Origin of the sequence: Bacillus sp. SIMBA_031, assembly GCF_046535225.1 — a bacterium.
Classification (GTDB): Bacteria; Bacillota; Bacilli; order Bacillales; family Bacillaceae; genus Bacillus; species Bacillus velezensis.
The window spans coordinates 397,739-454,354 of record NZ_JAWRXC010000001.1 but is presented as its reverse complement, the minus strand read 5'-3'; the positions used below and the strand labels follow the sequence as shown (position 1 = coordinate 454,354).

The following is a 56,616-nucleotide window of genomic DNA, read 5'->3' as shown; positions in this document are numbered from 1 at the left end:
GTAAAGATTTGTGACGGATGTATGGTAGTTGGTTATTTTACCGCGGAATTCAAGCCCGCGCTCGGGCGCCTTGATGTCAAATGTTTTTTCATACAAAAGGACGGCAATATCATGATACGTTTCAGAGGTCACCTTCAATACAAATGAAATCATGCGGCCGTTTTTACCCGCACTTTCTTTACAATCATACATTTTCAGCCTTACACCGTTTAACTCTAACGGCTCCATAACGAACACTCCTTCTTTTTACAGGACATGCTATCATGCTGACCATTCCTTTACAATTGATCCGCTCCGAATGAGAAAAAACAGCGCAGGCCTTTACAAACATACGTTCCCTATTTTATAATGAAACAGACGAGCTGCCATCCAGCACCCGTCACGTAATGAAGCGGCGAGTACACTCCCCCCGGGTTTACTCGTCTTTTTCTTTTCTCCAAATAATCTCTCTTTTCCTTATAGAAGTTCTGTGCAAATATCATGCACCTTTTTGGCTGCGCGGCACAGACGAAAAATACCCCCGCTTAAAAGGCGGGGGTACTTAGGTTATATTCCGAGACTGTACTCCGTCTGAAAATTAACGGTTGTCAATCGTCTCCCGATACATATCATGATTCATCATCCGATGTTCGGCCATTTTTTCATATTTTGTTCCCGGTCTGCCGTAGTTTGTATACGGGGTCAATGGAGATTCCGCCTCTTGGCGTGAATTTGCCCCATACTTCAATGTAGCGGGGTCCATTAATTCGATCAAGTCATTCATAATGATGTTCATGCAGTCCTCGTGGAAGAAAAGGCAGGTCAGAGTCTTGTCCCATAAGTACTTGCTCTAGACATTAATCATGAAGTCACACCAATTTCACACCTTACCAAACGATTGATTTTAACCTTTTTTGGGGACTATTTGTAATCTCTGCGCAGTGAAATTATACCTGTGCTAGCCCGCCATCTACGAACAATTCAACACCCGTCAAGTAACTGCTTTCGTCTGAAGCAAGGAAAGATACAGCGTTTGCTACTTCTTCAGGTGTCCCAACTTTTCCAGCTGGAACAGTATTTCTGGTATTTTCCATTGCTCCTTCAAGTGCATCACCAAAAAGCTCATCGTATGCAGGTGTAAGAATAGCTCCTGGACTAACCACATTTACACGGATTTCAGTACCTTTTAGGTCAAGAATCTAGTTGCGAACTAGTGCTCTTAATGCTGCTTTAGATGCTCCATATACACTAAACGCTGGGTTGCCAATTGATCCAGCAGTAGAGCCCGTTACAATAATAGAACCTGCTTTGTCCGGGAATAGTGATAACGCTTTTTGAACAGTAAAGATGGTTCCTTTAACGTTAATGTCGAACGTTCTATCAACCTGCTCTTCAGTAATTTCACCTAATGGAAGGAAGTTGCCGATGCCTGCATTAGCAAAAAGAATGTCCAACTTACCTTTTTCCTGCTTTATAATGTCATATAGTTTGTCTAAGTCTTCAAGCTTAGAAATATCACCTTGAACACCGGTTACATTCTTGCCAATTTGGTTAACAGCTTGATCAAGTTCGTTTTGTCTGCGTCCCGTGATATAAACATATGCACCTTCGTTTACAAATTTTTGTGCTGTAGCAAGACCAATCCCACTTGTTCCACCCGTTACAAGCGCTATTTTACCTTCAAATTTACCCATACTTAATACTCCTTTAGAATTCATTTTATTTTATGTCTAGTACCTTTAAGTACTTGAAGAACAACTTACAAGATATAGTATCCTTCAGTAAGCACATTATCGGAAGTACCCACTTTTTTGTGATATAGTAACTAAAAAGTAATAAATGTGGAATGGAGAGCTTTAGACATGAAAAAATTTAGCTGTGGGTTTGAAGTGACAAAGGAAGTCATTGGCGGAAAATGGAAAGGCCTTGTATTATACTTTTTAATGAATGGACCAAAGAGAACGAGTGAATTAAAGCGCATTATCCCAAATATAACTCAGAAAATGCTGATTCAAACACTTAGAGAGCTTGAAGCCAGTGGACTTGTGAGCAGAAAGATGTATAATCAAGTACCGCCGAAGGTTGAATATTCATCCACTGAACTTGGAGAATCTCTTAAACCTATCTTGCAGGAGCTCTGTCAATGGGGAAGCCATTATGCGGAGCAAGAGTATGCAGAAGGTGAATATGAAATTGTACGTTAGGATTGATGTAGCTGCTGAAGTAAATGCTAAACAACTTCAATACCATCGCCTAACAGATGAAGAACAGTCAGAAATAAATGAGATATTCAATTTTGAAAGTGAAGTTCTAATAAGAAGTGTCATGGACTATATTCAGGAGAACTTTGATGAAATTCAAAAAAGAGCTGTTTCAAATGTTAAAGAGAAGGTTCAGAAACTTAGCCAAAAAATAAATGAAGATATTGATAATAATATTTAATGCCTATGATCTCTAGATAGGCATTTTTTCTTTCGGATAAAGAAGAAAAGACGTACAAATTGTACGCCTTAATCTGCTTCTGTACTATCAATTTTTCACTGCATAAAAGTCACAGTTCAGGTTGCACCAGGTCACACTTTTATTGAGCTTAGTGCAGGTCACACTCCGGTCACTTCGTTTCACACTCCGTATCACACAACGGAATAATTACCGATTATCAATTGTTTCCGGATACATATCATGATTCATCATCCGATGTTCGGCCATTTTTTCATATTTTGTTCCCGGTCTGCCGTAGTTTGTATACGGGTCAATCGAGATTCCGCCTCTTGGCGTGAATTTGCCCCATACTTCAATGTAGCGGGGGTCCATTAATTCGATCAAATCATTCATGATGATGTTCATGCAGTCCTCGTGGAAATCTCCGTGGTTGCGGAAGCTGAAAAGATACAGCTTCAGCGATTTGCTTTCCACCATTTTTTCGTCCGGAATATAGCTGATGTAGATGGTTGCGAAGTCCGGCTGTCCCGTTTTCGGGCAAAGCGATGTAAATTCCGGACAGTTGAATTTAACGAAATAATCACGGTTCACGTGTTTATTCGGAAATGATTCCAAAACCTCCGGCGCATATTCAAATAAATAGTTTGTCCCTTGATTTCCCAGGAGCGTAACTCCTTCTAATTCTGATTCTTTTCTTGTCATATAAATCTCCCTTTCTATTAAACTCCCCGTTTATTGCCCCAAAGCAATGTATGCAGCTGAGGCAGGACTCTGACGAGATTCAGATCCGAATCGGCTGAAACCTTATCAACGAGTGTTTCGTATTTTCCGAGCAGATGTGCGATCAATGCCCGGTCGTCCGTCGTATGGACGTTATCGTTTCCGACCTGAAGATAAAACGGGATATTGGGATACCGCTTGTGCACGGTTTTCGCGAATTGCAGATCTTCATCATTAAAAATGACGACCTTTAAGCTGACCGCGTTAAGCCTTTCTGCCGCATCAAGCGAAGACACAATGTGATCGAGCTTTGCAAAATCGGTTGTCATCCCCGAACTTGGCGGCTTCGGTGAAATCGTCAGGTCGTTAATCATTGTGAACCAATCCTGATAGACCGTTCCCTGCGTTTCTAAAGCGGCGCGCACCCCGTGCTCTTTCAGCAGCAGAATCAGCGCGTCAAGCTGCTTTAACAGCGCCGGGTTTCCTCCTGAGATGGTGACATGGGAAAAGGCGTCTCCGCCGATTTCTCTCAGCTCGCGGTAAATGTCTTCCGCCGTCATCCAGCGGATATCTTTTTTGGCTGAGCCGTCCCATGTAAAAGCGGAGTCGCACCAGCTGCAGGAGTAGTCGCAGCCCGCCGTGCGGACGAACATGGTTTTCTGGCCGATAACCATGCCCTCCCCTTGTATCGTCGGTCCGAAAATTTCTAATACCGGAATTCCTTTAGCCATTCCTATCACCTTTTTTCGGGCGGTATACGCAATAGCTTGTCGGGGTTTCCCTGACAAAAATCTGCACGCAGACCGGCTGATTCTCCAGTGTTTCAAGGTAGGACTGCACCTTATCGTAAATCGTTTTGGCCACGACCTCGGTCGTCGGCAGTGAATATCTGTCATCTTCAGAAAATTCGTCATGGTCATTCAGCAATGTATGGTCATAAGCGCCATGCACCAATTTCTTCAGCACGCTGAAATTCACGAGAAAGCCTGAATCGTCCAGTTCATCCCCCGCAACTGTAATATTTACTGTATACGTGTGCCCGTGGACTCTGCTGCACGCTCCGGCGCTATCGCGGGGAATAAAGTGCGCGGCTGAAATGTGCATATCCTTATTCAACTCAAACGAATAAGGATGCTGAACCTGCGGGTAAATTTGAGAAAGCAATTAGTTCCGCTCTCCTTTCATTTTCATATATTCATCATATCCTTTATTGCGGAGCAGGCATGCCGGGCATTCGCCGCATCCGTCCGCAATGATGCCGTTATAGCAAGTCAGTGTGTTATTCTTTACAAAATCAAGCGCGCCGAGCTCATCCGCAAGTTTCCACGTTTCTGCTTTGTTCAGCCACATAAGCGGCGTATGAATGACGAACGGCTTTTCCATCGCCAGGTTGACGGTGACGTTGCAGGATTTGACAAACTCGTCACGGCAGTCCGGGTAGCCGCTGAAATCAGTCTCGCAAACACCGGTGATAATGTGGCGCGCGCCGATTTGATATGCAAGAATCGATGCAAAGGATAAAAATACAAGGTTGCGTCCCGGTACAAAGGTTGTCGGCAGTTCCCCATCCTTCGCTTCAATTTCGATATCATCTCTTGTCAGCGCATTCGGCGCGAGCTGATTTAAAAGAGACATATCAAGCAAGTGATTTTTGACACCGAGCTTTTCGGCAATCGATTTTGCCACATCGATTTCTTCTTGGTGACGCTGATTATAATGGAATGTAACGGTTTCCACTTCTTCAAAGTTTTGCAAAGCCCATAATAAACAAGTCGTGCTGTCTTGGCCTCCGCTGAACACCACAACTGCTTTTTCTTTTTTCATGTCTTTCTCTCCCTTATCTATCATTCCATAAAAAAAGCGCCTTTTTCGGAGAAGGCGCCCTAAAAAACATAAAAAAACCGTATCCAAGGATACAGCTCGTCCTTAGTTTTTTATAGAGGGTGTAGCTAGAACCTCTCCCGCATCAATACGGATTTTCTTCTTTTTTCACTTTTGCTATCATACCATAATGTTGTTTCCCGTGACAATAAAAAAACAGCCTGAACCCTGTGTCAGGCTGCAAAAGCGGGTTTAAGCCCCGCGTTTTTTCCCCGGAAATACCATCAGCGCAATCCCGATCAGAACAAATAAAGCAGGCCAGAAAACAGAAACCGGAATGATCGGCTGATTCGTCATCATAAAAGAAAGTGCCGTCAAGGTCAGCACCGCAACCGGGATGAGCAGCGCCTTCTCTTTCCCGCCGAACAGCCACAGCTCAAATAAACCGAATGCCGTTGCAAGCAGATAAACAGGCCATGTCACACCGGAGTAGGACCAATTGGTTGCCGTTTCAAAGACAAACAAGATCCCCGTAATCAATAAAATGCCGCCCGGTACGAGAAGTCCCGCGTTTTTGACAGGTTTCGGGCCGAAAATCGGAATGTGAAAAGCGGCGCCCAGCAAAAGAATGAGAACGGGCCAGCCGCGTTCGCTGATGACTTCATTTGCATTGGTGAATATGCCGAAAATGCCCGCGGCGCACAGAACCGCAGCAGCAATCAAAAGCCCTCTTTGCCTTCTGCCGAACAGCCAGGCTTCAAACAGGCCGAACGCAACGGCAAAGAGGTAGACAGGCGATGTCACATTTGCGTATGTCCAATCCGTCAGCGTTTCAAACCATAACAACCCGCCCGTCACAAGCAAAATGCCGCCCGGAATAAGAAGGCCCGATCTTTTTTTCGGCTGCATAAAGGCAGCGGCGTGAAACAAAAGCGCGGCTGCGATGATCAAAAGCGGCCACAGCCCCGTCATCAGCATACCGGCAAAGCATAGTGCTCCCACGGCTGTCAGGATGAAAGCAGGAATCAATACACCTAACTTCCTCCCGCCGAAATACCACAGCTCAAACAGACCGAGAGCAGGCGCCCATATATAAACAGGCCACGTCACGCCTGAATACGTCCATCCCGTTGCCGTTTCAAAACAAAACAGGCAGCCCAGCACAAGAAACATACCGCCCGGAACGAGCAGTCCCGCCTGTTCAGGCGTTTTTTTCGCAAAAATAAATCCGGCGTGAAACCCTGCGGACATTATAATGAAAAGAAACGGCCACGCCGAACCTGCGGATATATGAAAAACTCCCGCCTTCTGTAAAAAAAACGCAATGCCGATACAAATAAAAATAAATCCCAATAATACACGTCGAGCTTTCATTTCTTACTCCTCCCCATCATTTCCCAATTCATTATACAGAAATGGCAGGAAAAAAGAAGGGGAATTCCCGAAAAATACAGACATTTTCTTTATATCCTTATTTTTCTTTCGGGATTTTTTTGCAAATCAATGCGCCGATGAAAGCGAGGCTCACATATCCAAACACCGGATAAACGGTGGAAATCAGCTGTCCGTAGCCGATTTGGCTGATAATGAAAGCAAACGCCAAAATGCCGCCGTAAATATATGTACTTCTTATATGAAGAAAACTGTTTAATTGTTTTTCCAATCCGTATAAATTGCCGATGACCGACGTAAACACTTCCCCGAAAATAATAAACAAATAAATGATATGAAGCGAACGCGAATACGAATAGACAACTTGAGCCATCGGAATGTCAAACTCCAGCACATCCGGCAGCACCGATAATGATAAAAAGCTCGCGGCAAGCACCAGTGTCAACAGAACGCCGCCTAAATAAGCCCCCCTTCTGATCACCTTCTCTGAAGACATTTCGTTCGCAAGCGGCACAAGGACGGCTTGGGCGAGTGATAAATTTAACGCGCCGTAAGAGACGGCGGACAAAAGCCAATTCCACTTGTCAGGCCATACCCATTCGTCCGCGTTTCTCGTGCTTGTAAATACAAATGAATCAGCTGTCACGATAAAAGAGAAAGAAATTAAAAGCGGCACAACCAATATATTGACGCCGAACACACCTTTAACACCGCTTGTCATGACGGCAAAGCTCAGTACGATCGTCAAAAGGATCCCCGCTTGTGCGGGCCATCCAAGCTGTTCATGAAACAGCGCCCCCGCTCCGGACAGCATGACAGAGGTCACTCCCAGCAATATAAACATCATAAACATGTTTACGGCACGGCCGATGGACTGGCCGAATAAATATGTGTTCAATTCCTGATAAGACGCTGCGTGAATCCGTTTGGAAATGATCATGATTTTTGCGCCTAAATATGTAAACATCAGACCGCTTACCACGATACCGAACAGACCGATCCAGCCAAACTTCAGAAAAAACTCAACGATTTCCCGTCCCGTGGCAAAACCGGCTCCTACAACCGTGCCTACGTATACAAATGCAAGCTGACTTGCAGAACCTTTTGTTTGTCCCATTTCACCCTCCGGCTAAGCGCAGATTTGTCCAGGCCTTTATATATGCTTATGAGACAAGTCGCCCGAAAAGACGAACAAATCGTCCTTCCCCGGAGAAAACAGATTCAGCTCTCTCCTCTAAGCAAAAATATTGAAAGAAAAAAAGGGCCGGCGTATACTCTTCATCAAGAAAGGTCAAAGCATTTCATTTCCTTTCTGACTATATTGGTCAAAAATAATCAAACCTCACAAATATCACTTATAATGCTGTAAACATTTATTTTTCGGGGTTTGAAACAAAACACTTGAAAGTCAAAGAAGGTCAGAGTATACTATTAATCAAAGAAGGTCAAAGTTAAGACCTTATTTTCTAATCCATTTGGTCAAAGATGATCAAACATTTTCCGAGGAGGTTTTGGCAAATGCGTTGTCAACATTGTCAGAAAAACGAGGCGACGATTCGCCTGAACATGCAAGTCAATTCCATTCAAAAACAATTCGTTTTATGTGAAACATGTTATACAGAATTAACCCGAAAACCGTCTATGAGCATGGGGCCGCAATCATTCGGATTCCCGTTTGAGCAAGGTTTCGCTCCCAATCAAAATAAACAGCAGGCCGGCCCTGAAAAAGGCCTGCTCGACGAGCTCGCTCAAAACGTCACAAACGGCGCAAAAGCAGGTCTGATTGACCCTGTGATCGGCCGCGATAATGAAGTGGCGCGCGTAATTGAAATTTTGAACCGCCGGAATAAAAACAATCCGGTGCTGATCGGTGAGCCGGGCGTCGGTAAAACGGCTATTGCAGAAGGCCTCGCGCTTAAAATCGCTGAAGGCGATGTGCCGAACAAATTGAAAAACAAAGAGCTTTACCTGCTTGACGTCGCTTCTCTCGTCGCCAATACAGGGATCAGAGGCCAGTTTGAAGAAAGAATGAAACAATTAATGAACGAATTAAAAGAACGGAAAAACGTCATCTTGTTCATTGATGAGATTCATCTTCTTGTAGGCGCCGGCTCTGCCGAGGGATCAATGGATGCCGGGAACATCCTGAAACCGGCGCTTGCCAGAGGCGAGCTGCAGGTCATCGGGGCGACAACGCTGAAAGAGTACCGCCAGATTGAAAAAGATGCGGCGCTTGAAAGACGCTTCCAGCCCGTCATGGTTCACGAGCCTACAATAGAACAAGCCATCAGCATTCTGGAAGGCATTAAAGATAAATATGAGAAATACCACGGCGTCACATTCAGCAATGAAGCGATAAACGCCTGTGTTACGCTTTCATCCCGTTACATTCAGGACCGCCACCTGCCGGATAAAGCGATCGACTTATTAGATGAAGCCGGCTCTAAGGCGAACTTGGAGCTTGATACCGTAAATGAAGAAGATGCGGCTGAGAGACTCAAAGCAATTGACGCGGAGAAAACAAAAGCGCTTCATGAAGAAAATTATGAGCTTGCCGCGAAACTGCGTGATGAAGAAGCGGCGTTGGAAAAGCAGCTGGCGCATGAAACACCGGCCTCTTCACCTGAAATCGGGGCGGAGCATATTCAAGCCATCATTGAACAGAAAACAGGCATTCCGGTCGGAAAACTCCAGGCTGATGAACAAGTCAAAATGAAGGAACTTGAAGAGCATCTTCATCAGCGCGTCATCGGTCAGGAAAAAGCCGTGAAAAAAGTGGCGAAAGCGGTCAGACGAAGCCGCGCCGGCTTAAAATCCAAAAACAGACCTGTCGGCTCCTTCCTCTTTGTCGGACCGACCGGAGTCGGAAAAACCGAGTTATCAAAGACACTCGCAGATGAACTGTTCGGTACAAAAGATTCCATTATCCGTCTCGATATGAGTGAATACATGGAAAAACACGCCGTATCAAAAATCATCGGTTCACCGCCGGGATATGTCGGACACGATGAAGCCGGTCAATTAACGGAAAAAGTGCGCCGCAATCCGTACAGCATCGTGCTGCTCGATGAGATTGAAAAAGCCCACCCTGATGTCCAGCATATGTTTCTGCAGATTATGGAGGACGGCCGTCTGACAGACAGCCAGGGCAGAACGGTCAGCTTCAAAGATACCGTTTTGATTATGACAAGCAACGCTGGAACCGGCGAAAAACAGGTGAAAGTCGGATTCCAATCTGAAGAGAGCGTCCTGGAAGAACAAACGCTGATTGATTCACTGAGCGCGTTCTTCAAACCGGAGTTTTTAAACCGGTTTGACAGCATTATTGAATTCCAATCCCTGAAAAAAGAACATCTCGTGAAAATCGTCAGCCTGCTTCTCACAGAGCTTGAAGACACATTAAAAGAGCGCGGCATCAGCCTGAACGTCACCGATGATGCGAAAGAAAAAATCGCTGAAATCGGCTACCACCCAGCTTTCGGAGCACGCCCGCTCAGAAGAACGATCCAAGAATTGATCGAGGACGAAATGACAGATCTCTTATTGGATGACAACGAAATAAAAGCCTTCCATGTCGTAATGGAAGAGGACGAACTCAAAGTCCGGGCACAATAAGAAAAAAGCGGTTCCCTCCTCGCGGGGAGCCGCTTTTTTGTTTCTTTCTCCATGCCGGAAGGGAGAAACTGTGAAGAATTCGGGAACAATTTCTCAATCACCCTAAAGTTCCATGCACTGCCACCGATATTAACCATAGAAAGCTAGTATAAAGGATTTGGTGAAAACTATGGATAAAACATCGATTATCGGTATCATCCTCGCCTTGATTGCTTTAAGCGTGGGCATGGTGCTGAAAGGGGTCAGCTTAAGCGCACTCGCTAACCCGGCAGCTATTCTGATTATTTTGTTCGGTACGATTTCTGCGGTGATCATCGCATTCCCCGGAAAAGAAATCAAAAAAGTGCCTGCCCTTTTTAAAGTGCTGTTTAAAGAAAACAAACAGCTGACAATTGCGCAATTAATTCCTATGTTCTCTCAATGGGCGCAAATCGCCAGACGTGAAGGTCTGCTCGCATTGGAAGCAAGCATTGAAGACGTGGATGACGCATTTTTAAAAAACGGCCTGAGCATGGCGGTTGACGGACAAAGCGCAGAATTTATCAGAGATATTATGACTGAGGAAGTTGAAGCGATGGAAGACAGACACCAGGCCGGCGCAGCCATCTTTACACAAGCCGGCACATATGCGCCGACACTCGGCGTTTTGGGTGCGGTCATTGGCCTTATCGCCGCTCTTTCTAACATGAACAATACCGAGGCGCTCGGACATGCCATCAGTGCGGCGTTTGTCGCCACCCTTCTCGGGATTTTCACAGGATATGTACTATGGCATCCCTTCGCCAACAAACTGAAACGCAAATCAAAGCAGGAAGTCAAACTGCGTGAAATCATGATCGAAGGCGTTCTGTCAGTGCTTGAAGGACAGGCCCCGAAAGTGATCGAACAAAAACTTCTCATGTATCTTCCTGCGAATGAACGCGCAAAAGTCGCTGAACAAGAAGGAGAGGCAAACAATGGCGAGAAAAAAGAAGAAGAAGCATGATGACGAGCATGTGGATGAGTCTTGGCTGATCCCGTACGCGGATTTGCTCACCCTTCTTTTGGCTCTGTTCATTGTATTGTTCGCCATGAGCTCGGTCGATGCGGCGAAATTCCAAATGCTGTCTAAATCATTTAACGCCGTGTTTACCGGAGGCACGGGTGTTCTTGAATATTCAAGCGTCACCCCTCCTGAAAACGAAAAAGACGGCGTTGATCAGTTAAAAAAAGACAAGGAAAAAGATAAAGAACAGAAAAAGAAAGAAAGAGAAGCAGCCGACCGCGAAGAACTTGAAGGCGTGCAAAAGCAAGTCAATCAATTTATAAAAAATAAAAAGCTTGAAACTCAGCTGGAAACAAAGCTGACTAAAGAAGGACTCTTAATTACCATTAAAGACAGTATCTTTTTTGATTCCGGACGGGCGGATATCCGTCAGGAAGATATTCCGCTTGCCAAGGAAATCTCGAATCTCCTTGTGCTGAATCCGCCGAGGAACATTATCATCAGCGGACATACGGACAATGTGCCGATTAAAAACTCACAATATCAATCTAACTGGCATTTAAGCGTCATGCGGGCCGTCAACTTCATGGCTATTCTGACAGAAAACCCGAAACTTGACGCAAAAGTATTCAGCGCCAAAGGTTTCGGAGAGTATAAACCGGCCGTGTCGAACAAAACCGCTGAAGGGCGCAGCAAAAACAGGCGCGTCGAGGTACTGATACAGCCTAGAAACGCCGCGACTGACCAAAATCAGTAATATAAAAAAGGAAGCCTTTCAAATGGCTTCCTTTTTTATTTCTGATGAAAATGTTTAGCGTTTAACCCCACTCTTTTCAGCATTTCCGTACACATTTCTATCTCTTCATCACTCAGCACACTGATCATTTCCTTAATTTCTTCAGCATGATCAGGGAAAATACCGTCCAAAAGACGGATTCCCTTTTCGGAAATCTGTGCGAAAGTCACTCTTCTGTCAGTCGGCGAGGCTTTTCTGATGAGAAGTTCTTTTTTCTCTAATTTGTCAACAACGTATGTAATACTTCCGCTCGCTAATAAAATTTTGTCACCGATCTGCTGAAGCGGCTGGTTGCCTTTGTGGTACAGCAGCTCCAGCACCGCAAATTCCGTCGGGTTCAGGCCGTGCTTATGAATATGTTTATTCATATGGTCGTTAATAGATCGGTACGCACGTGACAGTACAATAAATAATTTCAATGAGTTTTCTGTTTTATCCGTCATACATTCAATCATCCTTTTACAAAAGAAACCGTTACAGAGAAACATTAATAAACAAAATGAAAAATGTCAACAAAAATGTTTCCAAAATTTCTCTTCTTTTTGTCTGACCTTAATAAAATAATTTGTTTTTCTATCATTTTGGTTATTTTTTCTTATTAAAGAAGTATAAAGATGATATAATACCTCTATTCAAGTGTAATGTTGGAGCGATGCAGAGTGAATACATTTAAAGGTGCCCGGGGAAAGATCAAGCTTTATCTCATATTGGTGATCATCCCGGCACTTATTATCAGCTTTTTCATTTATGAAAAAGAAAAGCAGAAAATAGCCGATAAACACATACAGGAAGCCAGTATGATGCTCAACCTTCACCGCAATAAGCTCAATTATTTAATCGGTGAAACAAAAGCCCGGATGACAACACTTGCGATCGCTGTCGATAAGCCTGTCAATGAAGAAAAGATCATTGACATTCTCGATCAGGCTTTTGAGGATGAACCCAGATTCAGCGGACTGTATATGCTGAATTCCAAAGGTGATGTCATCGCAAGCACGACTGATCTGAAATCAAAGGTGAATTTGGCCGACAGACCGTATTTTACGAAGGCGAAAAAGACGAAAAAAACGGTCATCACAAATGACTACTCCAGCAGAATTACAGGCCAGCGCATCTTCACGATCTGCGTGCCGGTGTTAGACGCAAAACGGGAAGTCACGGATTATTTAGTAGCCGCCATACAAGTCGATTATTTGAGAAATATGATCAATATGCTGAGCCCTGACGTTTATGTCAAGGCAACCAATCAGAATAAAGTGATATTTGCCAGCGGACGGGCTGATCAATCAGAAGGTGTGAAACCGGTCAGCGGCTATCTGGATGATATTAATTGGAATATCAATGTTTATCCGAAACCGGTTGAGCTGAACGAGCTGACCAAAAGCGTGCTGCTGCCGATGTCCAGTATTGCCGTGCTGCTGAATATTCTGTTCATTCTCGTTCAATATTATCTGCTTAAGCGCAAGACCCAGCTGGAGCGCGCTCAAAATGAAGCGCAGAAATTGGAGCTGATCGGAACGCTTGCCGCCAGCACCGCCCATGAAATCCGCAACCCGCTTACAGGGATCAGCGGCTTCATTCAGCTTTTGCAGAAAAAATACAAATCGGAGGAAGATCAGCTGTATTTCTCAATTATTGAGCAGGAGATTAAACGGATCAATCAGATTGTCAGTGAGTTTTTAGTGCTTGGAAAACCCACTGCTGAACGGTTGGAAGTGAACTCGCTGCAGGATATTCTTGATGAGATTATGCCGATTATTTATTCTGAAGGGAATCTGTATAATGTGGAAGTGAACGTGGAGATTCTCGTCAATCGGCCGCTCAAGGTCAACTGCACGAAAGACCATATTAAACAGGTGATTTTAAATGTCGCGAAAAACGCTTTGGAATCCATGCAGGAAGGCGGCCGGCTGTCCATCTATTTAGAAGCCCGCGATCATAAAGCAGTCATTAAGGTGGCCGACAACGGAATGGGCATTTCTGAAGATATGCTTGAACACATTTTTCTTCCGTTTGTAACGTCAAAGGAAAAAGGCACCGGCCTCGGCCTTGTCGTATGTAAACGAATCATGCTGATGTACGGCGGTTCGATTGACATTCAAAGCGAAGTCGATAAGGGCACAGAGGTCACCATCACTCTCCCTGCCGCTTCTCGATGAAAAAAACACCCTGGGTCGGGGTGTTTTTTATTTAAAGAAGAATATGTGTAAGAGGATGTACCAGAGGAACGGCATCATAGCCGGCAGATAGTACGAGGCGCTTCGTGAGCCGTGCCAGCGAAAAAATCTGCTGACTGTACGCGGTCATCTTTCGGATGCGGCGCTTGATCAGGAAGCGCATTCAGTCTTCGTTATCTGTTTTATCATCAATCATTTGTTTGCTTCATATGCAGGCATGACGTCACCGCGGGAGAACAAGCCTATTTTCTTCACAAGGCCCTGTATTCCTTGGTGATGTGTGCGATCACGGTTTACCAGCTGCTGATACGCGTTCATCAGACAGTCCAGTTCCTGGCTGTGCCTGATCGTGTCATATCCTGTAAACCCTTGCCTGTTAGCCGCATCTATCATCATTTTTCTTTTTTTATCAATAGATACAAGCAATTTTTCTTGTTCAGAATAACTGCCCATTCACTTCACCCCTCACCGCTAAAAGAATAGGAAACAAGTTTGATTGGGTTATTGAGCATTATTACAGATTATACTTTATTTGTAAACATTTTTTTACTAAATAACTTATTTTTTCATTTCGTATTGGAATCTTTGCATGAATACGAGAACAATACCCATTCGGGTAATGATATAAACAGAATGCGGCATATTCAAGATTTAAAAAACAGCCACAGCTGACTTTACATTACAATAAAAAACCTCTCATGCCGGCGGGGCATGAGAGGTTCGGACGTCTATCAGTTTTGCACACTTTCATTCTCGTAAATCGGCACCCAGCCCTCAGTCGTCACGAAGATTCGGATTGCGACGACCCGGCGGTCTTCCTGAAGCGTAAAGTAGTGGCGGATGTTCTCCGGAACTGAAATCAAATCTCCCGGATTTAAACGGACGTCGAAAAATGTGCCGTCTTTGCCTTGAATGACGAAGATGCCGTGTCCGCTGACGATAAAGCGGACTTCATCATCCGTGTGGTGATGTTCTCTTTGGAAATTTTTTAATAATTCATCAAGATTCGGCGTGGTATCTGATAAAGAAATGACATCCTGAGACTGATATCCGCGCCGGGCTGAAATGTCCTGAATCTCCGTGTCAAACGCCGCGAGAATCCGTTCTTTTTCATCTTCGGTTAGATCGTATTTTTCCGAAAGCTCGGACGGAAGTTTTTCAATGTTCCACTGCTCATAGATCACCTCTTGTTCGTCTAAGAAGCGCGCTACTTCTTCCTGATGTTCAATGATCGTATTCTTTTCGTCATGAATTCTGATGGTCGCCATTTTCTATTCCTCCTTTTATTTTACCAGCTGCGGACGAAGTGACAGAAGCTTGAGGTGACAGCTGAATAAAAATTCATAGGCTTCCAGCACTCTTTTCGCTTCAAATGCGGTCCGTCCCCATGCCGTAATGCCGTGATTGCGGATTAACACCGCGCCTGAGCCGGCGTCCGCATGGTGCGCGAAATTTTCGGCCAATGCCGGGATGTGCGCCGGATTGTCAATGATCGGAACGGTCACGGACGCGTTTTCCTCCCATAATCCGAGCGCCTTAATCATCTCCTGCCCCTGAAAAGTGATTTGTTTTTCATCCCCGTAAAGCTCTGAGATGACATTATTATTGACGGTATGGACATGCAGACAGCAGCCGGCGTCTGTCTTTTGGTATAAGTAAGTATGGAGAAGCGTTTCCGCTGAGGGTTTTAAAGAATGGCCGGTCTCAGCGGGCTTCCCGTATTCATCGATTAAGAGAAAATCTTCGTCTGTTTCTTTTCGTTTGTCTTTTCCGCTCGCCGTAACGAGAAAAGTCAGCGGCCCGTCGGATACTTTGATGGAAAGATTCCCGCTCGTTCCCGGGAACCAGTCTCTTTCGGCCAGCTCGCGTTTTACCTCGGCAAGTTCGCGCCAGCGTTCTTCTTTTGCAGCCATGCCTGCACCTCCCCGATGTTTTCAATGCCTGTTTTCACCTCATGAAAATCTTGAAAAGGCAGATGCCGGAGGCCGAGTTCTTTGCATTCAGTCAAAAGATAATCTCTCGCAAAACACATATCGGATAACTTTGCAGCCTCGACATCCGTGACCGAATCACCGATCATAACGAGAAATTTCTGCTGATCGGATAGCTTCCGGATGACTGACGGTTTGCAGCAGCCGCATTGATTGGTGCAGTCTCCGTCACAGGCGTGCGGCCAGTCTATATGAATATATTCATTGACAAAGGATGCATGATTGCAGAAAATCCGCTCCTTTTCTACGATCCCTTCCAAAAGCGGATGCACAAAAAAGTCCATTCCCCCGCTTACGATATAAAACGGGAGGCCGTTTGACCGGACAAACGAGACAAAATCCAAAAAGCCGTCCCGTATTTTCGCATCCTTCAGGATAAAGCCGGTCAGTTCTTCTTTTAAGCTGCTCGGCAGCAGTCCGAACATCCGGCCGACTCCTTCTTGGATTGATATGCTTTTAGACAGAACACCGTCTTTTATTTCAAGCCACTCAGGAGGCGCGAATTCTTTCATCATGCTGACAATGTTGTCGTTCATGGTGACCGTTCCGTCGAAATCACAAATAATCAGCGGCGTGCGGGTCATACGGCTTCCACCCTTCCCCATTTGTCTAATGCGAGCTGAAGATCTTTGCACGACGCGGCTTTTTCTTCAATCGGCTGCGCTTCAAGCACCGCATCAATGATGGCGCGGAACGCTCTTCCGCCGCCCTCGGCTCCTTTCGGATGGCCATGAATGCCTCCGCCGGCATTGATGATGTGATCGATGCCGAAATCGCGCATCAATAATGGCACCATACCGGGGTGAATGCCTGCTGACGGGACGGCAAACGACGGATGAAAGACATCGTCTTTTACACATTCATCATGGATTGCAAGTGCGGACTCCTTCGGAAGAGCAACGGATCCGTAAGGTGACGGAAATAAACTGAAATCAGCGCCGCAATAGCGGTTCAGCTTGCCGAGCAAAAGCGCATGCGACAAGCCGTAAACGGGAGATGATGTGAACGCGCCGCTGACTGCCGGATGCGCCATGATCGGAAGGGGGATTTCCCTGTCTTCAGCAAGGCTCTGCATCACATCTAAACCGTAAGCGAACACATTCAATAAAAGCGCGTCCGCCCCGAGTTCTGCCGCGCGCCTCGCTTTATCCCGCAATTCAGCGGTCCTTCCCGTAAGGTTTACGGCATACAGCGTTTTATGCCCCGTCTCCTCCCGGGTTTCCTTCAGGACTTGTTTTCCTTCGATAATGCGGGTTTCAAACGGAGCCAGTTCATTTTCAAAGAAAATTTCGTCATCTTTAATCAGATCCACGCCGCCGAGCGCCTGCTGTCTGAGCTGTTCTTTAATGTCGGCGAGATCCCGTCCGATCACGCCTTTAAATATGCTCATCAGAAGCGGTCTTTCAAATTCGCCCAGCAGTTTGCGGATGCCGTATATACCGAATTTCGGCCCGGGAAGGGAGCGTTTAAACCCTTCGGAAAATTCAAGATCAGTCAATTTTATTTTTCCGTCCAGTGACAGCTTTCCGAATACCGTCGTCAGGACGGCCGGAATATCTCTTGAAAAGTTCGCCTCGGGATAGGCGATGGTGATGACGGATTGTGTTTCGTTTTCTGAGGTTCCTTCTATCTCCTCAACTTTTACGACCCGCCCTTTATGTTTTCTGAGCTGTTCCTGCTTCACCAGAGGCAGGTCAGTCCAGGAGCCTACCGTCAGCCCCGCCGCAATCTGCTCCGCCCGCTTTTCACTGTCCGTTGTGTCTGTCAGAAGATATGTTGCCAATACTTCGCTCATGCGTGAACGCCTCTCTTTCTTTCGCAAAACATAAAAAAACCTCTTCCGTATGAGCAGAAAGAGGCTTCGTGTTATGTCCGAATCTTATCTCTCAGCTCCTGCTGCAAGAATTAGCACCGTGCTTTATCAGTCGGTTGCCGGGCTTCATCGGGCTCGTCCCTCTGCCTGCTCTTGATAAGAATAATGATTTTATAAAGTATTTTGAATTATCGCATTGTTATCCTGATATGTCAATGCTTTTTCGGGTGAAAAGATTCAGTTTCCCGATCCGTTCCGCAGCTTCTTTAAGTCTTTCTTCACTTGTCAGAAGACCGACTCTTATATAGCCTTCCCCCCATTTTCCGAACCCGTTTCCGGCAGCGACCGCGACATCCGCTTTCTCGAGCAGCAGATCTGAAAACGACTGTGACGTATAACCGTCAGGCACAGGGAGCCATGCAAAAAAGGAGCCCGCCGGAGCCGTCACATCCCAGCCAATATCGCGGCAGGCTTCAATCCATGCATTGCGTCTCGATTCATATCTGTCATTTTGCGCTGCGACGCATGTCTGATCCGCTAAAAGAGCGGCTGCCGCCGCCTGCTGCGCCGCGGGAAACAGGCTGACAAACATATGATCCTGATAAAGGTTGATCGCTTCGATGACAGAAGCGTTTCCGACGGCAAATCCGACCCGCCAGCCCGCCATATTATACGTTTTGGACAAGGTATAGATTTCGATTCCCGTCTCTTTTGCGCCTTCGGTCTGCAAAAAGCTCAGCGGTTTATGCCCGTCAAAGCCGACGGCTCCGTACGCGAAATCATGAACGACACAAATGCCGTTTTGCTCCGCAAAACCGACCGTCTCCTCGAAAAACGCCTCTGTCGCCACAGCGCCGGTCGGATTATTCGGATAATTGAGATACAGCAGCTTCGCCTCACTCCGCACCTTTTCAGGAATTACGCTGTAATCAGGGAGAAACCCTCTTTCTTCTGTCAGCGGCATCATTTCCATTTTCGCCTTCGCAAGGGCGACGCCTGACCAGTAATCAGGATATCCGGGATCAGGCACCAGAATGGTATCTCCCGGGTTTAAAAGACATTGCGGAAGCTCAACAAGTCCCGCCTTGCCTCCGAACAGCACAGCGACTTCCGTTTCCGGATCAAGCGTGACCCCGTACTCCCTTTCATAAAATGCAGCGGCTGCTTTTTTGAAGCTGTAAGCGCCCCGGAATGATGAGTATTTATGATTTTCCGGCCTTTCGACGGCGCGCTTCATTTCTTCAACGATATGCTGAGGCGTCGGCTGATCAGGGTTTCCCTGCCCTAAGTTGATGACGTCTCTGCCTTCTTTCAGCTTTTGATTCACTTTTTGCACCAATGATGCGAAAAATTGTTCCGGCAGCTGTTTGAGTACATCTGAGATTTCAAAGTTCATATTTTCACCTTCTAAAAATGTCTTGAAATGATAGTCCATCATCATATATGGTTAAATAAAAAAAGTAAAGAGAAACTTGAGGTGTTAAAAAATGAAATGGACCGTTTCCTGTTTGCAATTTGATATTTCATACGGAAATCCTTCAGAAAACTTTAAAAAAGCAGAATCTTTGATTGAGCAAGAAAGCCGCCATGCGGATGTAATCGTGCTTCCTGAGTTGTGGACGACCGGCTATGATCTCACACGGCTAGACCAGCTGGCGGATGAAAACGGCAAAGTTTCGGAACAATGGCTTAAAGAAACGGCAAAAACATACAACGTACACCTCGTTGCCGGATCTTTTGCGGTCAAAGAAGGCGAAAATGTCTATAACACCATGTACATCGCCGATAACAGCGGACAGATCGTGAAGCGGTATCAGAAAGCCCATCTGTTTCAGCTGATGGATGAACACCTTTACTTAGCAGCAGGAAACAGCGACGGTTCCTTTGAGCTTGACGGTGTCAAGTGCGCCGGGCTGATCTGCTATGATATCCGTTTCCCCGAATGGATCAGAAAGCATACGTCTCAGGGCGCGAATGTCCTGTTTATCTCTGCGGAATGGCCTCTGCCCCGCCTTGATCATTGGCGAAGCCTGCTTATCGCCAGAGCAATTGAAAACCAATGTTTTGTCGCAGCCTCTAACTGCACGGGGTCCAATCCCGATAATGAATTTGCCGGCCACAGCCTGATTATTGACCCGTGGGGCCGGATTTTAGCCGAAGGAGACCTGACGGAAGGCGCAGTCCGGGCGGAAATCGATGTGTCAGAAAGCGCGGCCGTTCGCGGAACCATTCCGGTTTTCCAAGACTTGCGGCGTGATTTATATTAATTTTCAAAAAAACGTTGACAAGAATATCCGGCACCTGCTAATATTTTCATCAACTGATTAATCCGAATTGTGATACAAATCAATATATTTTCTCTTATCGAGAGTTGGGCGAGGGATTGGCCTTTTGACCCCAACAGCAACCGACCGTAATTCCATTGTGAAATGGGGCGCGTACATTTTGCGCCGAGACGATTGTCTCATAAGGCACGGTGCTAATTCCATCAGATGTTATCTGAGAGATAAGAGGCGGACTGCACTGTTTCAGCCTCCTTCTCTTTCAGAGAAGGAGGCTTTTTTTCGGGCGTATTCTCCGTCACGATCTCTTACTGCCACTACATAATTGGAGGGTAAATCCATGTCAGCAACTAAAACAAGTCTTTATGAACAATTAACAGAAAGCTCCGCCGCCGCGTTAGCCGTCAAGCTCGGCTTATTCCAAAGCAAAAGCACTCTGACATGCCGTGAAATCGGCGACGGCAATTTAAATTATGTCTTTCATGTTTACGATAAAGAAAACAAAAAAGGACTGATTATTAAACAGGCAATCCCTTACGCGAAAGTCGTCGGTGAAAGCTGGCCGCTTACCATTGACCGGGCGAGAATCGAAAGCAGCGCCCTCATCCGCCAGGGCGAACACGTGCCGCACCTCGTTCCGGCCGTTTACTATTCCGATACTGAGATGGCCGTCACGGTTATGGAAGACCTCTCCCATTTGCGGATTTCAAGAAAAGGGCTGCTGGAAGGGCAGCATTATCCGAACTTATCAGTTCATATCGGTGAATTTTTAGGGAAAACGCTTTTTTACTCATCCGATTATGCGCTTGATGCGAAAGTAAAACAGCAGCTCGCAAAGCAGTTTACAAATCCTGAGCTTTGCAATATTACAGAAAGGCTTGTGTTTACAGAACCGTTTCTCGACCATGAGACAAACGATTTTGAAGAGGAACTGCGCCCATACGCAGAAAAAGTTTGGAACAATTCCCGGCTGAAAGAAGGCGCTGACGAATTGAAAGCCATCTTTCTGAATTCCGCGGAAACATTGGTTCACGGCGATCTGCACACGGGAAGCATCTTCGCAGATGAACATGAAACAAAGGTGATTGATCCCGAGTTTGCTTTCTTCGGACCGATCGGGTTTGACATCGGCCAATTTATCGCCAATCTGCTCTTAAACGCCCTTAGCCGCGACGGTGACGACAGACAGCCGTTATATGACCATACTGCCGCCTTATGGGATACATTTGTGAAAACATTCAGTGAAGCATGGGAGAAAGACTGCCTGCCTTCCCGCAGACACCTGCTGGAAGACACACTGAAAAACGCGTTTGAGGAAGCGGTCGGTTTTGCGGGATGCGAATTGATCCGGCGCACGATCGGACTCGCCCATGTGGCTGACTTAGATGAAATCACTCCGTTTGACAAACGAATCGAACGGAAGAAGCTGGCGCTTGAGATCGGCGCCTATTATATCGAAAACAGAAAAAAACTGAAGCATATCACCGAGGTTCTGGACCAATTTAAGCTCCGTGTAAAGGAATGATGCAGCATGACCAATGAATTTGCCATCCCCCGTTCTGTAGAATGGAAAGAAACCTACATTCGCATTTTAAATCAGCAAAAGCTTCCCGACGTCACTGAATATGCGGAACTTGAAACAAAGGAAGATGTATTCGACGCGATTGTCACGCTGAAAGTAAGGGGCGCCCCGGCCATCGGTATAACCGCGGCGTTCGGGCTCGCGCTCTCCGCCAAGTCGTTTGAAGCCCGCGACCTTTCAGATTTCCGACGTCAGTTCGCGGATGTCAAAGCGTATTTAAACAGTTCAAGGCCCACTGCCGTCAACCTCGCGTGGGCGCTTGACAGACTGACGGATTCCATCAGGGATGCGATCTCAATCAATGAAGCGAAGACAACGCTCGTTCATGAAGCCATTCAAATTCAGATTGAGGATGAAGAAACATGCCGTATGATCGGCCAAAATGCGCTGCACCTTTTTAAAAAAGGCGACCAGATCATGACCATCTGCAATGCGGGCTCGATTGCCACAAGCCGGTACGGTACGGCGCTTGCTCCCTTTTACTTAGCGAAACAAAAAGACCTCGGCCTTCATATCTACGCATGTGAAACAAGACCCGTTCTCCAAGGATCACGGCTGACGGCGTGGGAGCTGATGCAGGGCGGAATTGATGTCACGCTCATTACCGACAGCATGGCCGCCCATACAATGAAGGAAAAACATATTTCTGCAGTCATTGTCGGCGCTGACAGAATTGCAAAAAACGGTGATACGGCCAACAAAATCGGAACGTACGGCCTCGCTATTTTGGCAAACGCCTTTCAAATTCCGTTTTTTGTGGCCGCACCGCTTTCGACATTTGACTTGCAGATTGAAAACGGCGATCAGATTCCGATTGAAGAAAGAGATCCGGATGAAGTCAGACAGATCTCCGGCATACGCACCGCTCCCGAGGATGTTCCGGTCTTCAATCCGGCCTTTGACATCACACCGGGCAGCCTGATTTCCGGCATTATAACCGAGAAAGGAATTGTGACCGGTTCTTACACGGAAGAAATTGAACAATTATTCGCTGACTGCCAGCTGAGCTGAAAAACCGCTGATGATATTGCCTCAGGCAATGTCAGCGGTTTTTTTGTCTGCACAATGTAATCACTTCATCTTTTTGGACGGCTGTAATGAGATGCATTTTAAAAAACAGCTCTGCATAACCGGCTATCTTCTGCGGACGGCTCATTTTCATCAGGCTTCGTCCTCCTTTTTCATCAGACCAACTTTTTTCACTTAATAAAATGATATGTCGGACGTGAAAAAACGGAACGTGCCATACGCTCTATTTTTCTTTATAAGATATTTGTTCGATGTTCAGGAGCACCGCTTTTACATCCGTCTTCGTGCCCGCGTATCCCGTTAAGGCGCTGTTTTTGCCGATTACCCGATGGCACGGGATCAAAATGGGCAGCCGGTTTCGTTTATTGGCTTGTCCGATGGCGCGCACCGCTTTCGGTTTTCCGATCGCTTCAGCCATATCGCCGTAGCTTCGGGATTCCCCGTAAGGAATCATCGTCAACGCGTTCCATACCCTTTCCTGAAAGGGTGTGCCTTTTTGTCTCAGAGGCAGAGAGAATTGCTTTCTTTCTCCTGAAAAATAGGATGTCAGCTGCTGTTTCGCCTCCGACAGCAAAGCGGTTTCGCACGGCTTTACGCCGGGCGCGTCTTTCCGCCATTTCTCAAAATCTTCCCCGGTGAGAAACAGGCCGGTAATAAAGCTCTCTTCCTCTGTTACGATGACGGTTCCAAACGGCGCTTTCACACTTGTAAAACAGATCATTCCCCGCTCCTTCTTTCCTCGGTATTCTGCCGGACCGGAAGCGTCAAATGAAAAACCGTGCCCTTCCCTTCTTCACTTTCCACATGAATGCGGCCCTGATGCTCTTCGATGATTTTATAACTGACCATGAGGCCGAGGCCCGTTCCCCTGTCTTTTGTCGTGTAAAATGGTTCACCCAGACGTTTTAATTTGTCTTCGGAAATGCCTGTTCCTTCATCTTGAATAGAAATCAAAATGTGGTCTTGATCAGAAGACTGAATGGTCACGTAGATATTGCCGCCGCCCGGCATGACTTCAATGGCGTTTTTTAAAATATTGATAAACACCTGTTTTAATTGATTCGGTTCACAGTAAATCGGCGGGATGTTTCCGGTCAGGTTCAGATGGATCTGCACATTGACAAGATTGGCCTGGGCATTCAAAAGATCAGCCGTGTCTTTCATAATCTGCGTCACGTCTTTTTCTTCATATAATATCGCCTGGGGTTTCGCTAAAATTAAAAATTCAGTGATGATAGACTCGATGCGTTTTAATTCTGAGGTAATGACGTTAAAGTACAGAGAATATTCGCCTTCAATGCTTCCTTGAAGAAGCTGAATGAACCCTTTCAGCGCCGTCATCGGGTTTCTGATTTCGTGGGCGATGCCCGCCGCCAGCTCCCCTACAACATGAAGAGTATCGGATTTCCGCAGCCTCTCTTCAAGCTCTTTGGCCTCTGTGACATCTTTAAAGATGGCCAGATTCATATTTTGAATGATATTTCTTTTGAAGGAGAATTCCAGTTTGCGGCTGTCGCTGCTGCTTAACAGGAAGGGGATTTCATTATCCATTCCTTCTAAATCAATCTTTCTGGCGGGAACACCCGCGTTTTCAATATCAAATAAAGAAAGAATATCCGGAACGGTGTACGCTCTCAGCTCCTCATCCGGCATACCGAGTATACGGCTTGCGAGAGGATTCGCGTCAATAATGCGGAATTGGTTGTCAAATAAGACCTTGCCGTCCATTGAGCCGTTGAATACTTTTCTGAATTTCAGCTCGCTTTCCCGCAATTCTTTTTCCATCCGCTTACGATCGCTGACATTTCTTAAAATGGTTAAATGCTGACCTTCAAGTATGGTTCGTTTTGATGTGAATTCCAGCTCTTTAAATTGGCCGTTTGCCATCTGAAACAGCATCTCTTCACGGATTTCTCCGTATTTTTCATATTTTTTCTTAATCTGCTTATATTTTTTCTGCGGATCAACGATAAACGTACATAAATTCCGCTCCACCAGCTTATCCATCGGCAGTTCGAAAATGCGGCACGCCGATTCGTTTGCTTTGGCAATCTTTCCGTCATCAGACCAAATGACAATCGCGTCCATGGCGTTTTCAAAAATTTCGCGGAATCGCTCTTCGCTTTTAAAGAGTTTCAATTCCATCAACCGTTTCTCTGTTATGTCTCTCATAATAGACATGTAGAACCCACTGATTAAGTTGGACGTAATCGTAAATTCAAACAGCTTCTCTTCGCCGGACCGAAGCTTGACAGGCAGTTCTCCTTTGGCGTTTCCTTTTCTGCGGAGGGTTTCCCAGATTTCTTTCAGATGCTTTTTGTTTTCTCCGTCGGTAAAATGGCGGAGCGACAGATGGGACAATTCATTCTGGCCGATCTCAAAGCTTTTGCAAAAAGAGAGGTTCGCATCAATAAACCCGCCGTCCTTATCAAACAGCACGATGCCGTCGACAGCCCTGTCAAACAAATCTTTAAACAGCTGCTCGTTCATGGAGAATTCGCGCTCTAATATTTTTTTAGAGGAGATATCCCTCATCACCACAAAAAAATAATCCTCCCCAATTCCGTCTCTGGCGAGGAATTCAATGTATTTCGTCGCGCCGCTGTCAAGCTTAATCGGCACCTCTTTCCACAGATGGCCTTTTTTTAAAAACTTTTTCACGGCCTTATTCAGTTCTTCCTGAGGCACGGAATATAAAAAATCCAGGACGGAGCGGTTAATGAGGCTCTCTGCCTCAATCTGCATCATCCGGGCCGCAGCCTCGTTCGCCTGGACGATTTTCATTTCCTTACGGCATATAAAAATGGCATCAAGCGTGTTATTCATAATCACGTGATACCGGTTCAAATCACTCTTCAGGCGGTCATTTTCCTCTTTCATCCGCTTCAGCTGCTCTTTCAGCGACTCTTTTGTTTGCAAATCCAGAGTTTCAGCCATTCAGTACACTCCTTCTTCAAAAACCTATCCTTCAATATTTCTACAAAATACCTCATCTTCCTTCATTCGCCCTATACATTTCAGAAAATTTCAATGATATGACAAGTTAAAGTCTTTTTCTACGATCCTTACCTCCCCATTACATCATCCTAACAATCCCTTTTGTCCTCCTTCAATTTTTTATTTTTTATTTTAAAATGAACAACAACAGGAAATAATCATGCAGTGGATGATTTTTGAAGAGAAGGTGATGCTATGACAAAATCGCGAGACAGTTACTTTGACAACGCCAAGTTTATCTTGATTTTTCTGGTGGTGTTCGGCCATATCCTCCGGTCATTTATTAACGGAAATGAGTTTATGCTCCATCTCTACAAATTCATTTATACTTTTCATATGCCGGCCTTTATCCTGGTTTCCGGCTATTTCGCAAAAAACTTTAAGCGGAAAGGTTATGTGAAGAAGCTGGCTGTGAAGCTGATTATTCCGTACCTGATTTTTCAGGGCATTTACTCGGTTTTCTACTATTTGATTCAGGATGAAAGCATGACAAGCGTCAATCCAATTGATCCGCAGTGGTCTCTCTGGTTTTTAGTCAGCTTATTCTTTTGGAATCTGCTGCTTTATCCTTTTACAAAGCTGCCGAAGATGTGGGCGCTTGGGGCGAGCTGCGGGCTTGCCGTCATGATCGGGTATCTTGATTTTATCAGCAGCACGCTGAGTCTTTCACGGACGTTTGTCTTTCTTCCGATGTTTCTCGTCGGGTTTTATTTAAAGAAACAGCACTTTGATTTGCTTCGGGCTAAAAGAGGCAGGCAGATTGCCGCCGGCGTACTGGGGATTGTTTTCCTGTTATGCTGGTGTATTGATTTTGATTACTCGTGGCTGTTCGGATCGGAGCCTTATTCCACATTCGGCACAGTGTCGCTGTTGAGCGGTCTGTCGCGCATCGGCTGGTATGTTTTGGCCTTTGCCGCCACTTTCAGCTTTTTGGCGCTCGTTCCGCAAAGGCGTTATTTCTTTACGAAATGGGGTACGAGAACGTTTTACGTGTATCTGCTGCATGGATTCATTATAAAAACGCTGCGGCAGATCGGGCTTGAAGATCACTTGTCTGATTATCAGAATTTAGTCATGCTCTTAATTTTAACGGCCGCTCTTACGTCCATTCTCTCCAGCAATGCGGTGAAAACGGCCGCACAGCCGTTTATTGAGCTGCGGATAACCGGCTTGCTTGAAGCGGTGAAAGGAACAAGAAACGGTGTTTATTCGAAATAATGCAAAATACCTCTTAAGCGTTGCCGCCTAAGAGGTATTTTTTATTGTTTGCCGTCTTCTTTTTTCTTTGGCTTCGTCTGCTCAAGCGTTTCAATCCATTTTCCGGCGTTATAATCACCGAGCTCGCTTGCAAACTCTTCTTCAAGCAATTTAGGGTCCATCGGCTTTTTATGGTTTTGCATGTCTTTGCTGTGGCGGTTTTTTTTCTTCATGTTACTCGCCTCCTTGTTTGCCGTGTTTTGATTTGCGGTTTGCGCCTCTCAGTCCGGGATCACCGTCATATTGTGTTTTGTATGCATCTTTGTCCATGCTCTCAGTCGGTGTGTTGTTGTTGGTCAAAGCTTCATTCTTTGCTGCTTTGCGTTTCATTTGATTTCCTCCTTCTGTCAGCAAATCTGTTTTGAATTCATTAAGCATTTTTTTTAAGTCGCGCACTGTCACGTTTTTGGCCTCATCAATGAGTTCATAGCCGATCTGTCCGTTCGGCTCAAGCAGCACATATTTAAAATCTTGAATGTCTCCGAGGCCTTCCTGCCTGATCCTCATTGACAGCTGAGCTTCGGTAAAACGCATTTTTTTTAAATTTTCCGGGATGATTTTTCCGTTTCTGACAACGGCGACGGTTTTTCCTGAAAATAAAAACTCAAAAAAGCTTGATTTGATTTCTAAATATTCCATCAGGATTAATACCGCAATAAAAATCGCCGCCGCGAAAATGGTTTCCCGTAAATTATGTTCAATAAACGGCTGAATAATAATCGAGCCGATCGAAATCATGATGACTGTCTGGGTCACCGACAGCTGGCTGATTGATTTCCGTCCGGCAATCCGCAATAAAAAGGTACCGACCGCTATCATAACTACCGACTTCCAAAATACGGCAAACAATGACGTCACCTCTTTACAAGTAGAATCTCCAGAGAAACTGTTTCCACTCATCCATTTTACGGCAATAAAAAACACCGCTTTCTGAAAAGCGGTGTCAGCCGATAATCATTCTTTCCTTCGGATAGTGATAATTTGCTTCGATTTCTTTTCGGCCGATCAAATAAAGGAACGTCAAAATGCCGATCCGGCCGATAAACATGACAATCATGATCACACATTTTCCGATGTCGCTTAAATGCGGAGTAATCCCAAGCGACAGGCCGGTCGTTCCGAATGCGGAACACACTTCAAAAAGCAGTCCGAGGAGCGTCTGATTTTTCTCCGTCACGGACAGAATCAGCGTCGATCCGAACACGAGCAGAATCGCCATCATCGTGACAACCAGCGACTTCATGACATCAGCCTGATGAAGCTCGCGTTTAAAGACCTTGACCGCTTTATTCCCCCGGGCAAAATGAAACAGGGCAAGCAGGTTAAGCGCAAATGTCGTCGTACGGATTCCGCCGCCGACCGAGCTCGGTGATGCGCCGATAAACATGAGGGCGCAGATGAAAAATAATGTCGGCGCCGACAGCTGGCTGATATCAATTGTCGCAAGCCCGCCGCTTCGCGTAGCGGTTGATTGAAAGAGACATAAAAATAAAACATCATGCCAGCTTTTCCCCTTCATGACATGGCTTGCTTCAAGCGCGTAAATGCCCACGGCTCCGAACAAAACGAGCATTCCGAACGTAACGGTCGTAATTTTCGTAAACAGCGTGAATGAGTATCTGCGCTGTTTTGAAAACAAAAAGTCTTTTACTTCTACGAGCACCGGAAAACCGATCGCACCGAAAATAATCAGAAGCATCGTAATAAACTGCACGAAATAGTCATGTCTGAACGGCACGAGTGAATTTCCCGTAATATCAAAACCGCCGTTTGTCGTGGCGCTGACGCTCGCAAAGAATCCGTGCAAGTACGCCTGTTCAAACGAATCATAATACGTTAAAAAATATGTTCCTAAGATGATGCCGCCTAAAAACTCGATTAATAAAATCAAAAACAGCACTTGCTTCATCAGGTTGACGATACCGGAAAACTGCGATTGATTCTGATCCACCATGATGAGCTTCCGTTCCCGCAGACCGATCCGTTTGCCCATAATGAGCCAGACGAATGTTCCGAGCGTCATGATGCCGATTCCGCCGAATTGAAGCACGAAAGCCAAAATGACAATCCCGGCCGTGCTGAATGTATCAGCCGTGTTGACGACCGTTAAACCGGTGACACTGACTGAGCTGACAGCCGTAAACAGCGCGTCTATAAACGACCAGCTGGCCCCTTGTTTGTGGGCGGCCGGCAGACTTAGCAAAATAAATGCCACCGTCACAGCAAGAAAATAATATAATGCAATCAGCTGTGCAGGCGACAAGATCTGTATGAATTTCTTCAGTTTTAATTTCATAAGATAGTTCCTTCTGCCTCTCAAATGTAGTACGTAATTATTCTAATGATATTGGGAGAATTTTTAAAGGTCTTTTAGAAAGATTTTTCATTACCTTATGTAATTTGCCGATCTTTAAACAAAAAACCTCTGAAACGATTGTCAGAGGTTTTGTTGATTATTTTGCTTCCAGCCTGCGGATGCGCTCATCGAGATCAGGGTGTGTGGAGAACAGTGACGAATGCTTTTTGCCGTTAATTTTTAACGTCTGCACCGCCGTCTGGTCCTCTTCATTCACATGTCCTGTATAAGACTTCAGCGTACGCAGGGCGTGAATCATTTTATCCTTGCCGGCAAGGTCTGCACCGCCGCGGTCAGCATGAAACTCTCTATGGCGCGAGTAGGCGAAGACGACAAGACTGCCGAGAATGGAAAAGATAATCTGAAACACGATCATCGCGATAAAATGAACGACCGGCGCGAGGTCTTCTTTGACAAAGCGGCTTGCAACCCATGCCGCGATTCGGGAAAGGAATACGACGAACGTATTGACGATTCCCTGCAGCAGCGTCATCGTGACCATATCACCGTTTGTGATGTGTGCGACTTCATGGGCAAGAACCCCTTCCACCGCAGCATCATCCATCTGCTGCAATAAACCTGAAGAAACTGCGACAAGCGAACGGCGCTTAGAAGGTCCGGTCGCAAAAGCATTGACCTCCGGGGAATGATAAATGCCGACTTCAGGCATTTTCGTCATCCCTGCGGCACGGGCCAATCTGTGCACACGGTCAACCAATTGCTGTTCTTCATAGCTGAGCGACTGTTTCTTCGGATTTAACACCCGGACGCCCATCATCGTTTTGGCCATCCATCTGGACATTCCGAGAGAAATAAAAGAACCGACAAAACCGACGACAAGACTGAACACGAGCAATGCCATCAGATCAATGCGGCCATTTTGTATATACGAGCCGACACCGGTAACGCTTGTAATAATCGTAAGCACAATTCCGATTGTCGTAATGACCAAAAGGTTCGTTAAAATAAACAGAAATATTCTTTTCGCCATAATTACCTCCGTCTTTTTTAAGATCAAAAGAACTTATTTACTTAAATTATAAATGATCTGTTTGAAAATGCAACAATTTCGACGTATGATGTTAATGTAATTCTTATTGATATTAGAAAGTAACACGTAATCAATCAGAGGTGAACCATGAACACGTTTAAACTGACCCGAACTGATATGGTCCGGCTTCTTTACGCGTTAAAAGGCCAAGGAGACGCAACCCCTCTCCAAATCTTATTGCAATCAGCGGATATGACCTTGGATGAAGCGGAAAGCCGTCTGCATATCCCTGAATTTCTGACGAGATTCGAACGAAAAAAAGAGAAAAAGGAATACGGGCTTTCAACTAACGAGATTGTCGAGCTGGGAAATCTGTGCGAGCTGACGTCTTTAAAATCAACCGCCGTCCAAAACTGGGTGAAGCGCGATATTAAAGATTTAATCGGCCACCCCTTACTCGGCAAAAAATATACAATTGAACAAGCTGTCATCCTTCTCATTGTACGTGATTTAAAATCAATTTATGACTTCGAACATATACGCGGCATATTAAAAATCGCTTTTAACACGATCACAGACAGATCAGACGACGTCATCAGCCCTATCAGGTACTATGAAAGCTGCGCCCAAGTGATTGATTATCTTCATCATAAGGCAAACCCGCCGATGAAGGAAACGAGCCTGCAGGAGCTCGTCGAAGAGCAGACGGACAAGCTCAAAGGCTGCTTTAAAGAACTCGGAAGCGGACAATGGAACGATATCAGATCCATAATCGCCGTCACGGTGCTCTCCGTTCTGACTTTCCATATTCAAGCCTCAGCCTACAAAATGATCAGCCATTTATTATAATTCATAACGCTTCTTCGCCCCGGTGTCTGCGCCGGGTTTTTTTTGCTGTACAACAATTGCCAGCATAATCAATACCGTTCCGTTTGAAACTAAAATGCGAAAACACATCTTGCCAGAGAAAAGGAGATGAAAAAGATGGCGAGCAGAAATAAACTCTTAGTTCCAGGGGCTGAGCAGGCACTTGACCAATTTAAATACGAAGTGGCTCAAGAATTCGGCGTGAACCTTAGCTCTGATACAGCAGCACGCGCAAACGGCTCTGTAGGCGGGGAAATGACAAAACGTCTTGTACAGCAGGCTCAATCACAATTAAACGGGAAAAATCAATAATGCAGCTTATTCGCCGGGACTTCTCGGCGAATTTTGATATTTATCGGCATTCTCCTTTCCGTGCCGGTAGCCGTTCGGATTCCTTCGGTCTGACGAATCTTCATGATGCCGATAGGATTCCCAATGTTCATTGCGATCATGATTCCAGTAATGATTGTAATACTTTTGCTTAGGCTCTTTGTCATTTCCGTTTTCCTGAGGATTTTGTGTTGGGGGCTGCTCTGTTTCCCCATCTTGTTCCTTCTGTGTGTTTTCCTCTGATCCGGAAGGTGCATTTTTTTCGGTTTGCTGATTGCCGTCCTGACTGTCCGGCTTCGCTTCTTCCGTACCGGGCGTTGTTTCATTGTTTCCCGGCTTCTCTGCTGCCTTTTCTTCATCAGGAGCTGTCTTTTCATCAGCCGCCGGCTTTTCTGTGTCCGGCTGCTCGCTTTGATCAGCGTCTGTTTCGGTATCTTTTTGATCTGTTTCATTGCCGTCGGTTTGCTTTTCAGGCTGTTTTTCTTCTGTTTTCTTTTCGTTTCTTCTTATGTAGCTGCCTGTTGACATCCCTTCCTGTTTTGCTTTTTCTCTTGTTTCCATATCAGATTCAAGCGATTGGACCTGGTAGGTGCCCTTATATTTTTCAGTCATGTCAGCCAGCTGTTTTTTAACGCCTTTTTTATATGTATTGTCATCTGTATTTTCATAAACCGTGGAAATTAAAATCTCTTTTGATTCCTTTACATATCCGTGCTTGCTGCAATCGGTAATAATATTACTGATGACTTCCTTAAAATCGCTGCTTTTCCAATCTCCGATGTCACTGATGACCTGTTTGGCGTCATGGTTCAGCGGTGTCAGTTCAATGACTTCATATTTGCTGTTTAAAGCCATTTCAATGCTGGGATTAATGTCAAGCGTCATATACGCGTAAGCTTTGTTATCAGAAAAAACCGGGAGCAAAATTAAAATAAACAAAATAATAGCAGTCATCGTAAACACTCCCAATTTAAAAGGGCGCAGTTTCAGAAAATCAAAAAAGCTGGCCCTTCTTCCCATACGCGTTTCGCCTTCGAACGTAATTTCCTCTCCGATTTCACAAGTGCGGTGATCATTTTTTGTTTTTAAAAATTGTCCGTCAGGGGTTAGCAACGTGACGAATTTTTTATTTTTCTCTACTATGATCCCTCTTCTCATGAGTGCAACACCCCTTTAAGATAATCTTTTAAATAAATATAATCACCGGTAATAATAATACTCATGGCGATGATATATTTTCGGTTCCGTTCGATCGTTTTTCTGCTGACCGACACGAGCTGCTCCAGCTGTTTGACAGGAAGCTGTTTTTTCTGGTGCAAAATGGACGCCAGCTCTTCATTTTCAACAAGCGTGTAGGCTACCTTAATCGCATTCTGCCTCGCATCTGTATGCTTCGGCGATTGTTCCAGCAGCTCTTTAAAAGACAGGCCGTATTCTTTGAGCTGCTTCTGAAAAAAAAGAATTTCTTCCCGGCGCTGTTCCTGTTCTATCTGTTTGCGGTATTCATCAATGGAAAGCTCCGCTTCGATAAGGCTCTGCGAAGATTCCTGGTCGTCGCCTTCCTGCACATCCATATTGATATGCTGAGCGGTTCTTGCTTCTTTTCTGATATAGTCTATCACTTTTCTTTTTATAATCAGCTCTGCAAATGCAAGCAGCGAATTACCTTTTTCAGCCGAATATTTTTCAATGGCTTCGTTAAACGCGATCAGCCCGATGCTGAATTCGTCGTCTTTTTCATCTATATATCGTTTACAAACGGATGAAACCGTCTTCGCGATAAAAGGCTTATATTGCTGTATTAAATCGTTCTGCAGATCTTTGTCGCCTTTTTGTATTTTTTCAACAGATGTTTCAAGCGTTTGCTTCTTTTTTCCCAATTTAAACAAAAGGCTAAGCACTGGTTTCACCTCAGTTCCTCCCTATAACTACTCATAATCATAGCTAATTTAGTAGGGATTCGCAAAGGAAGAAAAAGAGAAATCGATTTCATTTGTCTCAATTATGACAAGCCAATAAAACGTACTATACATGATTTCGTGCCCCCATGCAGAATTAAGGGGGTTTTCTCTGTGTTTTTTGTAACAATGCTGTTATAAAATTGTTATCATATGTCTTAAATGTAAGCGTTTCAAACAAAAAAGGGAACCTGCTTTTTAAAAAGTCAGACTCCCTTTTTGATCATTTTACGCGTGTTCTCTTTTTTCCGATTCCGCACCAGACTCTATTTGTTTTGCTCCTGACATAAACCATCCGCAAACCGCAATGGCAGCCAGAACCGCCCAGAAAATGATTTTCCAGGCCGCCGAATGGATGACATCTGCCGGAATGATACCGAGTTCCTCATGGGCCAATGTATAAAGAGCGAGCTTCACGCCTACCCATCCGACAATCACAAATGCCGCCGTTTCAAGGCCCGGCCTGGTTTTCAGTAAGGATACGAACATTGATGCCGCAAAACGCATAATGATTAAACCGATTACGCCGCCGGCTAAAATAACGAGAAACTGACCGCCGTCCAAGCCGCCGATGGCAGGAAGCTGTGTTCCCGGGAGCGTCACGGCAAGCGCGACCGCCGCTAAAATGGAGTCAACGGCAAAAGCGATGTCCGCGATCTCCACTTTCAAGACAGTCTGCCAAAACCCGCTTTCTTTCTGCGTTTTCTGACCGTTGTTATCTTTAAATACATACCGCTTCAGCAAATGGCTGACCGCAATGTAAAACAGATATAAAGCGCCGACGGCCTGGACCTGCCAAACATTCACCAGAAAAGAAATGGCGAACAGCGACCCGAAACGCAAAATAAATGCGCCCGCCAATCCGTAAAATAAAGCCTTCTTCCTTTGTTTTTCAGGAAGATGCTTCACCATCACAGCCATCACCAGCGCGTTATCCGCCGCCAAAATCCCTTCCAGCCCGATTAAAACGAGAAGAACCCATCCATACTCCAATAATAATGCAAAGTCCAATCCATTCCCTCCGTTTCTTTTTTCTATCATCCGAGCTTATACCGGCGGTTTTTTTACACAAAAAAGACCTTTGCCGATATAAGGCAAAGGTCTTGCTAGACATGAATGATTGGCATGCCAACAAAGCCGATGGATATGATCCATGAATTGACGACTTTGTTTCCGGATTATCCGGACGCTACTCCCCTTTGGGATTTCAAGAAATATTTGTTTATACGCTCATGATAAAGCCTGTTTCATCATTTGTCAACGCTTAACTTTTTTAACAAATCGAGAAATTTTTTCTGTTTTGGCCCGCTGTTTTCTCTTCTTTAAAAACATCCAAAGTATGAGAAGCAACACAATGAATATACCGAGCGGCAGCATATATTGATCGAGGATGGAACCGACGCTTTTCCAATTTTCCCCGAGTTTCATTCCGAGGTATACGTAAGCAAATGTAATCGGCAGCATCGCTGCATATGTATATAGAGAGAACACCCAGACATTCATCTTCGCAATGCCGCACGGCAAAGAAATCAGTGTCCTGACCCCCGGTATAAAACGGCCGCTGAACGCGACCAAACCTCCGTGCTTCTGAAAGAAATCATCTGATTTCTGCAGGGATTCGGGTTTTATCCATATATACTTTCCATATTTCAGCAAAAACGGCCGACCGCCCAGCCTGCCGATTCCATATAAGACAAGCGGACCTGAAACACCGCCGAGCGAACCGGCAAACACGGTCCCGGCAAGCGTCATATCCCCTTTTGAGACCCAATATCCCGCAAGCGGAAGAACAATTTCCGCCGGGATGAATTCTATACTGAGCGCCAAAAAAATTCCGGCGTAAGATAAGCTTTTAAACGCTTCAATTATTGATATGATGAAATCTTCGATGATCTATCACTCCCGGCTTACGTCTATATTCCGAAACTTAAGAATGATTTTAACACAAAACCTTGAGTCTGAAATATCTTTTAGACATGCCCGTTATAAATGTGAGTCGTTTCAGATCGGTATAGCGGGAGGGAATAAGCGCAATACAACGTCCCGCCTGTCTCCTGATTGCTTGTCTGGCGGCGGTTATATCACTTAAGTTCTCCGGAAAAATTACCCTTCGCGGTAAGCGGCGGCTGACCGCAGATTCAGTTCATATGGGAGCGGGAAATTTTCTCAGTCACTACATGGGAATGCGGGGCATTTCCCGGGGAATGATTTTCAGGGACTTCAGCGCTTTAAAGAACTTACCGATTCACTGATTGTAAATCAAGAATTCATTTCCTTTTCAGCCGACCATTTCCGCTGAGGAAATGGAACAGCCGCTCCATGCCGCATCACCCATAAGTTGCTACACATGGAACGGACCCGTTTATCCACAATAAAAGACAAAAAGGAGTTTTTATTCATGCACACGATGTGGAAGGGTTCGATCAGTTTCGGCCTCGTCAATATCCCGGTCAAGCTCTTTGCGGCCACTGAAGATAAAGATATAAAATTCCGCAGTCTTCATAAAGAAGACCATGCGCCGATTAAATACGAAAAAATCTGCACCGGATGTGAAAAGAGTCTGGAGCCTGATGAAATCGTGAAAGGCTATGAGTATGTAAAAGGGAAATACGTCATTATGACAGACGAAGACTTGAAAGACGTAAAACAGGAACATGAAGAAAAGGCGGTTGAGATTGTTGACTTTGTCCAGCTGCAGGAAATTGATCCGATTTATTTTAACCGGTCTTATTATGTCGGGCCGGGAGATAACGGCACAAAAGCCTATACACTTCTGCGGGAAGCGCTGAGGACGACGGGTAAAATCGGGATTGCCTCCATTACGATCCGCTCTAAACAGCAGCTTGCGATTCTTCGCGTGTATGACAACTGCATCGTGATGGAATCCATTCATTATCCGGATGAAGTCAGAAATGCCGGACATGTGCCGGGCGTTCCCGAGCAGACAGCCGTTAATGAAAAAGAGCTGCAGACGGCGATTACGTTAATTAATGAGCTGACAACCGAGTTTGACCACGAACAATACGAAGACACATACCGGAAAGCCCTTCTCGCTAAAATTAACGATAAGCTCGAACATGAAGAAGCGGGCGTGACACCGGCTGCTGCCGGCCCGCGCGAAGATGTCATCGATCTTGTCAGCGCGCTTCAGGCAAGCATTGACCGGACAAAGCGGCCGGATCGCGAACAGGCTGCACCGGCGCGGACAAAAGACGCCGCGTCAGCAGGCGGCGGAGGCAAAAAGAAGAAGACGACCAGACAAAAAGCCGGAACGTCTTAATCATGGTGCTGACGATGCAGCCGATTTTGACCTCTGTACCGCCTGAAGGCAGTGAGTGGCGCTATGAGGTAAAGTATGACGGATTCCGCTGTCTTCTCCGCATAGACGAAAGCGGCGTTACATTAACCAGTAGAAACGGACAGACGCTGACGAATCAATTTCCCGAAATCACGGCTTTTGCGGCCCGGTGTTTTCAGCACATGAAAGACAGGTTTCCCATTACGCTTGACGGAGAGCTTGTCTATTTAATCAATCCGTACAGAGCGGACTTTGAGCATCTTCAAATCCGCGGACGTTTAAAACGGACGGAAGCAATTGAAAGCACCGCTGATAGACGGCCGTGCCGCTTTCTGGCATTTGATCTCCTCGTTCTGGAAGGCGCCGGCACCGTCTCATTACCGTATGTGAAACGGAAACGCGCCCTTTCCAAACTGCTTAAAGAAGCAAATCTTCCCGCCTGCCCTCATCACTTAGCGGAAGAAGCGATTCAATACATTCCGGAACACACTGACTTTGATGCGCTTTGGGACAAGGTCGTCCGCCATGACGGAGAAGGTATCGTAGCAAAAAGGGCTTCCAGCGGCTGGGCGGAAAATAAACGCTCTCCCGACTGGCAAAAGTATAAACATATGAAAACGGCACATGTGCTATTAACCGGGTTTAACCCGAAGAACGGGTATGTAACGGCCTCTGTTTTAAAAGACGACACCGCCGTCCCGATCGCTTCCGTTTCCCACGGCATGCAGGCGGAAGAAAAAAACGCCGTCAGAACCATTATGGAGACCCATGGAAAAAAACAAAAAAGCGGCGAGTATACACTTGAGCCTTCTATCTGCATGACCGTGCAGTATTTAACCATATTGCAGGACACGCTGCGTGAAGTATCTTTTGTGTCTTTTCAGTTTGAAATGGATTGGACGGAATGCACGTATCAGCAGCTTATCCTTCACTCTAAAACGCTGCCGCCGAAGCTGCAGTTCACAAGCCTGGATAAGATTGTTTTTAAAAAACGTGAAAAAACGAAAGCAGATTTCCTTAGTTATATGGTGAAAATGAGCGATTTTCTTATGCCCTTTCTTAAAGATCGGGCCGTCACGGTGATCCGTTATCCGCACGGCGCGCCTGGCGAATCTTTTTTTCAAAAAAACAAACCGGACTACACGCCGGACTTTGTCTCAAGCGTGTTTGACGGGAGCCACGAGCACATCGTATGCAGCAGCATACCGTCACTTTTATGGCTGGCTAATCAGCTGGCGCTTGAATTTCACGTTCCGTTTCAGAAAGTTCATTCTGAAAGGCCCGCAGAGATTGTCATTGACCTTGATCCCCCGTCAAGGAATGATTTCCCTATGGCTGTGGAGGCTGCGCATGTGCTGAAACAGCTGTTTGATTCATTCAGTATTACGTCATTCCCGAAGCTCTCCGGAAATAAAGGCATTCAGCTCTACATCCCGCTTTCACCGGAAGCATTCACCTATGAAGAAACCCGTGCGTTCACAATGCTCATCGCCGATTATTGCGTCAGGACGCGCCCGGATCTTTTTACGACAGAGCGGTTTATCAAAAACCGAAACGGCAGGCTCTATCTAGATTATTTGCAGCATGCCGAAGGGAAAACCATTATCGCCCCCTATTCGACCCGGGGCAACGAACTGGGAACGGTTGCGGCTCCCCTTTATTGGAGCGAAGTCAACTCCTCTTTAACACCTGATGATTATACGATCGATACAGTAGTGAACCGCGTCAGGACAGAGGGAGATCCGTTTTATGATTTTTACCGGAATCCGCAGGACGGCCCGCTTTCAATCGTGCTTGAGCAAATCAAGAGAAAGAGCTGACGCTTTTTGTCAGCTCTTTTCAGTCTGATATGTGCACATCAATTTTTCTTTGGAAATAAATAAATAGCAGGAGTAAGGAATGTTTTTGAGGGTGAGCTGTTTTGCAGTAAAGTATAAAATGGGAATATGGGCCGCTTTCTTAAACAGCCTGTAGCAGCCGCTGGACGGTTTTATCACATCAAAACCGAGTCTCGCCGCTCCTTTATGAAGCATTGTAATGCCGACGACTCCCTTAATCTCGTCTTTCCGTTTATGCTCGTTAATATAATCCGCTAAATGAGGCATGGATTGATATACCTTCTGATATAGCATAATCCCCCTTCTGACCGCGCTTTCAATAGGCTGCAGCTCTTTCAGGAGTTTGACATTATGAAGATGAATCTTAACTAACACGTCGTTTTTTTTAATTCTGGTTCCGTCGCTCAGGATGACTTCTTTTCCTTTATATCTAGTCAAACGGACGCGGAATACATTCGATTGCCGTTTATCAATCAGCGTCAGCCGGGTAAAGAAGAAATAAAGCGGATCAAGTAAGTACCATATAGACAGCAGACAGCTTCTCACATGTTCACCTTCTTTATATTCAAAGCACCCTCATATTTTGGCATGGGGCATGTCACATTATGATTGGTAAATAATGATGCCGACCTGTATCAGCTTATGCAAAAACCGCTTCAGGCTCTACTGTCCGGAACAGAAAAAAAACACTCTTCGTGAAGAAGAGTGTCTGTATCCGCTTTCTTTTAACGGAAAAGCAAATGCTGGCTGTGAATTCCCGCTTTTTTCAGTAGGGCTATCAGCTGTTCCTGTTCCTCAGGCATAAGTCCTGAAAACGCTCTCGCAATTCTCAATGAATGAATCGGATAAATTTTATCCAAATACTCGTTTCCTTTATCAGTTAAATGGGCGTAAACAGACCGTTTGTCCTTCGGGTCTTGTTCTCTGACCAAAAACCCGTTTCTTTCAAGCTTGTCGATGACATAGGTGACATTCCCGCTGACAAGCAAAAGACGCGACCCGATTTGCTGAAGCTTTTGCGGTCCTCTCGTATAGAGCAGCTCCAAAACGGCAAATTCAGTCGGATTAAAACCGTGTTCTTTACTGTCTCGGATGCTGTGTTCAGACACACTCTTGAAAGCCCTTGCAAAAACTTTGTACAAATTCATCGAACGCATCACTTCTTCTTCGTTAAATGATAATCTCATCATATCTACCCCGTATTTAAGATTTTTATAAAAAAATAATGTAAACCCTTACAATTCATAAGAGTCGTTCTTTGTTTTATATTCTATTCGTGCCGTTTTTCAGAATTCCTTCTTTTTTATATAAAAAAATACCCTTATACATCATTTAATTTGTATAAGGGTTCCGTTCTCTATAGGGAATGTTCCGAAAAAAATACGCGTATTCCTTTCTCAGCTCCGTAATTGTCATGGAATTGAGTATTTCTTTCGTATAGACTCCGATCTGCAGAAGCTTTTTGGAATAATGGTTTCTCTCTTTGTCCAATGCATTTTGAAGCAAACGACTCATGGCGGCCTCCTTTGTTTTCCGTTATTCTATGATCAGAATAACGCTTTTATATCAAAGACGTATAAAGCCATTGTAAAACTTCTGTAGATTATGATGTTTTTCGGTAAAGTCCGTTCTGGACGGCTCTGAGCAGCGGAAAAGCGTGTTCCCCGGCAAGCTGCATGAACGCCTCCAGCATTTCATCGCGTTTCATATCTAATTCAATGATTTCTTTTGCCAGCGAAACCGCTTTTTCTTTCTCCATTCCTATCCTTCCTCCTCATTGTTGTCTGTACAGTAAGCATAAAACGGGGCAAAGGACCATGCATTAACCTTGTCAATTTTTCTGCCGCTTTTTTTCTAAAATTTTCTATTTCACGTCAGAAAACCTGACAAGCGTCAGGTTTTTTCTCTTTTTTTCTTATATAATATGAGTAAAAGACATCCAGGGGTGGAAAAATGACGACAGACGAACAATCTTACAAAGATAAAAAAGTAATCTCGATCGGCATTGTAAGCGAATTAACCGGATTGTCAGTCAGACAGATCAGATACTATGAAGAACGGAAATTAATCTACCCGCAGCGTTCATCACGGGGAACGAGAAAGTATTCTTTCGCGGACGTTGAGCGGCTCATGGATATTGCCAACAAGCGGGAAGACGGCGTGCAGACGGCTGAGATTTTAAAAGACATGCGAAAAAAAGAACAGGCTCTTAAAAACGACCCGCAGCTCCGCAAAAAAATGCTGGAAGGACAGCTTAATGCTCATTTTAAGTATAAAAACCGCTGATCAAAAAAGTCCGCCTCCTGTGAGACGGACTTTTTTTATAAAGCATGAAGAAATGCAGTTGCAATGCCGAAATAAATTAATAAGGACAAAATATCGTTCAGCGTCGTAATCAGCGGTCCTGATGCAATCGCCGGGTCAATGTTCAGTTTATGAAGAATAATAGGGACGATCGTTCCCGCCATCGTACCGATAATCAACGTTGCAAGCAGCGATGAACCGACGACAAAACCGAGCGTTAAGTCTTTCTGCCAGACGGTTGCGACAATCGTAATCGCGATCGCACAGACGATGCCGATATAGATACCGGTTCTTAATTCACGGAAAATCAGTTTAAAGATGGTTTTTTTATTCATTTCTTCTTTAGCCAGTCCTCTGATGACGACGGCGAGTGACTGTGTGCCTGTATTACCCGTCGTTCCCGCGATCATCGGCATGAAAAACGCGAGGGCGACTACTTTTTGCAATGTATCTTCAAAATAATTCAGAATGCTTCCGGAAATCAATCCGATAAACAAAAGCAGAATGAGCCACGGCAAACGGCGGTACGCCGCAACGTACGCTTTCGTATCAAATGTAATCGCCTTACCGGAGGCTGCGAATTTTTCGTAATCTTCATCGGCTTCTTTAATCACGACGTCAATAATATCATCGACAGTGACAATACCGACAAGCACATGATTTTCTTCCACGATGGGAATGGCTAAAAAGTCATACCGCTGGATCAGCCGGGCGACTTCTTCCTGGTCTTGGAGCACCCCGGCCGAGATGACACGAGTAAACATGAGATCCTGCACTTTATCCTCAGGCTCGCCGAGAATTAAATCTCTGTATGAGAGCACTCCGACAAGCTGCTTGCTGTCATTAATCACGTACAAATAATTTATTGATTCTGCGATTTCTGCAAAGCTTTTCAGCTTCACGACCGCATCTTTTACTGTATAATGCTGCGGAATCCAGACGAAGCGGTTCGTCATCATCCGGCCCGCCGATTCTTGCGGATAGTTCATCAAAAGCTGTACGGCCTTTGATTCCTCAGCCTCCATGCTGGATAAAAGCTGTTCTTTCAGTTCTTCATCCATCTCTTCCAGCAATGCTGCGAGATCGTCGTTATCCATTTTATTCATTGCGAGAGTGGCTTTCGTTTTACCGACTTTATGCAAAACGGCAAGCTGAAATTCCCGCTCCAGCTCTCCGATCATATCGGTGATGTCATCAACCGTCATATATGACAGATAGCGGGCCCGGTGCTTTTCCGGCATTTCTTTAAACAAAAATGCCATGTCATAGGGCTGAAGCTCATCTATCATGTTTCGGAATTCTTTTATTTTTCCGTCCCGCAATAAAATAATAATGCGTAATATGAGTTCGTCATAGGTCATGTTTTGGACCATCGGGACTCGTACCTCCTTTACGGAGACGCGCCGTCCGTCAAGGGAAGTGCGGCGGTTTGTCTCCTCATCATGTCGTCACTGGTTATCTGGCTGTATATGGGTACTTCTTCTGACATACTCGAATGGGGAGAATCCATACTCCGCACCTCCTTATCATGCTCAGTCGTGTACGTTTTGAGGCATAAAAAAAACCTTCTGATATGAAGGCGAAAACAAGCACGGCAAATAAACGTGCGGGGCCTCCAATCGTAGAGCTTTAGCACTGTATGGCATAGGACAGCCATCCAGCTGCGTTAAGAATCACCTTATGTCGATGATTCCTGTTGACCCATTGGCGTCTTTGGACATTTTTGGGCAGCAGCGTATCTCCATACAGGAGCCTCACCTAACGAAGTTCTTATTTGAATTGACACACTGAGATTACAGAAAAAAAAGGAATGTGTCAACCTTAAATTTGTGATTTCAGCACATGCCTATAAAATAAATGGAATAAAGGCATAAAACCCTTATTCCGGCAAATCGCTTTCATCTTCTTCTGAAAGGAAATGATAGGATTCATGCAGCATGAGCGCGTACTCCCCTTCTTTTGTCGGATGCGGTACATACTCAGCCTCGTTGATATACTGCTCTTCCCTTTTCTTCATATGACAGACCTCCTGTTCAATTTTAGATTGTCCAAAAGAAGACCCGTTATCATAGGAAAAAAATCACTTGCGGAGCGGGACATGCAGCTATATTTTTCGGATCGTGAAAAAGTTCCTAAGCAGCCACGGGCCCGGTTTGAAACCGAGCGTTAATTGCCACGCGCCGATCGCCTGCAGTCCGAACTCCCGAACGAGAACCATTTTTTCACTCATGCTCCGCACATCCTCAAACCACACTTCATGCGTTCTTCCATTTTCATCAGTATACCGGAAGTAAGGGGAACGCTCCTGCTGGGAATAACGGATCACTGATTGATGCTTCATGGCCGTTTCCATGGCGCGCTGATTGGAGATGGCGGATCCGGTCGTTCCCGGACGGTACGGAATCACCCAATCATACCCGTACAGCGGAACACCGAGAATCACTTTTCTTCTCGGCACCCTGCTGATGACAAAATTGATCGTTTGCCTGACCTCTGTCAAAGGCGCCACGGGTCCCGGCTCACTGCCGGCGTGGTGCCAGTCGTACGCCATAATGAACATATAATCGACGACGGCTCCGATTCCGCCGTAATCATATCCCCTCAGCCACGGCACTGCATCACTTGTTTTCGCCGGAACCGATATCGTTAACGCGAGCTGATGCTCTGAAAGCCGGGTTTTTAACTGCCGGAGAAATCCTGTGAAGAGGTCCCTGTCAGCTTCTCTGACCCGTTCAAAATCGATATTTACACCGCCGTATCCCTTTCTTACGGTTAAGGAGACGATATTGTTGACGAGATTCGTTCTTGCCGTCGGATTTTGCAGCACTTGATGGGCTAATTCCGGACTGAATCCCCCTTCTGTCAGATTCGTAATGACGGCAAGCGGGCGCACTCTGTTCTGCCATGTGGTTTCTATTGCGGTTCTGTCGTTTAAATCGTTAATGATATCTCCATTCGGGCCAAAATGATATTCAAACAAAGAAATCGCCGAAGAATACGGCGCAAAATCATTAATTAACTCTCTATCCGCTTCAGGCGTCCGAATGACATAAAATTGCAGGGTACCCGCAAGATAGTTAGAGATATCAGGGATCTTCACTTTCATACCCGCCCGCAGCCGGTTCGGCGGAATATCCGGGTTTGCCTGCATCAGCTGCATCTGCGGCACATAAGCCTTACCTGCGATAACGGCATACGTATCATTCGGCTGAACCGTATATTCATTAAGAGGGATTAAAAGCGCCTGCCCCGGAACGATATTCGTTTCCTCAAGCCCGTTGACGCTTCTGATGCTGTCAACAGGGTATCCGTACTTTCTGCTGATGGAAAATAACGAGTCGCCAGACTGCACTGTATGAACAAACATAGATGTCCTCCGTTTCCTTTTGATCAAAAGGGCTCTTCTTATCTTAGGGCTCTTCTTATCTTTATGAATGATCTTCCGCTCCGATTCCAAACTCTGTTCGGAGAAAGGCTGTTTACAAATCAGACATGATCAACTATGATGATGTCATCATAAAAAACTGTATAGGAAACGCACTAGGGGTGCTGTTATCGGCTGAGATAAAACATGCGGCAGGCGTGTTTTGATCCCTTATAACCCGATCTGGATAATACCAGCGTGGGGAAGTGCAGATTGACCGGAGCGCAGGGTTTTTCCCCATGCGTTTTCGTTCTGCTGCTGCATATTCCCTCGGATATGCAGTTTTTTATTTTTCATTAAAAAACGGGGGAGGACACCGCAATATGAAACTAAATATAAACCGCCTGTAAAATCAACTCTTTCATACATACGACTATCCGATAAGAAAGCAGGAGATCACAATGAAAAATTGGAAAATGAGAGAAATTGTCGTCATGTCCGTCATCAGTGTTGTATTTGCTGTCATTTATTTAGTATCAACTCATGCAAGCAATATAGCGGCAGGATTTTTCGGCAGGATGAGCTATGAACCGATTTACGGTATCTGGTTTATCGTCTCGGTGATTGCCGCGTACATTATTCAAAAACCGGGAGCGGCTCTCGTTTCTGAAATCATCGCCGCGTTTGTGGAGTGCTTACTCGGAAATCCGTCAGGACCGATGGTGATTCTGATCGGGATCGCACAGGGAATCGGTGCGGAAGCGGTCTTTTTTGCGACACGCTGGCGGATTTATACCCTGCCCGTGCTTCTTTTATCCGGTATGGGGTCTTCTGTGACAAGCTTCATTTATGACTTGTTCGTTTCGGGGTACTCTGTTTTGAATCCGGGTTTATTAGCCGTCATGCTTCTCATCCGTCTGGTCTCAGGTGCGCTTCTTGCCGGCCTTCTCGGCAAAGCAATCAGTGATGCGCTGGCTTACACAGGGGTGCTGAACGGCATGGCGCTCGGAAAACAATTCAAGAAGAAAAAGAAACAGGTGAACCAAGATGCAGGCATTTGAGCCCCTTCTATCGGCCGGCCGTCTTACCTTTTCTTATGATCAGGATGAAAAGCCGATTCTTCAAAACGTGTCCTTTCAGCTCCGCAAAGGAGAGCGGGCTTTATTGCTCGGGCCGAGCGGATGCGGTAAAAGCTCGCTCGCTCTCTGTTTAAACGGTCTGTACCCGGAAGCATGCGATGGGGTTCAATCGGGAACCGTTTCTTTATACAGAACACCTCTTTCACATCTGACAGAACCCGCCGCCAGATCCATCGGCGTCGTGTTTCAAGATCCGGACCAGCAGTTTTGCATGCTGACGGTTGAAGATGAAATCGCCTTCGGCCTGGAAAATTTGCAATATACAAAAGAAGATATGGACGCAATCATCGATGACGTTTTAGAAAAATTAGAGATCACTCATCTGAAAACGCGAACGATCGCTTCGCTGTCAGGCGGTTCAAAACAAAAAGTGGCGCTTGCCTGTATCATTGCGATGGAACCGGAACTCATTATTTTGGACGAACCGACGGCACAGCTTGATCCATATTCCGCACGTGAATTAGTGCGGCTGATCAAAGATCTTCAAGCAAAAAAAGGCTTCGGCCTTCTCGTTATCGAACATCAGCTTGATCATTGGGCGCCGTGGATGGACAGGACGATTGTCCTTGATGAAACGGGTCAGAAGGTGATGGACGGAGAGACGGACGTTATCTTTGAAACAAAGATTGGAGAGCTGATGGAGCTCGGCATTCCGATCCCGCGTGTGATCTCATTGCAGGAGCACGTCAGCATTCCTTTTACATTGTGTAAAGAAAAGCTGTTTCACGAACCTGTACCATCTCTGCCCGAACCCCGGCCCGCCGCGCTTTCGGCAGAAGACGCGCTGAACGTTCACGAGCTGTCATTCTCAAGAGGAGCAGACGTCATTTTTCAGGATGTGAGCTTTTCCGTAAAAAAAGGTTCAATCACCGCGATTGCCGGCCCTAACGGAACAGGAAAATCCACGCTCCTTTCTGCCGCGGCCAAGCTCATCCGTCCGCTGGGCGGAGACATCAAAATAGACGGCAGACCGATTGATTCCTATTCTGAAAAAGAGCTGCGGCGGCTGATCGGATATGTTTTCCAAAATCCTGAACACCAGTTTGTCACAGATTCCGTCATTCAAGAGCTGATGTTCGGTTTTGAAAGCAGCAGAGCCGCAAAGGAGAAAGCTCTTCAGCTGTTAACCCGATTCGGCCTGAGACGCCATGCCTCACAGCATCCGTTTTCTTTAAGCCAAGGACAAAAACGCAGGCTCAGCGTCGCGACGATGCTTATGCACAATGTGAACGTTTTGATGCTTGATGAACCGACTTTCGGACAGGATGCCAAAACGGCGCGGGAGTGTATGCAAATGCTCCGTGAGATTCAAAAGGAAGGAACGGCTGTTTTAATGGTGACACACGATATGGAACTCGTCTCAGATTATGCCGACACGATCCTTGTGCTCTGCGGCACGAAACTGGTATTCCGGGGAACTCCCGACGCTTTGTTTTCTGATAACACCGGGATCGCCGAGCAGGCGCATTTGGCTTTGCCGCTGCGGTATGAATGGATGAAACACGACAGGAGGCGGAGAAATGAACTTGCGGCTGGAGGCTGTTAACCCGTCAATAAAGGCGGCGGCTGTATTGTTATGCGTCATTATGCTGTCGTTTATTTATAATCCGTACACCCCTGCTTTGTTTTATATCATCATTGCGGGAGGCGTCCTCTCGGCGGGGCGTGTGCCGCTGAAAAAATGGCTGCTGTTCACGATTCCGTTTGTCATTCTGGCCTTCGGTTCTTTATGGACAGCCGCCGTATTCGGAAACATCCCGACAACCGGAAGCAACCTGCTGTTTAAGCTCGGGCCGATTGCCGTCAACAGTGATAACGCGGCGCTCGGGATTTCTATCGCGTTTCGTATTTTATGTTTTTCCGCTTTGTCGATGATGTTTCTTTTCACAACCGATCCGATTCTGTTCATGCTCAGTCTGATTCAGCAGTGTAAGCTGCCGCCCAAGCTTGCATACGGCGTTATCGCGGGGTTCCGGTTTCTCCCTCTTCTGAAAGATGAAATCCTGATCATCCGGCAGGCGCACAGAATCAGGGGCGCGGCGTCTGATTCCGGGCTGAAAGGAAAGCTCTCCGCCTTCAGGCGCTTCACCATTCCGCTATTGGCAGGCGCAATCAGAAAGGCGGAACGCACGGCGATCGCGATGGAATCTAAAGGCTTTACGGGGAGCCGAAACCGCACGTTTTACAGAACTGTTACTGTGCGCCGCGCCGACTGGTGCTTTTTCCTGCTCGTGCTTCTGTTATTCGGCGCAAGCTGGCTCATTTCATTGTTGTTTGTATAAAAACAGGCCGCCGGAGTGATTCGGCAGCCTGTTTTGTTATGTATGTTATTGATGATAATTGAGAGCCTGAGCGAGATTGGACTTGATCGTAATATCTGAGAAATTAATGCCGAGCTGTACGGCGGTTTGAGCCATTTCCGGCCTGATTCCGGATAAAGTGGACGTGACGCCGATCAGGTTCAGCGCCTCAATTAATTTAAAAATCTGATGCGCCACCATCGTATCGACAACCACTACACCCGACAGGTCAATAAACAGATGTTCAATCCGCCGTTTGGCACATGTGCTCAGCGTATTTTCAAGAATGAATTTGGCGCGCTCCGTGTCAATATCGCCGACAAGCGGCAGCAGCGCCGTCCGTTTGCTCAGCGTGATAACCGGCGAGCTTAACTCCAAAATCATTTCTCTTTGCGCGTTCAGCTGCATTTTTGAGTTATGCTCGGCATGATCGACAAACGTGTAAATCGTAAAATCAAATACTTGTACAATTAAATTCTCCCATTTCTTCCTTTCTCCCTGTGCAAACGAAGATTCATGTTTATCGGCAAACGCATCATAATAACTGATGTATAGTCTCCGGTTTCTCATGAATTCACGGACCACATACTGGACGGGTGTATCCAGATGCTTCTGGTCTTTCGCGAGCTCAATCACCCACTGCTCGAACTCTTCTAAAAATTCTTTTTCCGGCATGATATACATTTTATTAATATGCCGGTAAAATTCTTTATCCTGCTCCGTCAGTTCTTCTGTGATGACAGGATTTGTCAAAGAATAAATCGAATTCGGATCCGAATCTTCCATCGTTTCGATCCACTCTTTCGCAATTTGATCCACTTGTTCTGAAAAATAGTTGTATAATGCTTCACTTATCTTCATATCTCTTCTCCTTTCCCATTTCCAATTATAGCGTCAGCGGGTCATGAATGAAAATGAAAGCTGTCAAACTATCCATATATTTGAAATTTTTTAGTACGATAGATTACGCCTTTTTTATGAAAATGCTTCAAATGACTCTTTCCGACCGGCATGCTCTGCCATAAAATAGTAGCAACACCCTTGTATCCACTCGCAAGCATAAAAAAGGAGGGCTTTTTTATGAATGGTGAAATGCATTTGATTCCTTATGTCACGGATGAACAGATCATGGATGTGAACGAGCTTCCTGAGGGGATTAAAGTGATTAAGGCGCCAGAGTTGTGGGCAAAAGGGTTTAAAGGCAAGGATATTAAAATCGCGGTGCTTGACACAGGCTGCGACATCAATCATCCTGATTTGAAAGATCGGATTGTCGGCGGGAAAAACTTCACCGATGATGACGGAGGCAAAGAAGACGCGATTTCCGATTATAACGGACACGGGACACACGTTTCCGGAACGATTGCCGCCAATGATTCAAACGGCGGAATTTCGGGTGTCGCGCCGGAAGCAAGCCTCTTAATTGTTAAAGTTCTCGGCGGTCAAAACGGCAGCGGCAAATACGAATGGATCATTAACGGCATCAACTACGCCGTTGAACAAAAGGCCGATATCATTTCCATGTCACTCGGCGGGCCAAGCGATGTGCCTGAATTGAAAGAAGCCGTCGCAAATGCGGTAAAAAGCGGTGTTCTGGTCGTTTGCGCAGCAGGAAACGAAGGCGACGGAGACGAGCGTACAGAGGAATTGTCGTATCCGGCCGCTTACAACGAAGTGATCGCAGTCGGATCAGTCTCAATCGCTCGTAAATCGTCTGAATTTTCAAACGCAAATAAAGAGATTGACCTGGTGGCTCCGGGAGAAAATATTCTCTCCACCCTTCCCAACCATAAATATGGGAAGCTGACGGGCACTTCAATGGCCGCCCCGCATGTGAGCGGAGCGCTTGCCTTAATAAAAGGGCTTGAACAGGACGCGTTTCAGCGGACGCTTTCTGAGGCTGAAGTCTACGCCCAGCTCGTGCGGCGGACCCTTCCTTTGGACATCTCCAAAACATTGGCCGGGAACGGATTTCTGTATTTAGACGCGCCTGAAGTGCTGATGGAAAGAGCCGAACAGGCACAGCTGCTGTCTTTCTGATATTTTTCTCGTATAATGATTAATCAGCTTGTCACATCACCAATTTTTAAATTGTGAGATTTTCTATTGACAGTGATCCGAATAAGCTGATAAGATAACCAACAAATGATGTAACTTTTCAAAAAAATTGAAATATTTTCTCTTATCGAGAGTTGGGCGAGGGATTGGCCTTTTGACCCCAACAGCAACCGACCGTAATTCCATTGTGAAATGGGGCGCGTGATTTTTGCGCCGAGACGATTGTCTCATAAGGCACGGTGCTAATTCCATCAGACGTGATCTGAGAGATAAGAGAGGCTTGCATTTTGAAGTTAAAGCCTCTTTCTCTCATGAGAAAGAGGCTTTTTTGTTACATCTCACTTAAAGGAGGAAACTTAATGACAACAATCAAAACTTCGAACCTCGGTTTTCCGAGAATCGGCTTGAACAGAGAATGGAAAAAAGCGCTTGAGGCTTATTGGAAAGGTAACACTGATAAAGAAACGTTTCTTAAAGAGCTTGACGGTTTATTCTTATCAGCTGTCAAAACACAGCTTGACCAACATATCGATATCGTGCCTGTCTCTGATTTCACCCATTATGACCATGTGCTCGATACAGCCGTCAGCTTTAACTGGATTCCGGAAAGATTCCGCAGCATCACGGATCCCGTTGATACATACTTTGCGATTGCCCGCGGTGTAAAAGACGCCGTTTCCAGTGAAATGACGAAATGGTTCAATACCAACTACCATTACATCGTTCCTGAATATGACGAAAGCATTGAATTCCGTCTGACGAGAAACAAACAGCTTGACGACTACCGCCGGATCAAAGAAGAATTCGGAGCGGAAACAAAACCTGTCATCGTCGGTCCGTACACATTCGTCACACTTGCGAAAGGATACGAAGAATCAGAAGCGAAAGCGATTCAAAAGCGCCTTGTTCCTCTTTATGTGCAGCTGCTGAAAGAGCTTGAAGCAGAAGGCGTCAAATGGGTTCAGATTGATGAGCCTGCCCTTGTGACAGCTTCTTCTGAAGATGTCCGCGCCGCCAAAGACCTCTATGAGGCGATCACAAAAGAGCTTTCAGGACTGAATGTCCTCCTGCAGACATACTTCGATTCGGTTGATGCATATGAAGAACTCGTTTCTTATCCTGTACAGGGAATCGGGCTTGACTTCGTACATGATAAAGGCAGAAACCTTGAGCAGCTGAAAAAGCACGGCTTCCCGAAAGATAAAGTACTGGCAGCCGGTGTGGTCGACGGCCGGAACATTTGGAAAATCGATGTTGAAGAACGCCTTGACGCGGCTTTGGATATCCTCAGCCACGCTGATGTTGAGGAGTTATGGATTCAGCCTTCAAGCAGCCTTCTGCACGTGCCGGTGGCGAAACACCCTGACGAGCATCTTGAAAAGGATTTGCTGAACGGCCTGTCATACGCTAAAGAAAAACTGGCGGAACTCGGCGTCTTAAAAGAAGGGCTTCTGTCCGGCAAAGCGGCCGTCAGTGAGCAGATCGAAGAATCAAAAGCGGCACTTAAGGCTTTAAAAGCATTCGCAACAGGAGCGAACTCAGCTCAAAAAGAAGAGCTGAATCAGCTGACGGAAAAAGATTTCTCCCGTCCGGCAAGCTTTGAAGAACGATTGGCGCTGCAGAATGAATCACTCGGTCTCCCCCTTCTGCCGACGACGACAATCGGAAGCTTCCCTCAATCTGCCGAGGTGCGGAGCGCACGGCAAAAATGGCGGAAAAAAGATTGGACGGATGAACAGTACCAAGCCTTTATTAATGCGGAAACGAAGCGCTGGGTTGACATTCAGGAAGAAATCGGCTTAGACGTGCTCGTTCACGGAGAATTTGAGCGGACGGACATGGTCGAATACTTCGGTGAAAAACTGGCCGGATTCGCCTTTACGAAATATGCATGGGTGCAGTCTTACGGTTCACGCTGCGTACGCCCGCCTGTCATTTTCGGAGATGTCGAATTTATCGAACCGATGACGGTAAAAGATACGGTCTACGCCCAATCGCTGACGGAAAAACACATGAAAGGCATGCTGACGGGACCTGTCACCATCTTAAACTGGTCATTCCCGCGTGTGGATATTTCAAGAAAAGAAATCGCCTTCCAGATCGGGCTTGCCCTCAGAAAAGAAGTAAAAGCGCTTGAAGATGCCGGTATACAGATTATCCAAGTGGATGAACCCGCGCTCCGCGAAGGACTGCCGTTAAAAACGCAGGATTGGGGTGAATATTTAACTTGGGCCGCAGAAGCATTCCGGTTAACGACGTCTTCTGTGCAAAATGAGACGCAGATTCATACGCATATGTGTTACAGCAACTTTGAAGATATCGTAGATACGATCAATGATCTTGACGCGGATGTCATTACAATCGAACACAGCCGAAGCCACGGAGGATTTTTAGAATACTTGAAAGAACATCCTTACGTGAAAGGCCTCGGACTCGGTGTATACGACATTCACAGCCCGCGTGTGCCGGCAACTGAAGAAATCTATCAAATTATTGATGACGCACTTGAAGTGTGTCCGACTGACCGCTTCTGGGTAAACCCGGACTGCGGACTGAAAACAAGACAGCAGGAAGAAACCGTTGCGGCATTAAAAAATATGGTCGACGCCGCGAAACAGGCACGAAAAAAACAAGCTCAGCTTGTATAATGAAAACAGCCATCCGCAAATTGCGGGTGGCTGTTTTTTCTGGGCGTGCTACTTATTCTTCAGCGCCTCCGCAAGTTCACTTAGTGAATCATGCTGCTTAATTTGATAGCCCCGCCCTTCTTTTTGCAAATACCCTTTTTGGCAGAATTGCGTCAGCACATGCAAGAGATGACGGTAAGATACACCCAAATAATCACAGACCGTTACGTGCTTCTCTTTATAAACCCCTTCATAAGCCGTCTGCAAAATAAAATCAGCCAGCCGGTTTTCAAGCGGGAACGCCAGACTTTGTGAATATTTCGAAGCCATAAGCGTTGCCTTAGCACTTAAAAACTTAGCCAACTCACGCAGGAATTTCGCATCCTGCAGCAATTGCGCGCGGCAGCGGTAAATAGGCAGAGCAAAACAAACAGTCTTCGCTGAGGCTTGAATTCCTTTTGTGTAATACACTTCATGTAATAGTTCCATCTCTCCGATGTAATCATTTTTGTTGATAAAATTAATTAAAGAAACTTTCCCGTTTTGATGGGTTACATATATTTTCGCTTTTCCTTCAATCACGTAAAACAGGAAGTCAGGCCTCCTGCCCTCTTGAATAATCCATTCGTCCCGCTCATATTCGCGCACTTCCATAAACTCTTCAGCGGGGAAAGAGAATAAATGCGCGATTGAGTGTTTTTTTAACTTATGCCGCTTTTTCTCGCCTTTATAAATTTCCATCGTCCACCCCAAAAATATGAGATATCTCATATTGTCTTTATGTCCTTACATGATAACATGCCAATTAAAGGAGGAACGGGAATGAAAGCATATCGCTGGATGAGTCTGCATTTTTTTAGTTTTTTTATGACATGGGGTGTTTTTCTGCCCTATTGGACAGGATGGATGGTGCATATAAAAGGGGTTTCCGTATCCGAAGCCAGTTTCATTATGAGCCTGGGCTTGGCGGCAAGAGGGATTTCCACATTATTTTTCTTCCCTTATTTATCAGGAAAATTCAGCAGCAAAGCCTTATTAAACGGTGCCAGAATCGGGACGCTTCTCGCACTTTTATGTTATATTCCCGCTGATTCTTTTCAAAGCCTGCTTCTTGTCACATTAGTGCTGCATGTGTTTTACCCTGCTTTAATGCCTGCTTTAGACAGCGCTTGCGGCGTCCTTGTACAGCATAACGAATTAAAGGCTTATGGGACAAGCCGCCAGTGGGGGTCCGCGGGTTTTGTTTCAGCCGGCGTCATCCTGTCCGTCTTTACAGGTATATTCGGAGATCAAGCGATTTTATGGGCACTGCTTTTGGGCACCCTGATATTCGCCTGTCTCAGCTTTATGCATGCGCCTGCTGTTCTTTCAAAACGGCCGGAAACAGACCGCGCAAGAAAAGAGGGTATGTTTGCCTTATTCCGCATCAAATATTTCGGTCTGGTGCTCGCAATCGTTATCTTACTGCAGGCGGCACATGCATCTTACTACAATTACGGTTATCTCTTTTTGCAGGAAATCGATGCGCCCGCATATGCCATCGGAATCATCATCAACATCGCCGTTATCGCGGAGATTATCTTCTTTGCAATCGCTGACCGATACTTTCATCAATTTACGGCAGGCTCTTTGCTCGCTCTGGCGGCGCTTGGTGCTACCGTACGCTGGATACTCGTATTTGCCTTTCCGCATGTCATCATTTTCTGTATTGCGCAGACGCTGCATGCCTGTTCATTCGCGATGGGACACTATGCCTTTATGAAATACTTAATTAAAAATATTTCACCCGCGCAAATCCCGAAAGCCCAAGGCATATATTCAGCGCTTGCTCTCAGCTGGAGCACTGCAGTATTTACTATTTTCGGAGGTTTTTTATATGAAATTGAACCCCGGTATGCCTTTATCGGAATGATTGTTTGTACGATCCCATCCATGCTACTCGCCCTTGTATACAGAAAACTTGAAATGAAAAAGAGAGTTTTTGCAGGAAACGCACAAGATATATAGCCATCGCAAATTAGACGATCACATGTCCCGCTGTCATTTTGACCCATTTACGAATGCTGTGCGATGTATTTTCTCTATATTTAATTTCCTTCATATATGATGAAATCAAAAACAGCTGTATAGCCCGCTCAATTGGTTAATGAAGGGAATCAGAAACTTGGACAGAATCCGTGAATATAATGATACAGTACTGCTTACGCTCATTTCGGGGAACTTTGTTCGTAATAAAATGATTTTCAGCCAACTCATAAGGAGGGACATTGTGTCACAGCCTAATTTGCCCAATATCACCCCTGTCGTTACACTTTCCAGAGACGATACCATCAACCTTCTTCTTTCGTCAATTGCTATGGAAGAGCTGGGAATGGCACATATTTTGAATGCGGAAGGGAAAAAAATCCAATACGCGCTCGGAACGATTCCCGGATTAACAGGACCCCCGTCAAGTCTTGCTGATATTCTTAACCTGAATGAGAGCGTCCGGGATACGCTTGACAGCTTAATGAAACAGGAGCTTCTTCTCGGTTCAAAATTGGACAGTATCTCAAATATCCCTACACTGGCGGGGCCGACCGGGGCAATAGGACCGGCCGGAGCGACGGGGCCAACCGGACCGACCGGGCCGACGGGGGTCACCGGTGCAGGCCTTCAAGGAATTGTTGCTTTTAATCCGCTGAGCGCCCCCACTTACACAACCGGACAGGTTGTCTTGTATAACGGAAGCTCTTACGTCGCAAACGTAAACAGCCCTGTGGGAACCCCTGGAGCCTCAGCTGACTATACACTTTTAGCTGCGGCGGGAAGCACCGGCACTACTGGCGGTACCGGGCCGACTGGAATCACCGGCACTACTGGCGGTACCGGGCCGACTGGAATCACCGGCGCTACTGGCGGCACCGGACCGACCGGGATCACCGGAACAAGTCTGACAGCAACTTCCGGCTATGCGAGCAATACGGGCGGCGGTGTTGTCGCAGTCATTGCCGGCGGCACGACCATTCCCTTACCGAATGAACAAAACCTTTCGGCAGATATTACGGCTAACGCCGCAAATACCATATTTACCGTTGCTCCAGCAGGACGGTACTATATTTCCTACCATATTAATTTAACGGCCGGCCTGCTTGTAAGTTCGCGTATTTTAATCAACGGCACTCCTCCTGCAAGTTCGATTATCGCCCCGGTCGCGTCTTTGGCAAACTTTAATAACTCCTTTATTGTGACTTTGCCAGCAGGCAGCACCATCCAGCTTCAGCTGTTCGGATTATTGGGTGCGGCCACATTGCTTGGAGGAAGCGCCGGTGCAGCTTTAAACATTATTCGATTATCTTAATGGAACATGCAAAAAAAGGATCAGGCGTTTGTCCGCTGATCCTTTTTTAATTGAGACAGAAGCTCTTGTGCGGGTTTAAATTGAGGATTGAACTTCACCGATTTTTTGGCGTAAGCGATGGCCGTCATATCATGGTTTAATGCAGCATGGCATTTCGCCATATAATAAAAAGCTCTGAAATCGGCGGCACCTTTTAAAATGAAGTGATCAGCGTTTTCTCCTTCAACCTGCGTTCCGTTTTCAAATGCTTTGATTGCCGCTCTGTACTTTTCCAAATGATATAATACAAGGCCTTTATAATAATGAAGATTGCTGTAATCAGGGTATAGCTTGAGCACTTTTTCAATCCCTTGTTCGGCTTCTTCATACCGTTTGAGCTCAAGCAATATTGTATATTTCAAATAATACAGGAGAGACGGAGGCATTCGTTTTTCGCTTAAAAATTGAAAAATTGAGCCGTTGACAAGATGTAATGCTTTTTCATAGTCTTTTATTCTGTAGCATTCACTTGCCAAATGATAGACAAGCCACGGATCAGGATTTTCCTTTGAAAGCTCTTCATTTAAAATGCTGATATTCCGTTTATGTTTTTGCTTGATCTTTTCTTCCTGCTCCAAGTAGCCGTAGTGATGAATCACACATGGGAGCGTGAAAAAAGCATTGTTTTCTTCCTCATTGGGAGCCGAGATATTCTCGTGAATTCTGCCTTGATACAGAAGGCCTTTATGATTGCGGAACAGTCTCGGCTGCATGCTTTCAAATGCTTCGTTTTCATCGAGCTGCTTCCCCGTATAATTGATGATTTTCAAAAGACCCCGGCTCGGTAATCCGTCATGAAGCAGCGAAGTTAAAAAGCGGCCCGTCTCCTGATCGAGCTCTTCATCCGCGTCAAGCACTAAAATCCAATCTCCTTCGGCATGCTGCAGGGCGTAATTTCTGGCCCTTGCGAAATCATTCTCCCATTTGAA

At 45.7% G+C, this 56,616-nt stretch carries 56 protein-coding genes, 2 pseudogenes and 6 riboswitches (2 of these 64 only partly in view); of the genes and pseudogenes, 22 read left to right on the top strand and 36 right to left on the bottom strand.

Annotated features, from left to right (window positions below):
• The 3 genes and pseudogenes from SB724_RS02460 to SB724_RS02450 form a co-directional block, all read right to left on the bottom strand.
• Window positions 1-228 carry the 5' portion of a DUF3219 family protein gene (locus SB724_RS02460; RefSeq protein WP_088462220.1) on the bottom strand. Its footprint begins 48 nt before the window's first position, so only the first 228 of its 276 coding nucleotides appear in the window; it begins with the start codon at window positions 226-228; the stop codon falls past the left edge of the window.
• Between the two features lie 349 nt (window positions 229-577).
• A pseudogene (locus SB724_RS02455) lies at window positions 578-790 on the bottom strand (tunnelling fold family protein); the annotation flags it as partial.
• A 136-nt stretch (window positions 791-926) separates the two neighbouring features.
• Window positions 927-1,673 (bottom strand): annotated as a pseudogene (locus tag SB724_RS02450) (SDR family NAD(P)-dependent oxidoreductase).
• Between the two features lie 168 nt (window positions 1,674-1,841).
• Between SB724_RS02450 and SB724_RS02445 the strand changes: the two are divergent.
• Together SB724_RS02445 and SB724_RS02440 are read left to right on the top strand one after the other, a co-directional pair.
• On the top strand, window positions 1,842-2,183 hold the full coding sequence (locus SB724_RS02445; RefSeq protein WP_007611023.1) for a winged helix-turn-helix transcriptional regulator: 342 nt from the start codon (window positions 1,842-1,844) through the stop codon (window positions 2,181-2,183).
• Window positions 2,167-2,421 (top strand): hypothetical protein, encoded by a 255-nt coding sequence (locus SB724_RS02440; protein ID WP_088462222.1) that lies wholly within the window; start codon window positions 2,167-2,169, stop codon window positions 2,419-2,421. Before SB724_RS02445 ends, SB724_RS02440 begins: the two co-directional genes overlap by 17 nt.
• 207 nt (window positions 2,422-2,628) lie before the next feature.
• Here the strand turns inward: SB724_RS02440 and queF are convergent, their stop codons facing one another.
• The 6 genes from queF to SB724_RS02410 all read right to left on the bottom strand — a co-directional run bounded on the left by queF (window position 2,629) and on the right by SB724_RS02410 (window position 7,471).
• Window positions 2,629-3,123 (bottom strand): preQ(1) synthase, encoded by a 495-nt coding sequence (gene queF / locus SB724_RS02435; RefSeq protein ID WP_003154673.1) that lies wholly within the window; start codon window positions 3,121-3,123, stop codon window positions 2,629-2,631.
• A 17-nt stretch (window positions 3,124-3,140) separates the two neighbouring features.
• Window positions 3,141-3,872: a 7-carboxy-7-deazaguanine synthase QueE gene (gene queE, locus SB724_RS02430; protein ID WP_003154676.1), complete on the bottom strand. Its 732-nt coding sequence runs from the start codon at window positions 3,870-3,872 to the stop codon at window positions 3,141-3,143.
• On the bottom strand, window positions 3,865-4,305 hold the full coding sequence (gene queD, locus SB724_RS02425; RefSeq protein WP_410569961.1) for a 6-carboxytetrahydropterin synthase QueD: 441 nt from the start codon (window positions 4,303-4,305) through the stop codon (window positions 3,865-3,867). The genes queE and queD overlap by 8 nt, the downstream gene beginning before the upstream one ends.
• Entirely contained in the window at window positions 4,306-4,965 is a 660-nt protein-coding gene (gene queC / locus SB724_RS02420; RefSeq protein WP_003154679.1) for a 7-cyano-7-deazaguanine synthase QueC, read from the bottom strand.
• 96 nt (window positions 4,966-5,061) lie between these two features.
• A riboswitch (PreQ1 riboswitch) is annotated at window positions 5,062-5,106 on the bottom strand.
• 108 nt (window positions 5,107-5,214) lie between these two features.
• Entirely contained in the window at window positions 5,215-6,336 is a 1,122-nt protein-coding gene (locus SB724_RS02415; protein ID WP_410569959.1) for a hypothetical protein, read from the bottom strand.
• Window positions 6,337-6,433: 97 nt separating this feature from the next.
• Complete coding sequence (locus SB724_RS02410; RefSeq protein WP_174737394.1) at window positions 6,434-7,471, bottom strand: YkvI family membrane protein; 1,038 nt, start codon at window positions 7,469-7,471, stop codon at window positions 6,434-6,436.
• Between the two features lie 401 nt (window positions 7,472-7,872).
• Here SB724_RS02410 and clpE point away from each other — a divergent pair, with 401 nt between their 5' ends.
• The 3 genes from clpE (at window position 7,873) to motB (ending at window position 11,711) form a co-directional block, all read left to right on the top strand.
• Window positions 7,873-9,969: an ATP-dependent protease ATP-binding subunit ClpE gene (gene clpE / locus SB724_RS02405; protein ID WP_410569957.1), complete on the top strand. Its 2,097-nt coding sequence runs from the start codon at window positions 7,873-7,875 to the stop codon at window positions 9,967-9,969.
• A gap of 169 nt (window positions 9,970-10,138) precedes the next feature.
• Window positions 10,139-10,954 carry a flagellar motor stator protein MotA gene (motA, locus tag SB724_RS02400; RefSeq protein WP_007408461.1) on the top strand — a complete coding sequence of 272 codons (816 nt, stop codon included), beginning with the start codon at window positions 10,139-10,141 and terminating at the stop codon, window positions 10,952-10,954.
• Window positions 10,926-11,711 (top strand): flagellar motor protein MotB, encoded by a 786-nt coding sequence (gene motB / locus SB724_RS02395; RefSeq protein ID WP_003154685.1) that lies wholly within the window; start codon window positions 10,926-10,928, stop codon window positions 11,709-11,711. The genes motA and motB overlap by 29 nt, the downstream gene beginning before the upstream one ends.
• A gap of 35 nt (window positions 11,712-11,746) precedes the next feature.
• Here motB and mhqR read toward each other — a convergent pair whose 3' ends face one another.
• Window positions 11,747-12,193: a MarR family transcriptional regulator MhqR gene (mhqR, locus tag SB724_RS02390; protein WP_410569955.1), complete on the bottom strand. Its 447-nt coding sequence runs from the start codon at window positions 12,191-12,193 to the stop codon at window positions 11,747-11,749.
• Window positions 12,194-12,391: 198 nt separating this feature from the next.
• On the opposite strand from mhqR, the gene kinD reads away from it, so the two are divergent.
• Window positions 12,392-13,909: a sporulation kinase KinD gene (kinD, locus tag SB724_RS02385; protein WP_046559543.1), complete on the top strand. Its 1,518-nt coding sequence runs from the start codon at window positions 12,392-12,394 to the stop codon at window positions 13,907-13,909.
• A gap of 210 nt (window positions 13,910-14,119) precedes the next feature.
• On the opposite strand, the gene spo0E is transcribed toward kinD, so the two are convergent.
• The 6 genes from spo0E to SB724_RS02355 form a co-directional block, all read right to left on the bottom strand.
• Window positions 14,120-14,380, bottom strand: coding sequence for an aspartyl-phosphate phosphatase Spo0E (spo0E, locus tag SB724_RS02380; protein WP_003154690.1), 261 nt, complete (start codon window positions 14,378-14,380; stop codon window positions 14,120-14,122).
• 278 nt (window positions 14,381-14,658) lie between these two features.
• Complete coding sequence (locus SB724_RS02375; protein ID WP_029974828.1) at window positions 14,659-15,195, bottom strand: 1,2-dihydroxy-3-keto-5-methylthiopentene dioxygenase; 537 nt, start codon at window positions 15,193-15,195, stop codon at window positions 14,659-14,661.
• Between the two features lie 15 nt (window positions 15,196-15,210).
• Window positions 15,211-15,840 (bottom strand): methylthioribulose 1-phosphate dehydratase, encoded by a 630-nt coding sequence (locus SB724_RS02370; RefSeq protein WP_095061345.1) that lies wholly within the window; start codon window positions 15,838-15,840, stop codon window positions 15,211-15,213.
• On the bottom strand, window positions 15,798-16,502 hold the full coding sequence (gene mtnX, locus SB724_RS02365) for a 2-hydroxy-3-keto-5-methylthiopentenyl-1-phosphate phosphatase (protein WP_265972077.1): 705 nt from the start codon (window positions 16,500-16,502) through the stop codon (window positions 15,798-15,800). Before mtnX ends, SB724_RS02370 begins: the two co-directional genes overlap by 43 nt.
• Entirely contained in the window at window positions 16,499-17,713 is a 1,215-nt protein-coding gene (mtnW, locus tag SB724_RS02360) for a 2,3-diketo-5-methylthiopentyl-1-phosphate enolase (RefSeq protein WP_308825688.1), read from the bottom strand. Before mtnW ends, mtnX begins: the two co-directional genes overlap by 4 nt.
• Window positions 17,714-17,794: 81 nt before the next feature.
• Window positions 17,795-17,894: riboswitch (SAM riboswitch) on the bottom strand.
• A 36-nt stretch (window positions 17,895-17,930) separates the two neighbouring features.
• Complete coding sequence (locus SB724_RS02355) at window positions 17,931-19,127, bottom strand: pyridoxal phosphate-dependent aminotransferase (protein ID WP_061581988.1); 1,197 nt, start codon at window positions 19,125-19,127, stop codon at window positions 17,931-17,933.
• Window positions 19,128-19,218: 91 nt separating this feature from the next.
• Between SB724_RS02355 and SB724_RS02350 the strand changes: the two genes are divergently transcribed.
• From SB724_RS02350 to mtnA, 3 genes are all read left to right on the top strand, one after another.
• Window positions 19,219-19,998, top strand: a complete 780-nt coding sequence (locus tag SB724_RS02350) for a carbon-nitrogen family hydrolase (protein WP_061581987.1) — start codon at window positions 19,219-19,221, stop codon at window positions 19,996-19,998.
• Between the two features lie 91 nt (window positions 19,999-20,089).
• Window positions 20,090-20,244: riboswitch (SAM riboswitch) on the top strand.
• Window positions 20,245-20,353: 109 nt separating this feature from the next.
• Window positions 20,354-21,538 carry an S-methyl-5-thioribose kinase gene (gene mtnK / locus SB724_RS02345; protein ID WP_265972079.1) on the top strand — a complete coding sequence of 395 codons (1,185 nt, stop codon included), beginning with the start codon at window positions 20,354-20,356 and terminating at the stop codon, window positions 21,536-21,538.
• Between the two features lie 6 nt (window positions 21,539-21,544).
• Complete coding sequence (gene mtnA / locus SB724_RS02340; RefSeq protein WP_007610944.1) at window positions 21,545-22,606, top strand: S-methyl-5-thioribose-1-phosphate isomerase; 1,062 nt, start codon at window positions 21,545-21,547, stop codon at window positions 22,604-22,606.
• A 241-nt stretch (window positions 22,607-22,847) separates the two neighbouring features.
• On the opposite strand, the gene SB724_RS02335 is transcribed toward mtnA, so the two are convergent.
• Both SB724_RS02335 and SB724_RS02330 read right to left on the bottom strand, forming a co-directional pair.
• A complete protein-coding gene (locus SB724_RS02335; protein WP_061581985.1) occupies window positions 22,848-23,345 on the bottom strand; it encodes a methylated-DNA--[protein]-cysteine S-methyltransferase in 498 nt (165 codons plus the stop codon).
• Window positions 23,342-25,561 carry a PAS domain-containing sensor histidine kinase gene (locus SB724_RS02330; RefSeq protein WP_032874693.1) on the bottom strand — a complete coding sequence of 740 codons (2,220 nt, stop codon included), beginning with the start codon at window positions 25,559-25,561 and terminating at the stop codon, window positions 23,342-23,344. Before SB724_RS02330 ends, SB724_RS02335 begins: the two co-directional genes overlap by 4 nt.
• A 255-nt stretch (window positions 25,562-25,816) precedes the next feature.
• On the opposite strand from SB724_RS02330, the gene SB724_RS02325 reads away from it, so the two are divergent.
• Window positions 25,817-26,839 (top strand): acyltransferase family protein, encoded by a 1,023-nt coding sequence (locus SB724_RS02325; protein WP_410569949.1) that lies wholly within the window; start codon window positions 25,817-25,819, stop codon window positions 26,837-26,839.
• 41 nt (window positions 26,840-26,880) lie between these two features.
• Here SB724_RS02325 and SB724_RS02320 read toward each other — a convergent pair whose 3' ends face one another.
• From SB724_RS02320 to htpX, 4 genes are all read right to left on the bottom strand, one after another.
• On the bottom strand, window positions 26,881-27,051 hold the full coding sequence (locus tag SB724_RS02320; RefSeq protein ID WP_265972083.1) for a hypothetical protein: 171 nt from the start codon (window positions 27,049-27,051) through the stop codon (window positions 26,881-26,883).
• A 1-nt stretch (window position 27,052) separates the two neighbouring features.
• Window positions 27,053-27,727 carry a DUF421 domain-containing protein gene (locus SB724_RS02315; RefSeq protein ID WP_410569947.1) on the bottom strand — a complete coding sequence of 225 codons (675 nt, stop codon included), beginning with the start codon at window positions 27,725-27,727 and terminating at the stop codon, window positions 27,053-27,055.
• Between the two features lie 94 nt (window positions 27,728-27,821).
• A complete protein-coding gene (locus tag SB724_RS02310) occupies window positions 27,822-29,174 on the bottom strand; it encodes a TrkH family potassium uptake protein (RefSeq protein ID WP_007610933.1) in 1,353 nt (450 codons plus the stop codon).
• A 157-nt stretch (window positions 29,175-29,331) separates the two neighbouring features.
• Entirely contained in the window at window positions 29,332-30,225 is an 894-nt protein-coding gene (gene htpX / locus SB724_RS02305) for a protease HtpX (protein ID WP_025284642.1), read from the bottom strand.
• 147 nt (window positions 30,226-30,372) lie between these two features.
• Here htpX and SB724_RS02300 point away from each other — a divergent pair, with 147 nt between their 5' ends.
• Complete coding sequence (locus SB724_RS02300; protein ID WP_061581983.1) at window positions 30,373-31,074, top strand: DUF1836 domain-containing protein; 702 nt, start codon at window positions 30,373-30,375, stop codon at window positions 31,072-31,074.
• Between the two features lie 135 nt (window positions 31,075-31,209).
• Window positions 31,210-31,404: an alpha/beta-type small acid-soluble spore protein gene (locus SB724_RS02295; protein ID WP_003154717.1), complete on the top strand. Its 195-nt coding sequence runs from the start codon at window positions 31,210-31,212 to the stop codon at window positions 31,402-31,404.
• 6 nt (window positions 31,405-31,410) lie between these two features.
• Here SB724_RS02295 and SB724_RS02290 read toward each other — a convergent pair whose 3' ends face one another.
• From SB724_RS02290 to SB724_RS02275, 4 genes are all read right to left on the bottom strand, one after another.
• Window positions 31,411-32,580 (bottom strand): anti-sigma-I factor RsgI family protein, encoded by a 1,170-nt coding sequence (locus SB724_RS02290; protein ID WP_061581982.1) that lies wholly within the window; start codon window positions 32,578-32,580, stop codon window positions 31,411-31,413.
• Window positions 32,577-33,332, bottom strand: coding sequence for an RNA polymerase sigma factor SigI (gene sigI / locus SB724_RS02285; protein WP_003154719.1), 756 nt, complete (start codon window positions 33,330-33,332; stop codon window positions 32,577-32,579). Before sigI ends, SB724_RS02290 begins: the two co-directional genes overlap by 4 nt.
• 276 nt (window positions 33,333-33,608) lie before the next feature.
• On the bottom strand, window positions 33,609-34,391 hold the full coding sequence (locus SB724_RS02280; protein ID WP_410569943.1) for a TerC family protein: 783 nt from the start codon (window positions 34,389-34,391) through the stop codon (window positions 33,609-33,611).
• Window positions 34,392-34,637: 246 nt separating this feature from the next.
• Complete coding sequence (locus tag SB724_RS02275) at window positions 34,638-35,273, bottom strand: DedA family protein (RefSeq protein ID WP_410570531.1); 636 nt, start codon at window positions 35,271-35,273, stop codon at window positions 34,638-34,640.
• Window positions 35,274-35,778: 505 nt separating this feature from the next.
• Between SB724_RS02275 and ku the strand changes: the two genes are divergently transcribed.
• Window positions 35,779-36,660 (top strand): non-homologous end joining protein Ku, encoded by an 882-nt coding sequence (gene ku / locus SB724_RS02270; protein WP_486304052.1) that lies wholly within the window; start codon window positions 35,779-35,781, stop codon window positions 36,658-36,660.
• Between the two features lie 2 nt (window positions 36,661-36,662).
• On the top strand, window positions 36,663-38,498 hold the full coding sequence (locus tag SB724_RS02265) for a DNA ligase D (RefSeq protein WP_265972096.1): 1,836 nt from the start codon (window positions 36,663-36,665) through the stop codon (window positions 38,496-38,498).
• A 9-nt stretch (window positions 38,499-38,507) separates the two neighbouring features.
• Here the strand turns inward: SB724_RS02265 and SB724_RS02260 are convergent, their stop codons facing one another.
• The 4 genes from SB724_RS02260 to SB724_RS02245 all read right to left on the bottom strand — a co-directional run bounded on the left by SB724_RS02260 (window position 38,508) and on the right by SB724_RS02245 (window position 40,275).
• Entirely contained in the window at window positions 38,508-39,062 is a 555-nt protein-coding gene (locus SB724_RS02260) for a YkoP family protein (RefSeq protein WP_410569939.1), read from the bottom strand.
• Window positions 39,063-39,241: 179 nt separating this feature from the next.
• Window positions 39,242-39,706 carry a MarR family winged helix-turn-helix transcriptional regulator gene (locus SB724_RS02255; RefSeq protein ID WP_007610911.1) on the bottom strand — a complete coding sequence of 155 codons (465 nt, stop codon included), beginning with the start codon at window positions 39,704-39,706 and terminating at the stop codon, window positions 39,242-39,244.
• A 142-nt stretch (window positions 39,707-39,848) separates the two neighbouring features.
• Window positions 39,849-40,031, bottom strand: a complete 183-nt coding sequence (gene fbpA / locus SB724_RS02250; RefSeq protein ID WP_410569937.1) for a Fur-regulated basic protein FbpA — start codon at window positions 40,029-40,031, stop codon at window positions 39,849-39,851.
• Between the two features lie 88 nt (window positions 40,032-40,119).
• Window positions 40,120-40,275 (bottom strand): hypothetical protein, encoded by a 156-nt coding sequence (locus SB724_RS02245; protein WP_003154733.1) that lies wholly within the window; start codon window positions 40,273-40,275, stop codon window positions 40,120-40,122.
• A 194-nt stretch (window positions 40,276-40,469) separates the two neighbouring features.
• Between SB724_RS02245 and SB724_RS02240 the strand changes: the two genes are divergently transcribed.
• Window positions 40,470-40,802: a MerR family transcriptional regulator gene (locus SB724_RS02240; RefSeq protein ID WP_003154734.1), complete on the top strand. Its 333-nt coding sequence runs from the start codon at window positions 40,470-40,472 to the stop codon at window positions 40,800-40,802.
• Between the two features lie 35 nt (window positions 40,803-40,837).
• Here the strand turns inward: SB724_RS02240 and mgtE are convergent, their stop codons facing one another.
• The 3 genes from mgtE to SB724_RS02225 all read right to left on the bottom strand — a co-directional run bounded on the left by mgtE (window position 40,838) and on the right by SB724_RS02225 (window position 44,187).
• The gene (gene mgtE, locus SB724_RS02235; RefSeq protein WP_012117400.1) at window positions 40,838-42,193 is read right to left on the bottom strand and encodes a magnesium transporter; all 1,356 of its coding nucleotides are present in this window, start codon (window positions 42,191-42,193) and stop codon (window positions 40,838-40,840) included.
• 234 nt (window positions 42,194-42,427) lie between these two features.
• Window positions 42,428-42,593: riboswitch (M-box (ykoK) riboswitch) on the bottom strand.
• Window positions 42,594-42,699: 106 nt separating this feature from the next.
• A complete protein-coding gene (locus tag SB724_RS02230) occupies window positions 42,700-42,837 on the bottom strand; it encodes a transcriptional regulator SplA domain-containing protein (RefSeq protein ID WP_003154740.1) in 138 nt (45 codons plus the stop codon).
• A gap of 87 nt (window positions 42,838-42,924) precedes the next feature.
• Window positions 42,925-44,187 carry a glycoside hydrolase family 18 protein gene (locus SB724_RS02225; protein ID WP_265972100.1) on the bottom strand — a complete coding sequence of 421 codons (1,263 nt, stop codon included), beginning with the start codon at window positions 44,185-44,187 and terminating at the stop codon, window positions 42,925-42,927.
• Between the two features lie 165 nt (window positions 44,188-44,352).
• Window positions 44,353-44,466: riboswitch (TPP riboswitch) on the top strand.
• A 179-nt stretch (window positions 44,467-44,645) separates the two neighbouring features.
• Here SB724_RS02225 and SB724_RS02220 point away from each other — a divergent pair.
• Genes SB724_RS02220 through SB724_RS02210 form a run of 3 tightly spaced genes read left to right on the top strand, consistent with a single transcriptional unit; the run spans window position 44,646 to window position 47,605 of the window.
• Window positions 44,646-45,245 (top strand): ECF transporter S component, encoded by a 600-nt coding sequence (locus tag SB724_RS02220; protein ID WP_007610905.1) that lies wholly within the window; start codon window positions 44,646-44,648, stop codon window positions 45,243-45,245.
• Entirely contained in the window at window positions 45,232-46,869 is a 1,638-nt protein-coding gene (locus SB724_RS02215; RefSeq protein ID WP_265972105.1) for an ABC transporter ATP-binding protein, read from the top strand. The genes SB724_RS02220 and SB724_RS02215 overlap by 14 nt, the downstream gene beginning before the upstream one ends.
• Window positions 46,844-47,605, top strand: coding sequence for an energy-coupling factor transporter transmembrane component T family protein (locus tag SB724_RS02210; protein WP_012117396.1), 762 nt, complete (start codon window positions 46,844-46,846; stop codon window positions 47,603-47,605). The genes SB724_RS02215 and SB724_RS02210 overlap by 26 nt, the downstream gene beginning before the upstream one ends.
• A gap of 45 nt (window positions 47,606-47,650) precedes the next feature.
• On the opposite strand, the gene SB724_RS02205 is transcribed toward SB724_RS02210, so the two are convergent.
• Window positions 47,651-48,484: an STAS domain-containing protein gene (locus tag SB724_RS02205; RefSeq protein WP_265972108.1), complete on the bottom strand. Its 834-nt coding sequence runs from the start codon at window positions 48,482-48,484 to the stop codon at window positions 47,651-47,653.
• Between the two features lie 219 nt (window positions 48,485-48,703).
• Between SB724_RS02205 and SB724_RS02200 the strand changes: the two genes are divergently transcribed.
• Window positions 48,704-49,663, top strand: coding sequence for a S8 family peptidase (locus SB724_RS02200; RefSeq protein WP_410569933.1), 960 nt, complete (start codon window positions 48,704-48,706; stop codon window positions 49,661-49,663).
• A 139-nt stretch (window positions 49,664-49,802) separates the two neighbouring features.
• A riboswitch (SAM riboswitch) is annotated at window positions 49,803-49,957 on the top strand.
• 83 nt (window positions 49,958-50,040) lie between these two features.
• A complete protein-coding gene (metE, locus tag SB724_RS02195) occupies window positions 50,041-52,329 on the top strand; it encodes a 5-methyltetrahydropteroyltriglutamate--homocysteine S-methyltransferase (protein ID WP_410569931.1) in 2,289 nt (762 codons plus the stop codon).
• 48 nt (window positions 52,330-52,377) lie between these two features.
• On the opposite strand, the gene yeiL is transcribed toward metE, so the two are convergent.
• Complete coding sequence (gene yeiL / locus SB724_RS02190; protein WP_140957290.1) at window positions 52,378-53,049, bottom strand: transcriptional regulator YeiL; 672 nt, start codon at window positions 53,047-53,049, stop codon at window positions 52,378-52,380.
• A gap of 81 nt (window positions 53,050-53,130) precedes the next feature.
• On the opposite strand from yeiL, the gene SB724_RS02185 reads away from it, so the two are divergent.
• Together SB724_RS02185 and SB724_RS02180 are read left to right on the top strand one after the other, a co-directional pair.
• The gene (locus SB724_RS02185) at window positions 53,131-54,315 is read left to right on the top strand and encodes an MFS transporter (protein ID WP_061581978.1); all 1,185 of its coding nucleotides are present in this window, start codon (window positions 53,131-53,133) and stop codon (window positions 54,313-54,315) included.
• Between the two features lie 262 nt (window positions 54,316-54,577).
• Window positions 54,578-55,648 carry a BclA C-terminal domain-containing protein gene (locus SB724_RS02180; RefSeq protein WP_410569928.1) on the top strand — a complete coding sequence of 357 codons (1,071 nt, stop codon included), beginning with the start codon at window positions 54,578-54,580 and terminating at the stop codon, window positions 55,646-55,648.
• Between the two features lie 20 nt (window positions 55,649-55,668).
• Here SB724_RS02180 and SB724_RS02175 read toward each other — a convergent pair whose 3' ends face one another.
• Window positions 55,669-56,616, bottom strand: partial view of a glycosyltransferase gene (locus tag SB724_RS02175; protein ID WP_061581976.1) — the 3' portion only. Its footprint extends 180 nt past the window's final position; the window shows 948 of its 1,128 coding nt (coding positions 181-1,128); its start codon lies beyond the right edge, outside the window; the stop codon is at window positions 55,669-55,671.

Excerpts from the sequence above, each read along its gene's own strand:
- SB724_RS02290 (WP_061581982.1), bottom strand. The coding sequence starts at position 32,580 with ATGAGAAGAGGGATCATAGTAGAGAAAAATAAAAAATTCGTCACGTTG.
- queC (WP_003154679.1), bottom strand. The coding sequence starts at position 4,965 with ATGAAAAAAGAAAAAGCAGTTGTGGTGTTCAGCGGAGGCCAAGACAGC.
- SB724_RS02350 (WP_061581987.1), top strand. The coding sequence starts at position 19,219 with ATGAAATGGACCGTTTCCTGTTTGCAATTTGATATTTCATACGGAAAT.
- SB724_RS02415 (WP_410569959.1), bottom strand. The coding sequence starts at position 6,336 with ATGAAAGCTCGACGTGTATTATTGGGATTTATTTTTATTTGTATCGGC.
- clpE (WP_410569957.1), top strand. The coding sequence starts at position 7,873 with ATGCGTTGTCAACATTGTCAGAAAAACGAGGCGACGATTCGCCTGAAC.
- SB724_RS02185 (WP_061581978.1), top strand. The coding sequence starts at position 53,131 with ATGAAAGCATATCGCTGGATGAGTCTGCATTTTTTTAGTTTTTTTATG.
- SB724_RS02410 (WP_174737394.1), bottom strand. The coding sequence starts at position 7,471 with ATGGGACAAACAAAAGGTTCTGCAAGTCAGCTTGCATTTGTATACGTA.
- SB724_RS02255 (WP_007610911.1), bottom strand. The coding sequence starts at position 39,706 with ATGATGAGATTATCATTTAACGAAGAAGAAGTGATGCGTTCGATGAAT.
- SB724_RS02240 (WP_003154734.1), top strand. The coding sequence starts at position 40,470 with ATGACGACAGACGAACAATCTTACAAAGATAAAAAAGTAATCTCGATC.
- SB724_RS02320 (WP_265972083.1), bottom strand. The coding sequence starts at position 27,051 with ATGAAGAAAAAAAACCGCCACAGCAAAGACATGCAAAACCATAAAAAG.
- SB724_RS02325 (WP_410569949.1), top strand. The coding sequence starts at position 25,817 with ATGACAAAATCGCGAGACAGTTACTTTGACAACGCCAAGTTTATCTTG.
- SB724_RS02245 (WP_003154733.1), bottom strand. The coding sequence starts at position 40,275 with ATGGAGAAAGAAAAAGCGGTTTCGCTGGCAAAAGAAATCATTGAATTA.
- SB724_RS02330 (WP_032874693.1), bottom strand. The coding sequence starts at position 25,561 with ATGGCTGAAACTCTGGATTTGCAAACAAAAGAGTCGCTGAAAGAGCAG.
- motB (WP_003154685.1), top strand. The coding sequence starts at position 10,926 with ATGGCGAGAAAAAAGAAGAAGAAGCATGATGACGAGCATGTGGATGAG.
- SB724_RS02220 (WP_007610905.1), top strand. The coding sequence starts at position 44,646 with ATGAAAAATTGGAAAATGAGAGAAATTGTCGTCATGTCCGTCATCAGT.
- mtnA (WP_007610944.1), top strand. The coding sequence starts at position 21,545 with ATGACCAATGAATTTGCCATCCCCCGTTCTGTAGAATGGAAAGAAACC.
- mtnW (WP_308825688.1), bottom strand. The coding sequence starts at position 17,713 with ATGAGCGAAGTATTGGCAACATATCTTCTGACAGACACAACGGACAGT.
- SB724_RS02210 (WP_012117396.1), top strand. The coding sequence starts at position 46,844 with ATGAACTTGCGGCTGGAGGCTGTTAACCCGTCAATAAAGGCGGCGGCT.
- htpX (WP_025284642.1), bottom strand. The coding sequence starts at position 30,225 with ATGGCGAAAAGAATATTTCTGTTTATTTTAACGAACCTTTTGGTCATT.
- mtnX (WP_265972077.1), bottom strand. The coding sequence starts at position 16,502 with ATGACCCGCACGCCGCTGATTATTTGTGATTTCGACGGAACGGTCACC.
- SB724_RS02265 (WP_265972096.1), top strand. The coding sequence starts at position 36,663 with ATGGTGCTGACGATGCAGCCGATTTTGACCTCTGTACCGCCTGAAGGC.
- SB724_RS02215 (WP_265972105.1), top strand. The coding sequence starts at position 45,232 with ATGCAGGCATTTGAGCCCCTTCTATCGGCCGGCCGTCTTACCTTTTCT.
- SB724_RS02230 (WP_003154740.1), bottom strand. The coding sequence starts at position 42,837 with ATGAAGAAAAGGGAAGAGCAGTATATCAACGAGGCTGAGTATGTACCG.
- SB724_RS02295 (WP_003154717.1), top strand. The coding sequence starts at position 31,210 with ATGGCGAGCAGAAATAAACTCTTAGTTCCAGGGGCTGAGCAGGCACTT.
- SB724_RS02310 (WP_007610933.1), bottom strand. The coding sequence starts at position 29,174 with ATGAAATTAAAACTGAAGAAATTCATACAGATCTTGTCGCCTGCACAG.
- queF (WP_003154673.1), bottom strand. The coding sequence starts at position 3,123 with ATGACAAGAAAAGAATCAGAATTAGAAGGAGTTACGCTCCTGGGAAAT.
- SB724_RS02205 (WP_265972108.1), bottom strand. The coding sequence starts at position 48,484 with ATGAAGATAAGTGAAGCATTATACAACTATTTTTCAGAACAAGTGGAT.
- SB724_RS02225 (WP_265972100.1), bottom strand. The coding sequence starts at position 44,187 with ATGTTTGTTCATACAGTGCAGTCTGGCGACTCGTTATTTTCCATCAGC.
- yeiL (WP_140957290.1), bottom strand. The coding sequence starts at position 53,049 with ATGGAAATTTATAAAGGCGAGAAAAAGCGGCATAAGTTAAAAAAACAC.
- queE (WP_003154676.1), bottom strand. The coding sequence starts at position 3,872 with ATGGCTAAAGGAATTCCGGTATTAGAAATTTTCGGACCGACGATACAA.
- motA (WP_007408461.1), top strand. The coding sequence starts at position 10,139 with ATGGATAAAACATCGATTATCGGTATCATCCTCGCCTTGATTGCTTTA.
- SB724_RS02300 (WP_061581983.1), top strand. The coding sequence starts at position 30,373 with ATGAACACGTTTAAACTGACCCGAACTGATATGGTCCGGCTTCTTTAC.
- ku (WP_486304052.1), top strand. The coding sequence starts at position 35,779 with ATGCACACGATGTGGAAGGGTTCGATCAGTTTCGGCCTCGTCAATATC.
- SB724_RS02335 (WP_061581985.1), bottom strand. The coding sequence starts at position 23,345 with ATGATCTGTTTTACAAGTGTGAAAGCGCCGTTTGGAACCGTCATCGTA.
- SB724_RS02200 (WP_410569933.1), top strand. The coding sequence starts at position 48,704 with ATGAATGGTGAAATGCATTTGATTCCTTATGTCACGGATGAACAGATC.
- SB724_RS02440 (WP_088462222.1), top strand. The coding sequence starts at position 2,167 with ATGAAATTGTACGTTAGGATTGATGTAGCTGCTGAAGTAAATGCTAAA.
- metE (WP_410569931.1), top strand. The coding sequence starts at position 50,041 with ATGACAACAATCAAAACTTCGAACCTCGGTTTTCCGAGAATCGGCTTG.
- SB724_RS02370 (WP_095061345.1), bottom strand. The coding sequence starts at position 15,840 with ATGGCTGCAAAAGAAGAACGCTGGCGCGAACTTGCCGAGGTAAAACGC.
- SB724_RS02445 (WP_007611023.1), top strand. The coding sequence starts at position 1,842 with ATGAAAAAATTTAGCTGTGGGTTTGAAGTGACAAAGGAAGTCATTGGC.
- kinD (WP_046559543.1), top strand. The coding sequence starts at position 12,392 with ATGTTGGAGCGATGCAGAGTGAATACATTTAAAGGTGCCCGGGGAAAG.
- spo0E (WP_003154690.1), bottom strand. The coding sequence starts at position 14,380 with ATGGGCAGTTATTCTGAACAAGAAAAATTGCTTGTATCTATTGATAAA.
- fbpA (WP_410569937.1), bottom strand. The coding sequence starts at position 40,031 with ATGAGTCGTTTGCTTCAAAATGCATTGGACAAAGAGAGAAACCATTAT.
- mhqR (WP_410569955.1), bottom strand. The coding sequence starts at position 12,193 with ATGACGGATAAAACAGAAAACTCATTGAAATTATTTATTGTACTGTCA.
- mgtE (WP_012117400.1), bottom strand. The coding sequence starts at position 42,193 with ATGGTCCAAAACATGACCTATGACGAACTCATATTACGCATTATTATT.
- SB724_RS02375 (WP_029974828.1), bottom strand. The coding sequence starts at position 15,195 with ATGGCGACCATCAGAATTCATGACGAAAAGAATACGATCATTGAACAT.
- SB724_RS02355 (WP_061581988.1), bottom strand. The coding sequence starts at position 19,127 with ATGAACTTTGAAATCTCAGATGTACTCAAACAGCTGCCGGAACAATTT.
- mtnK (WP_265972079.1), top strand. The coding sequence starts at position 20,354 with ATGTCAGCAACTAAAACAAGTCTTTATGAACAATTAACAGAAAGCTCC.